Genomic DNA, 56,768 nt, shown 5'->3' on the forward strand with positions numbered 1-56,768 from the left:
TGCCGCCGTTGCAGCACATAGACCTGGTTGGCCGCTTCGACCCGAGCGAGGGAGCCGTTAAGCGTGACGGCGAAGCCGCTGCCGTCGTGGCAGCGGAAGCTGCGCAACTCTGGCGAAGCAATGGCGCAGGATGCCGAGAACGGCAGCGCGATCAGGGGCGCCGCCCATATCGCGTATTGCCGTTCCGCCCGCGAACCTCGTTTAAAATCAGCGGTCATTATACAGGATGACGACGGACACCGCCCGCCGGTTCTGCGCATGACTCGCCTCGTCGGAGCCGAGCACCTCGGGGCGTTCCTTGCCATAGGTGAGGGTGGTGATCCGGCTGGGCGCGATGCCCTGAAGGATCAGGAAGTCCGCCGCCGCCCGTGCGCGGCGCTCGCCGAGCGCGAGGTTATATTCGCGGGTGCCGCGCTCGTCGGCATGGCCTTCGACCGAGAAGGCGACCTGCGGGTGCTGGCGCAGCCATTGCGCCTGGCGCGTTAGCGTGGCCCGTGCCTCGGCCGACAGCATATGGGCGTCGAAGGCAAAGAAAACGCGATCCGAGCCGGCGCTGGCCGCAAGATCGGCCTGCAGGCGCTTGAGCGCGGGATCCTGCTCGTCATTGCCATAGGGGTCACCACCGCCCGGCGTCAGTTCGCTGACATTGCCCGGTGTCGCGCGCTTGGTGCAGCCGCCGAGCATCGCCGCGCCGATCAGGACCGCAACCATCAAACGCCTCTTCATATTCGCCTCCGGGAAATGCTTCGGAAACATCCCCTAGCGGCGGCGGCGGAGCAGGCGTTACTATAGGTTTTTTATGCATGTACCCCGGCGGCGCGCGATGCCTATTTCACCCTTGGAACGCAGGATCGCCGCCCAGCGGACCCTGGACTCCCAATGGAGGCTGCGTTTCCACCACGACGGTGGGTATCCCGAATCTTCTCGGCCGATGCCCACCGTCGCGGACCAGCAGGACGACGATTCCGCGATGACCTCTCCTTGGACCGCCTTCCGATCCCGGTTCCTGCGCCCGCATTTGCATCTCGATCGCGGCGAGCTGCTGGTCACCGCGGCGACCCTGGCGCTGTCGTCGCTGGCGGCGTTCGCGGCGCATGACTTTGGCGAGGTCGCCTCGGCGCTGGTGTTCGTCCTGGGCATCACCATTGCCGGCGCGCTTTCCGGTCTCGCCTCGGCGCTGCTCGCCGCGCTGGCGGCATTCCTCATCTATAATTTCTACCTGACCGAGCCAGCGCTGACCTTCCGCCTCGCCACCGGCGGGGATATCGCCCCGCTGATAGTCTTCAATCTGTGCGCACTGGTCTCGGGCGTGCTGGCCGGGCAGCTCAAGGACCATGCACAGGCGGCGCGATCGAGCAATCTCCAGCTGAACAGCCTGCTGGCGCTCAGCCAGGCGCTGCAGGTCGCGCAGCGCCAGTCCGACATGATCGCGACGATCGAGCGCGCCGCGCACGAGATCCTCGGCGCGCGTGTCGCGCTGTACCGGATCGAAGGTGATACGCCGCGCAGCCTCTCACCGAGGCCGGTCGAGCCGGAGTGGCAGGTGTTCGCCGAGTGCGTGGCCCGGCAGGGGATGCTGGTCGAGCGCGGGCTGATGGGGTTGTGCCTCGATCCTCGCGATGCCAGCCTGGTACTGGTGCTTGAGCCGCTGCGCCCGGCGGGAATCAAGCCCGCGTTCCTCGAAGCGCTGGGCAACCTCATCGCGCTGGCGCTCGAACGCGCCGCGCTCGCCGAGCGGATCGCCGAAGCGAGCGCGGCGGCGCGGGCGGAGGAGTTAAAATCGGCTCTTCTCGCCTCGGTCAGCCACGATTTCCGCACACCGCTGACCGCGATCAGCGCCTCGGCATCGAGTCTCGTCGCCTATAGCGAGAAGTTCGATCCCGCCACTGCGACGCGGCTGTTGCGTGGCATCGTCGAGGAATGCGAGCGGCTAAACCGCTACACCGCCAACCTGCTCGAGATGAGCCGGATGGAGACCGGCGGCGGCGCGCAACCGCTGCAGATATTGAGCGCTGCCGAGATGGCCGCCGCCGCGCTCCAGCGCGTCCGTCCCCGCGCGGGGTTACGGGAAATGACCTTGACCGCGCCCGACGACGATCTCCTCGTCGCCGCCAATCCGGCGCTGTTCGAACTGGTGCTGATCAACATCCTCGACAATGCGATCCTCTACAGCGGGGAGGATGCGCGGATCGTCGTGGCGATCCAGAGCGAAGCGGGAGCGTGTCAGATCGATATCGCCGACAATGGTCAGGGCATTCCCGAACATGCCTTGCTCCGGGTGTTCGATCGCTTCTACCGTGCCGGGCGCAGCGAGACGACAAGCCGGGGCAGCGGTCTGGGTCTCGCCATTGCCAAAGGTTTCGTCGAGGCGCTCGGCGGAACGATCGCGGCGAGCCTGCCCGGGATCGACGGGCAGGGGACACGCATTACCATCCGGCTGCCCTTTGCCGAGTTCTATGGCTGATGTCCCAGATTCTGCTCGTTGACGACGAACCCTCGCTGATCGCGGTACTCGAGCCGGTGCTGGAGGCGGCGGGACACAGCGTCCGGATCGCGTCGGACGGCACCCAGGCGCTGCGCATGGCCGCCGATCTCGATCCAGAGGTGGTGCTGCTCGATCTCGGGCTGCCCGATATCGACGGCAAGGACGTGCTGCATGCGTTGCGCGCGACCAGCGCGGTGCCGATCATTGTCATCTCCGCGCGCCACCAGGAGGCGGAGAAGATCGCCGCACTCGATCTCGGCGCCGACGACTATGTCAACAAACCCTTCGAGATCGGTGAGTTGATGGCCCGCATCCGTGCCGCGATCCGTCGCAATTCGAGCCTCAAGAGCGCGCCGACCGTCTATCGAGGCGGTCCGCTGGAAATCGATTTCGTCGCCCGCCGCGTGACGCTCGACGGCGAACCGACCAAGCTTTCGCCGAAGGAGTATGACCTGCTGCGCACCCTGGCACTGAGCGCCGGGCAGGTGGTAACCCACAAAAGGCTGCTGGCGGCGGGCTGGGGGGCGGAGAGCGCCGACAGCCAGTATCTGCGCGTCTATATCGGCCTGCTGCGCCAGAAGATCGAGGAAGACCCTAGCGACCCGCGCTTCCTGATCACCGAACCGGGGGTGGGATACCGGCTGGTCAGCGGAAGCTAGACCAAACCCGCCGGACCCGTCGATCGCGTATATTCCGCCAGAGAGATCTGCGTCACAAATCCGGGATCGCGCAGCCGTTCGGCCTTGCCGATCCTTTTGGCCGCAGGGCCTTGCGGGGTGCCGGGCGTGGGCCTAGCTCCCGTCCATGACCGACTCCGCAAACGCGCTCGATTATGCCGAGCGCCATATCGACGACAGCCTCGACCGGCTGTTCGCGCTGATGCGCGTGCCCTCGATCTCGACCGATCCGGCCTATGCCGAGGAGTGCCAGCGCGCCGCCAAGCTGCTTGCCGACGAGCTCAACCAACTCGGCTTCGAAGCGCGCGTCGCGCCGACGCCGGGGCATCCGATGGTCGTCGCGCATCATGATGGCCCAGACGGCGAAAACGTGCCGCATGTGCTGTTCTACGGGCATTACGACGTCCAGCCGGTCGATCCGCTCGAATTGTGGAAGCGCGATCCGTTCGATCCGGTGATCGAGACGCGCGGCGATGGCGCGAAGCAGATCGTCGGGCGCGGGGCGTCGGACGACAAGGGACAGCTGCGCACTTTCGTCGAGGCGTGCCGCGCGTGGAAGGAGGCCGCCGGGCGGCTGCCGTGCAAGGTCACGATCCTGTTCGAGGGCGAGGAGGAATCGGGCTCTAAGAGCCTGGAGCCGTTCCTCCATGCCCATGCCGAGGAATTGAAGGCCGATTTCGCGCTGATCTGCGACACGCTGATGTGGGATACCGAGACGCCCGGGTTGACCATCGGCCTGCGCGGCATGGCGGCGGGGCAGGTGACGGTGCGCGGGCCATCGCGCGACCTCCACTCCGGCCTTTATGGCGGAGCCGCGCGCAATCCGATCCAACTGCTCAGCACGATCCTCGCCGAACTGAAGGACAAGGACGGCCGCGTAACCCTCGCCGGCTTTTACGATGGCGTGCCCGAGGTCGGCGAAGCTGTCCGCGAGAGCTGGGACGCGCTCGGTTTCGACGACACGGAATTCCTCGGCGAGATCGGTCTCAGCGTGCCGGCCGGCGAGAAGGGCTATGAGGTGCTCGAACAGGTCTGGGCGCGCCCGACCGCCGAGATCAACGGCATCTGGGGCGGCTATACCGGCGAGGGCTTCAAGACCGTGATCCCCGCCGAGGCTCATGCCAAGATCAGCTTCCGGCTGGTCGGCACGCAGGATCCGGACAAGGTCTGGGCGGCGTTCGAAGAACATGTTCGTTCGCGCCTGCCCGCCGATTGCACCGTCGAATTTGCCGGGCGCGGGCCGGGCAGCCCGGCGGTGAGCGTATCGAGCGACAGCGGTCCGCTGACGGCGACGCGCGCCGCGCTCGATGCCGAATGGGGCAAATCGGCGCTGATCGGCTGCGGCGGCGGCATCCCGGTGGTCACTTCGATTTCGAAGATCCTCGGCATGGACACCGTGCTGGTCGGCTTCGCGCTGACCGACGACAATATCCATTCGCCCAACGAGAAGTACGATCTCAAGAGCTTCCACAAGGGCATCCGGTCCTGGGTGCGGATACTGGCCGAAATCGGGGCAATGCGACCCGATTAAGCACAACACGTCCGTCACCCTGAACTTGTTTCAGCATCCAACGTGCAACAAGCTGGAACAGGGCTTGCTGAGCGCTGGATGCTGAAACAAGTTCAGCATGACGGGGGTGAGGGATGACTAGGTTCGCATGGATGGCGGTGTTGGTGCTGGCAGGCTGCGAGCCTGCGCCTGTCGCGACCATCGCCAATCAAGCTGAGGTGTCGACCAACGCTGCAGAGCCCGCCGCTCCCGCTCCGGTCGCGACTTCGTCGGCAGTGGCGGCGTCGCCGATGGCGCAGTGGCTGGTCGGGGCCTGGTCGTATGACACCAGTTGCGCGACCGATTTCATCCTCCATTACAATGCCGATGGCACGCTCCAGAATGGCGAGGATTCGGGCCATTGGGCGATCGACGGCGACAAGGTCACCGAGACGATTTCGGAGCGTTTCGAGATGGGCAGCGATGCGCCGATCAAGCTCGACCGGCCCGAGACGCGCAGCTACACCGTCGCGCAGATCGACGCCGACAAGGGCAATCTGACCTTCCAGGGCAAGAAAATCCCGATCCTGCGCTGTTGACGCGGAAGACGCTGCGCACGATAGCGGCGATATGGTTCCCCTTTCGTTCGCTGGCCATGATTTCAAGGCGCTGGCCGAAGGCGCGCTCTATTGGCCGGCACGGCGGGCATTGCTCGTCGCCGATCTCCATTTCGAGAAAGCGAGCTGGTTCGCGGTGCGCGGCCAGATGCTGCCGCCCTATGATTCGATCGCGACGCTCAGCGACGTCACCGCTCTGGTCGATCGCACCGATGCCCGCGAACTCTGGTGTCTTGGCGACAGCTTTCACGATTCGGCCGGCTGCGAACGTCTCCCCGACCAGGCCCGGGCGATGCTGACCGCGCTGACCGCGCGGCTCGACTGGCGCTGGATCACCGGCAATCACGATTCCGCGATGGTAGATCATTGCGGCGGCGCCATCGAGGAGGAGGCGTTGGTCGACGGGCTGGTGCTCCGCCACGAAGCCGAGCCGGGCGATCCGCGCCCCGAGCTATCCGGGCATTTCCATCCCAAGCTGCGGCTGCGACTGCGCGGACGGCATGTCGCGCGGCGCTGTTTCGTCGCCACCGAGACCAAGCTGATCCTGCCCGCTTTCGGCGCGCTCACCGGCGGGCTCGACGCGCATCACCCCGAGATCATTCGCGCGGTGGGGCACAAGGCGCAGGCGCTGGTCGCGCTCGAAACCAGGTTGTTGCGCTTTCCGATCGCCGCCTAGCGCCGGATAACCTCGCCCGCGCAGCTGATCGTGGCGGTGCCCCGGACCTTGCACTCGGGGTTACCGAGGATCGTCACGGAACCGTGCCCCGATGCGGTGACCTGCGCGGTATAGCGCACGCCGATGACGAGTGGCCCGTAGCTCTCCCATAGCAAGGTCGCGTCATTGGCGAGCAACCCGCTGCCATCGACGGTACCGCCCACCGCGCCGCGGATGCGCAGGCTGGTCGCGGTGCCGGACAGCTTGAGCATGCCCATGCCGTTATGCGCGACGAAGAGTTCATCGGCGCGGATTGCGGCGACGTCGAGCGAACCGGTGCCTTCGAGCGATAGATCGATGCGCGGCGCGCGCATGTCGCTGACATGGATCGCCGCGCCACCATTGGCGACGATCCCGCGCAGCAGCGGCGTCGCGATGCGGATCCGCGTCGTCCGTGGCGTATCGTGTTTGCGGACCGCGAAGCCGCTCGCGCCCGAGTTGACGATCAGGGTACTGCCCTGGACCTGCAGCGACAGCCGGTCGAGCGCGGCGGGGTCGCCCTCGGCGGAAGCGCCGCCATTGCCGGGGACGATCTCGACTTCGAAGGGGCCGTTGATGCGAACCCGGTCGAAGCCGGTGACCATGTAGCGGCGCGCATCGCCGGGCGCGCCGGCGGCGGTCAGACAGAGAAGCGAGGCGAGAGCGAGGGCGCGCATGCCGCACCCTCGCACCCGATCCTCACGCCATCAAGAGCAGTGCGCCTCGCCCGATCCGACGGTGTTGACCGCGCATTTGGCGCCGCCGGTCAGCGTGACGTCGCCCGATCCGACGATCGAGACCGCCGCGCCGCCCTTGATCACGCCGCGCATGTCGCCCGAACCGGCGATCGAGACTTCGCCGCTATTGGCGGTAAGGCCGCTGGTATCGATATCGCCCGAACCGGCGATCGAGGCGGCAAGCTTCTCGGTCGTGCCCTTGGCCGAGATACTGCCCGATCCGGCGACCGACAGGGTGGCGAGGCCGCCCTTCAGCTCGGCAATGTCGATATTGCCCGATCCCGAGATGGCGGCGGACACGTCGCCCTCGGCGCGCTCGATGCTGAGATCGCCCGATCCGCTGACGCCGGCGGAGCTCAGCTTGGGCATCACGACGTGGATGCGCGCGCCGCGGTCACGGTCGAAGAACGAGCCGCGGCTATCCTTGCGGGTGATCCGCAGATTGCCGCCCACGACTTGGATATCGAGCTGATCGAGCACCTTGGGATCGCCCTCGGCGGTGACCGAGAAGGCGTTGCCGATCTTGACGTCGACATCGTCGGGGCCGCCGACATCGACGCCGGTGAAGCCGGTCGCCGCATAGGTACGCGAGGCGCCGGGACCGCTCGGGGCGATGCTCGCGCCGCCTTCCTTTTCCCATTTGGATTGGCAGGCGGCGGTGCCTGCCAGCAGCGGCACCAGGGCGATCATCAACAGGCGCATCATTCTCTCCCGAACTACGTGTATTGCACAAACAATACACTGATTGCCTTAAAAAGAAAAGGGGCGGCGAGTTTCCCCGCCGCCCCTTTGTATATCGGTTGTCCAGCGCGCGATTAAGCCGGAACCTTGTCCTTGTTCCAGACCGCGGCCGCGACCTTGAGGATCTCGACGATCTTCACCAAGGCAGCCGGCTCGTCGATCTGCTCCATCGCGGCCAGTTCGCGCGCGAGGCGCGACGCCGCTGCTTCGAAGATCTGGCGCTCGGAATAGCTCTGCTCGGGCTGATCCTCGGCGCGGAACAGGTCGCGGACCACTTCGGCGATCGACACGAGGTCGCCCGAATTGATCTTGGCTTCATACTCCTGGGCACGGCGCGACCACATGGTGCGCTTGACGCGGGGCTTGCCCTTGAGCGTCTCGAGCGCTTCGCGAAGCGTCTTGTCGCTCGAAAGCTTACGCATACCGACGCTTTCCGCCTTGTTGGTCGGAACGCGCAGGGTCATCTTCTCTTTTTCGAAGCGGAGGACGTACAGTTCGAGCTGCATCCCCGCGATTTCCTGTTTCTGAAGCTCTATGACACGGCCAACGCCGTGCTTGGGGTAAACGACATAATCGCCGACATCGAAGGACAGCGCCTTGGCAGCCATGTGCGTGCAACCTTTCCGTGAATAAACCGCCCCGACGATTGCGGCGTCAGCCCGAGCGCGATAGACGGCCGGGCTGGCGATCGGGGCAAACTGATTTGCTTCTCCAGGCAAAGACGGTTTTTCGTCTTCGTCCCGATCCTTTTAACACGCCCGCAATAAAATTACCACACCCGCGTCACTGTGCAGGTGCGGAAAATTACGGTTCTCCGCAGCCTTTTCGCCCCTCTGGACGCTGCGGACCGTCGATTTTTCGATTTTCAGGTCAAGTGCGCGACTCGGCGCGTCAGCTGCCGGTGCCCGGTTCCGCCGAGAAATATTTTTCGAACTTGCCCTCTTCGCCCTTGAACGCGTCGGCATCGGCGGGAACGTCGCCCTTCTGCGTCACGTTGGGCCATTCCTCCGAATAGGTGCGGTTAAGCTCCAGCCACTTCTCCAGCCCGTTCTCGGTATCGGGCAGGATCGCCTCGGCCGGACATTCGGGTTCGCAGACGCCGCAATCGATGCATTCGTTGGGATTGATGACGAGCATGTTCTCGCCCTCATAGAAGCAATCGACCGGACAGACCTCGACGCAGTCCATATACTTGCACTTGATGCAGGCATCGGTGACGACATAGGTCATGGCAAGCGGGCCCCTTGGTACGAACGATTTGGCCTCTGCTATGCCCCTCGATTCCCCCCGTCAATCAATCGGCGCTTCCTGCGAGACGTTCTCAGTTCTGAGGTCCTGATAGCAGGCCAGCGCCTCCGCCGGAGGGCCGCGCCGCCGGGGTAGCGCCTCGACGCGGAGCACGCGGACCTTGCCGAACAGCGGAAAGGCGAGGATGCATCCAACTCGCACCGGCGTCGAGGAGCGCTCGATCCGGCGGCCGTCGATGCGCAGCAGGCCCTTTTCGGCGATCGCCTGCGCGGCGCCTCGCGTCTTGGCGATCCGCGCGAACCACAGGAAGCGGTCCAGCCGCATCGTCTCGCCTTCAGCCATGGCGCAGGCTCGCAAGCACGGCGAAGGCGTTATCGGCGGTCGGTGCCTTGGCGGGTGCGACTGGAGTCAGCCCGTGCCAGATCCAGTGTTGCGGCTGTCCCTCACGGACCCTGGCGGCCTTGAACCCCAATTGCGCCATCAGCCGCGCCAGCGTCTCGGGCTTGACCCCCATCGAGGTGGCGAGCGCGAGATCGGGTGCGAACGGCTTGCGACCTTTCCGGCTGTCATGCGCGGCGCGGGCGATGCGCTCGACCAGATCGACGCGCACCGCCTGCGCGCCCAGCGGGCGATAGCCGTGCGGCAGATCGGCGCCGGGCGCGCCCCGGGGCAGCACGGTCGCACCGTCAGGCGGAACGTCGCTCAGTCCCATCAGCTCGCGCCGCCACCGTGCCGCTTGCGGCTTGAGCAGGGCGGGCGCGAACAAATCGAGCGTGCCGATCGTCACCCCGATCCGCCGCAGGGTCTTGCGCGCATCCGGCGCAAGCGCATCGATCAGCCGCGCGGCGGCGCGGCGCGGTAGCAGTCCGCCCGCCTCCAGCAAGGCGCCCGCCAGCGCGCGCAATTCGCCGCTCGCCGCGCTGTCGCGGGTGGCCGCGTCGAGCCTGGCGAAGACCGGCAGATACCGGGCAAGCTGCGCCGCGAACCACGTCTCCAGCCGCTCGCGCACGGCGATGCGGGCGGGCGGATCGAGCACGTCAAGGGCTCGGTCGAGTGTGATCTTCGGCCGGGCGAGACTGGCACCGGGCCCGAGTTCGGCGACCGCCAGACCCCGCCATTCGAGAAGCTTGCCGTTCAGCGCCAGCGCGTCGTCTTCGGCATCAGCCAGCGCCGCACCGCGCTTGCGATATTCGCTCGCCAGCCGCTTTTCCGCCGCCGCCAGCAGCATCTTCCTGTCCGCGGCCCGCGCCTGCGGATCGACCTTGAAGCGGAAGCCTTCGAGCGAGCCCAGCACATGCTCCTCGACGCTGACTTCGCCCTCCGGCCCGATCGTCACCGGCAGGTTCGAGGCATCGGCGCCGATCTGGCGGAGCAGCACGGTGGTCCGCTTGTCGACGAAGCGCTGGGTCAGGCCGGCATGCAGCGCGTCGGACAGTCTTTCCTCGATCGCCCGCGTGCGCCCGGCCCAGTGATGCGGATCCTCCAGCCAGTCCTGGCGATGGGCGATATAGGCCCAGCTCCGCGTCGCGGCGATGCGCCCGGCGATGGTCTCGACATCGCCGCCCATATGGTCGAGCCGCTGGATCTCGTCGGCGAACCATTGGTGCGGTACATGCCCGCGCCCTTCGGACAAATGCCCGAACAGCCGCCCGACGAAACGGGCATGGGGATCGACGCCGAGCTTGCGGAAATCGGGCAGACCGCACGCCGCCCAGAGCCGCGCGACCATGAACGGCGAGCGCACGCGGTCGCGCACCCATGCCTCGTCGGCCAGCCGCTTGAGCACCGCCAGATCGATCGCCTGTGGCGCCGCGCGCAGCACTTCATGCTCGGGCTTGGCCTCCAGGCTGGCGATCAGATCGTCGATGCTGGCAAAATCCGGCTCGCCCTCGCGCCAATAAAGCCTTTCCAGCGGCCGCACCCGGTGCGCCTCGATATTGAGCACTTCCTCGGGCGTGAAGGCGTTGGGCCCTTCCTCGTTCAGCGCCCCGAACGTCCCGTCTTTCTGGTGCCGCCCGGCGCGACCGGCGATCTGCGCCATCTCGGCCACGGTCAGCCGGCGCTGGCGGCGCCCATCGAACTTGGTGAGGCTGGCAAAGGCGACATGGTGGACATCCATGTTGAGCCCCATGCCGATCGCATCGGTGGCGACGAGATAATCGACCTCGCCGGCCTGGAACATCTCGACCTGGGCGTTGCGGGTGCGCGGAGACAGCGCCCCCATCACCACCGCCGCGCCGCCGCGCAGGCGCCGTAGCGTCTCGGCCACCGCATAGACTTCCTCGGCGCTGAACGCGACGATCGCGCTGCGCCGCGGCAGCCGCGACAATTTCCTGGCGCCCGCATAGCTGAGCGTCGAGAAGCGCGGCCGGCCGATGATCTCGGCATCGGGCACCAGCGCCCGCAGCATGGGTTTGAGCGAATCCGATCCCAATATCATCGTCTCGGCGAAACCGCGCGCGCGCAGCAAGCGGTCGGTAAACACATGCCCGCGTTCGGGATCGGCGCCCAATTGCGCCTCGTCCAGTCCGACGAACGCGAACTCCCGCGCGTTTCTGCCGTCGGCTCCGGCCAACATGCCGCCACTGAGCGGCATCGACTCCGCGGTGCACAGGAACCATTTCGCCTTGGGCGGGAGGATCTTCTCCTCGCCCGTCACCAAGGCGACATGCTCGGCGCCCTTCAGCCGGACGACGCGGTCATAGACCTCGCGCGCCAGCAGCCGCAGCGGGAAACCCATCATGCCGCTGGCGTGCCCGCACATCCGCTCGACGGCGAGGTGGGTCTTGCCGGTATTGGTGGGGCCGAGCACGGCGGTGATCGGCGAACGCGCGAACTGACTCATTACGCAGTAAGATCGTCGCGAGTCGCGCGAATCGCAACCATTTGCTGGCGGTCGGGCAAGTTAACCACATTGGTTTAGTTAGCAGATTTGGTGAAAGCATCCCTTCATCTTCGGTGTGGCACAACTCATCGCAGGTGGGACACCCATGGGTGCTGCTTAATTTGACTTTAACGTGCCTCCTCCACAGTGATCGTACCCGGAGCCGGGGGATGCGGCATCATTTGCGGACCGATTTTGGGGGGCGTCAGCCTTTGTTCGTGCGTAGCGATGACAGCAGCGGGATGATCGGAGGCGCCGGAGCTGGCGTCCTCGCGCCTGCGCCCCAGGTGTTCACCGCCAAATTCCGCCGCCGCTTCTCCGATTTCGATGTCATGCCCGATCTCGGCTCGCGCATCGGCACGCTCACCTGGTATCGCGGCGCCGCCACCTGCATCGGCCTGTGCGCGCTGACGCTTCTCCTCGCGCCCGGCTTCGAGAACCCGATCTACGGCACCGTTCCGCCCAAGATGACCGGCGCCGAATTCGACGCGACCCGCGCGCAATCGATCCTGCCGCTCGGCCAGGGCGCCACCACCGGTTACCGCGTCGCCGCGTCGAAGCTGGTCGCGCCGCTCACCGACACCCCCGAACGGCCGATGATCAATCTCGATGTCAAGCTCGCCTCGGGCGATGCCCTGCTCGGCGCGCTGCAGCGCTCGGGCGTCGGCAAGGGCGATGCGAGCGCGATTGGCGCGCTGATCACCAAGGCCGTGGCGCTGGGCGATATCCAGCCCGGCACGATGCTCGATCTCACGCTTGGCCGTCGTGTCGACAAGTCGCAGCCGCGCCCGCTCGAAAAGCTGGCGCTGCGCGCGCGATTCGATCTCAAGCTCGAAGTGGCCCGCAATGGCGGTGGCCTGAGCCTCAAGGAAATCCCGATCGCGATCGACCGGACGCCGCTGCGCATCCAGGGCACGATCGGCAGCAGCCTCTATCGCTCGGCGCGCGCCGCCGGCGCTCCGGCCAAGGCAGTCGAAGCCTATATCAAGACGCTGGCCAGCCGCGTGCCGGTGTCGCGGCTCGGTTCGGGCTGCAAGTTCGACATCATCATCGGCCAGGCCCGCGCCGAGACCGGCGAGGTCCAGCTCGGCAATCTGATGTATGCCGGGGTCAGCGGCTGCGCCAACAATGTCCAGATGCTACCCTGGGAAGCCGACGGCAAGACCTCCTGGTATGACGGCGCCGGCAAGGGCGAGACTACCGGGATGATGGGCATGCCCGCCAATGGCCGCTTCTCCTCGGGCTTTGGCATGCGCCGCCATCCGATCCTCGGCTATACCCGCATGCACAAGGGCATCGATATCGCCGCGGCCTATGGCTCGCCGGTCTATGCCGCCGCCGATGGCACCGTCCAGATCGCCGGGCGCAGCTCGGGCTATGGCAACCTCATCAAGATCAGCCATGGCGGCGGCAATGGCAGCGGCTATGGCCATCTCAGCCGTATCTATGTCCGCCCCGGGCAAATCGTCCGCAAGGGTCAGCAGATCGGCGCGGTCGGCAATACCGGCCTTTCGACCGGCCCGCACCTCCATTACGAATGGTATCGCAACGGCGTCGCGATCAATCCGCGCTCGGTGTCGTTCAGCTCGACCAAGCAGCTGACCGGCGGCGACCTCGGCCAGTTCCGCGCCAAGCTCGGCGCGATGCTGGCGGTGCCGGTGGGGCATGGCCTCGAAACGGACGACGACTGAGTTTTAGGCGCTCTCTCCCTGGAGGGGCGGAGAGCTGTCCTACATCGCCCGAACCTGTCATTCTTCCCGCATGACCGTCGCGCTGTGCTTCGCCGCCATTTTTGCTGGCGCAGCATTGTTACATCAGCGCGTAACGAAATTTCACAACCACCGTGAAAAGTGCGAAGCTAAGCCGCACTTCTCCAACAGTAGCGACTTATTTGCCCTGCGAGCGCCAACGGCGAATCGTGCGGTCGAGGATCTGATCCTCGCCACCACTCTCGCGCCACAGCTCGCTGAACAGCGGGTCTTCGGACGCCGGGCGCTTATTCTCTTCGAGGTTGTCGAACAGCAGACGGATTGGGGTCGAGACGCCTTCGCCGACCGCGATGCACTCCCGGTTACGCAGTGCCGGAATCGAATCGAGAAAGCCGCGCGCGCCTTCGGGCATCGCCGCCTTGACGAAGGCCTGGTCGCGCTCGTTGTTGAGGCGCATCGACAGGATCGTGCCGCATTGCGAGAGCACGCCTTCGGCCAGGTCCGACGGGCGCTGGGTGATCAGGCCCAGCGAGACGCCGTATTTGCGGCCTTCCTTGGCGATGCGGCTGAGGATGCGGCCGACCGAGGACCCGTCGGCGTTGCGCTCGTTGGGGACGTAGCGATGCGCTTCCTCGCAGACGAGCAGCACCGGCCGCTTGGCCTCGCCGCGCGACCAGATCGCGAAGTCGAACACCATGCGGCTCAGAACGGCCACCACGACCGACGTGATCTCGCTCGGCACACCGGAGACGTCGATGATCGAGATCGGCTTGCCCTCGCCGGGCAGGCGGAAGATGCGGGCGATGAACTGCGCCATCGTGTCGGCGACGAGCATGCCCGAGAACATGAAGGCATAGCGCGGATCGGCCTTGATCTCGTCGATCTTGGAGCGGAGCCGCAGATAGGGGGCGGTGTCGGTCGCCTTGTCCATCTTGCCCATTTCGAGCTGGATGATCTGGGTCAGGTCGCTGAGCAGATACGGAACCGGCGCATCGACGGTGAGCTTGCCGATCTCGGCGGCGAGGCGGTTCTTCGACTTGGCCATGAGCAGGCATTTGGCGAAGATGTCGGCATCGACTTGGCGGTCCGAGCCCTGGGTGGTCAGGAAGACCTCGCAATGCTCTTCGAAGTTCATCAGCCAGTACGGCATCTGCAGGTTCGAGACGTCGTAGAGCGCGCCGGTGTTCTTGAAGGCGCTGGCATATTCGCCGTGGGGATCGACCATGACGATATGGCCCTGCGGCGCACGTTCGCAGATGCGGTGAAGGATCAGCGCGGCGGCGGTCGATTTGCCGGTGCCGGTCGATCCCAGCAGCGCGAAATGCTTGCCGAGCATCGAATCGACATAGAGCGCGGCGCGGATGTCCCTGGTCGGATAGACATGGCCGATTTCGATATGGGCGCGGTCTTCGGCGGCGTAGATCTGCTTGAGATCGGCGGTCGAGACCGGGAACACCGGGCAGCCCGGCGTCGGATAGCGGGTCACGCCGCGGCGGAATTTGTAGAGCTTGGCCGTAAGCCGTTCCTCATCACCTTCGCCAAGGAAGTCGATCTGCGCGGCGATATGCTCGCCGTCGAGCTTCAGGGAACGAATATTGGCGATCAGCCAGGTCGAGCCGACGCGCATCTTGACCTGTGCACCGACCTGGCCGGCATTGGCGATGGCGTTGTCCGAATTGCCGCCCAGCGCCTCGATGGCATCGGGGTCGAGCAGGATCTGGCTCGACGAGCCGGCGATTTCCAGCACCGCGCCGATCGGCTGGATGGCGGCACGCGCGGGTGCGGCAGCGTCCGAAGAAAGAGGCGTCGCACCTTCGAAATCGCGCGCGCCGAACTGGCCTTCCATCGGTTGCTCCCCGTTGTCAGGCCCTTTTTGCGCGCGGGAAGTAAAGATACGGTGTGTTTTTCGGTGGTTAGAAAACGCGTGGCGGCAGCAATGTGCGTTCAATCAAAAACGCCGCCAGATCGCGCCCGCGCCCCAGCCGAACAGGATTGATAACGCTACCGCGACGATCCCGTAGATCCAGCTATGATCCTCGGCGCTGGTGGCGATGAAGCGCTCGAAGCCGGACTTGCGGATGTCGATCGGACGCACCGCGGCGGCGAGGACGCGGCCGTCGCGGATCAGGAAGGTCTCGGCGGTGAATTTGCCGACCGGCACGCGCGCCGGAATTTGCACGCGGGCGCGATAGAGCACGCCGTCGGTGATCTCGACCGCCTTGGGTGCCTCGTAATAGAGCCCGGCCCGGGTGCGCAGATCGACCAGGCCCTTGTCGAAACGGTCCTGCACCGCCGGCGCCGCGCCCGATGCGGGGGAGAGTTGAAGGCTGTCGACGCCGAGTTCGTAGATCGCCCGGGTGCGCTCATCGACAAGGGTACGGATCGGTTTGGACGAGGCGACCGCGAAGAAACTCGGCGCCGAGCGGTAGCGCATCCGCTCGGCATTGACCCAGATGCCCGCGACCTTCTCCTTCTCGCGGACCTGCACCGCCTGGGTCGGGCCCTTGACGACTACGACGATGTCGGCCGGTTTCTCGCCATCGGCGGGCGCGCGGCCGCCGGGATAGAGGATCGCGCCGAACAGCAGCAGCTCGGCGCCGGTAAAGGAATATGCGATCTCGATATCGCGCTGCGAGACGTCGGGCACCAGCACCGGCTTGGGGCCCGTCTGACTTTGGCCCATCAGCAGCGGCGCGAGCAAAAGGGCCGCGAGGCGCTTCACAGCAATTCGACCGTATAGATGTCGTCGGGACGCCAGGCGAGGCCGAGCAGCATCCGCAGCGCCACCGCCAGCACGATGATCGCCAGCGCCAGCCGCATATATTCGGGCTTCATCTTCTGGGCGAAGCGCGCGCCGATCTGCGCACCAACCACCGACCCGACCAGCAGCAGCGCGGCGAGGACGATATCGACCGCTTTGGTGGTGGTGGCGTGGACCATCGTCGCGGCGGCGGTGACGAACAGGATCTGGAACAGCGAAGTGCCGACCACGACCTGCGTGCCCATGCCGAGCAGATAGAGCATCGCTGGCACGAGGACGAAGCCGCCGCCGACCCCGAGCAGTACGGTCAGGATGCCAGTGAAAAAGCCGAGCAAAAGCGGCGCTAGCGGCGAGATATAGAGACCCGAGCGATAGAAGCGCCAGCGCAGCGGCAGCATCGCCACCAGCGGATGATGCCGGCGGCGGCGCGGCCTCGCCGCCGCGCGACCCTGCGTCACGCGGATCGCGCCGATCGATTCGTGGAGCATCAGTCCGCCGATCGACCCGAGCATCAGCACATAGAGAATCGCGATCACCGTATCGATCTGCCCGCTCGCCTGCAGGATCGTGAACAGCGCCGCGCCGGCCACGCTGCCGATCACGCCGCCGGCGATCAGCACCAGACCCATATGGATATCGACGCCGTCGCGGCGGAGGTGCGCGAACACGCCGGAAACGCTCGCCCCGGTCACCTGGCTCGCGGCCGAGGCGGCGGCGACGGTGGGTGGAATGCCGTAGAAGATCAGCAGCGGCGTGGTCAGGAACCCGCCGCCGACGCCGAACATCCCCGAGAGGAACCCGACGCCCAGCCCCAGCGCGGCGATGACCAGCGCGTTGACCGAGAGATTGGCGATCGGAAGGTAGAGGTCCATTGGCTGAGCGCGATACCGCGTCGCGCCCGGCGGTGCAAAAGGCTTGGCGCTAGAAGTCGCCGCCAATCGTCAGCGCCAGTCCCGAACCTGGCCGCGCGCGGCCGGCGATGCGCTGGCGCCAGTCGAGCGAGAGGCGCGCCTTGCCCAGCGACAGCGTCGCCGACGGACCAATATCGAGCCGCTGCGCGTCACGTTGCGCGCCGCCCCATACGCCGGCACCGAGCGAGATGCGCGTCAGGACCGGGTGGGTGATGCGGATCGCACCGTCGGCATAGGGGTCGATCCGCCCGCGCAATATCCCGCCGGCCTGGCCATAGCCTTCGAGGCGGAGGGCCCTGGTCTCGCGGTACAGCCCGGCGACGATTCCGGCGCCGGTGCCGCCCACCGCACCATCCACGCCGGTGCGCTGCTCGATTGCGATCCGGACCGGCGCCTTCCACGGTTGCCATTCGATTCCGATCGCGGCTTCGCCGCCCCTGCCGGCGAGCGGCGCGCTGCCGCGCGCGAACAGCGCTATGCGCTGTCGTGGCGCCAGCAGATACGCGATTCGCAAACCGGCTTGACCGCCACCCAATTGCCCGCCCGGCGCTGTGCCGGTACCCTGACCACCGCGTGCGACGAGCCATCCACTTGCGGACCAGCGCTCTGGCGGAGAAGCGGTATGCGGTGGCTGTGACAGCACGACTTGTGGCGGCTCGAAACGGTCGGGTGCCTGGGCGCTCGGTAGCGACGGTATCGTCAGGGTTTGCACCGTAAATATCGGCTGGACAGCGAGGGTCGGTAAAATGGGCCTGGTTTCGATACGGCGTGGCAGGCTCCTGCCAAGGTGATGCGCGGGTAGACGCAGCGCAAAAGGGGTTTCGGCTGCCGGAGTAGTCGGTGGCTTGGCAACTGGTCTGCGGGCAAGCGGGACCAGCGCCTCGATCGCATCAGGCAGGGAGCCGGTCTGCGGCCACAACCATGCCACACGCGCGCCTACCCAAATGATGCAAACCAGCCCGACGAAGCGAATCGGTCGGCCGCGTGCGGTCACGCGGTTACGCGCTCAGGATGGTCCGGGAACTGATGATCGGTCTTGTCCCAGCGCGGCGTCGCGCCGGCCAGCATCGTCACATACGCCAGCAACGCTCGCCGCGCCGCGAGCAAGGCGATGATATTGCCAATAAAGACGCGCGGCACCGACCACATCGCCTCGCGCCAGCCATAGCCGCGCCAGACGAACAGTGCGCGGACGAGCAAACGCCAGCCGAGCAAGGCGATATTGACCCACAATAATGCCTGCATCAGCGGGGGCAATGCGGGCGGGGGACTGCTCGCAAAGATATGCGCGCCGACCGAGGTGCCCCAGATCACCAGCGCGCCATAGGCGATCGCCAGCACCGGCATCGCCAGCGTCGCGCGGCGGTCGCGCATCCGCATCCAGTGATCGCCGATATCACCGGCATGGCCCCAGCCGATACGGTCCCATCCGGCCAGCGCGATGCCATTCAACCAGCGCGCCTTTTGCCGCACTGCTCCGCCCAGCGTGTCGGGGAAATAGGCGCGCACCGCGACCGGACGTCCGCCCGGCCGCTCGGCGACGCGGGCGAGCGCGGTTTCGCCGCCCATCGCCGCCACCGTCAGCCCCAGTTCGTAATCCTCGGTCAGGCTGGTCGCATCGAAGGGCACGCCGCCGCGCGCATCGGCGATCCGCTCGAGCATCTCGCGGCGCACCGCGCAGCCGACCCCGGCGAGCGGCATTCCCGCGCCCAATGCCTGACGGACGACCAGCGACTTGGCATGCGCTTCGGCGAATTCGTCGCAATAATGCCCGGCGACGAAGCGCGAGCGCGGATGCGGGAGCGGCAGCACCGGCAGCTGGACCGCGGCGTAGCGCCGCAGCCATTGCGCGTAGACGCGTAGTTCCAGCGGGTGGACGACATCCTCGGCATCGTGGAGCACGACCGCCGAGACCGGCGCGCGCTCGGCAATTTCGTCGCGGAGCATCGCTCGCCACAGCGCATTGAGGCAATCGGCCTTGGTGGTCGGCCCTGCCTCCGCGCCGATCACCAGCCGGACGCGATGATCGTCGCGAGCGACCACCGCGACGGCTTCGATCGTGGCGCGATCGTTGGGATAGGTGCCGACATAGAGAAGATAGTCGCCATGATCGAAGCGGGCGAGCGCGGTGTGTAGCATCGCGCCGATCACCGCTGATTCGTCCCATGCGGGAATGAACACCGCGATCCGGCCCGGTGGCGGCGCGTCCTCCGGCGAGGGCGTGCCGCGCGGCGGGCGCAGCCGCGCCTTGAGCCGCCGCGCGGCGTAGATCACATCGATCGCGAGATCGTCGAGCCCGCCGACCAGGAACCACACCGCCGCGAACAGTGTCGCCTCGCGCGCGGCGGCATCGATCGCCGCGATCCAGATTCCCCCATCCACCGGCTATCCTCCCCAAAACGGAGGGAAAACCATCCGAAACGGAGTCGCAATCGGGGATGGGTCCGAAACGGATCAGCCGGCAAAGGTTAATTCGCAGTTGGACTAGTTGTCCGCGCACGATAGGGTGCTTCCCGCTGCCACAGGGGAAGTTGCCATGAAGCTCGTTGCTCGGCTCGGGATATTGGCGCTTGTCGCCGCACCGTTTGGAGCGATCGCCGCCTTTGGCGACAGCAGCCCGCAAGTCGAAATGGCGACACCCGGCGTGGGCAATGGCGCGATCGAGCGCTTCACCGCTCGCTTCAACACGGCGATGGTGCCGCTCGGCGATCCGCGCGCGGCTTCGCCCTTCACGGTTGAATGTCCGATCGGCGGCGAGGGCCGCTGGGTCGATCAGCAGACCTTCGTCTACGAGTTCGCCAGCCCGCTCCCCGGCGGCATCACCTGCAAGTTCAAGAACCGCGACAAGCTCAAGAGCCTGTCGGGCTATGCCGTGGTCGGCCAGTCGGAATTCACGGTCGATAGCGGCGGGCCGATCGCCCGCGAAGTGCTGCCGAGCCGCTATGGCAGCGAGATCGAGGAAGACCAGGTCTTCCTCGTCTCGGCCAATCTCGCTCCCGATCCGGCGTCGGTCGCGGCCAACGCCTATTGCGCGGTGGACGGCGTCGGCGAGAAAATTCCGGTCGATGTGCTGCCGGCGGATACCGCGCCGAAATTGCTCGCCGATCTCGGCACCGATCGCTGGGAAGTGCAGAGCTTCCTGAACGATTCGGGCTTGCCGCAGGCGCTGCCCGCCGCCGCCGAGGATCGCGCCAGGGCGCTCGCCAGCGTCGTCGCGCTCAAGTGCCGCCGTCCGCTGCCGCCTGGTCGCGATGTCGCGGTCGTCTGGGGCAAGGACATCAAGAGCGCGTCGGGCCGCGCCGCCGGCGCCGATCAGCGTTTCGACTTCACTGTGCGCAAGCCGTTCGCGGCGCGCTTCGAATGCTCGCGGGTCAATCCGCAGGCGGGCTGCAACCCGGTCAAGGATGCCTGGGTGCGCTTCTCCGCGCCGATCGCCAAGGCGCAGGCCGAAGCGGTGCGGATCACCCTGCCCGACGGCAAGCAGCTGACCCCGATCTTCAACGACGATGACAAGAACAAGGCGTTTGTCGGCGACCTCAAGTTCAAGGCGCCGTTGCCGGCCGCGCTCACCGCCAAGCTGAGTCTGCCGGGTGATGTGGTGGATGAGAGCGGACGCAAGCTTTCCAACGCAGAACGCTTCCCGCTCGACGTGAAGTTCGATGCACCACCGCCGCTGGTGAAATTCGCCGCCGACTTCGGCATCATCGAAGCGAAGGCGGGCGTGCCGACGCTGCCGGTCACGGTGCGCAACGTCGAGGCCGAGCTGGGCGGCAGCCGCATGGATGTCGGCGGACAGAGCCTCAAGGTCGAGGGCGGTGACGGCGAGATCGCCAAATGGCTGCGCGCGCTCGACGATGCCGCCGAGGATAAATCCGACGAGGTCAAGCAGGGCAAGGAAACGGTCACCATCAATCAGACCGGCGCCAAGCCGTTGCTGACGCCGGCCACCGGCAAGCCGTTCAAGCTCGGCCTGCCGGGCAAGGGCAAGGAATTCGAAGTCGTCGGGATTCCGCTGGAGAAGCCCGGATTCTATATCGTCGAGCTGGCATCGCCGATGCTGGGACAGGCGCTGCTCGGTCGCAACGCGCCGCGCTATGTCGCGGCCGGCGCGCTCGTCACCAATATGAGCGTGCATTTCAAATGGGGCCGCGAGCAGTCGCTGGTCTGGGTGACCGCGCTCGATACCGGCGCGGGGGTCAGCGCCGATGTGCAGGTGACCGACAGCTGCACGGGGCAGGTGCTCGCCAAGGGAAAGAGCGATGCCTCGGGACGCTTGACCGTCCCCGCCGGGCTGCCCGAGCCGGAGACCTATGCGAGTTGCGAGAACGGTAACAATTCCCCGCTGATGATCTCGGCGCGCAGCGGCGACGATTTCAGCTTCACCCTCACCGAATGGGGTCAGGGGATCCGCCCGTACGACTTCGATTTGAATTATGGCTACAGCGCCGCCGAGGACGTGTTCCACACCGTCTTCGATCGCGCCCTCGTCCGGCAGGGCGAAACGATCCACATGAAGCATATCGTCCGCAAGCCGATCGCCGCCGGCTTCGGCATGTCGCCGGCCTTCACCGGCAAACTGCGCCTGTCGCACCGCGGATCGGACACCAATTACGATCTGCCGCTGACCATCGACGCCAATGGCGTCGGCGAGACCGAATGGACCGCGCCGGCGGGCGCCAAGATGGGCGATTACGATGTCCAGGTGCTCGTCAAGCAGGGCGGCGAGGACAAGACGATCTGGACGCAGCAATCGTTCAAGGTCGATGAATACAAGCTGCCGACGATGCGCGCGACGGTGAACGGGCCGAAAGAGGCCGCGGTACGGCCGGCCTCGCTGCCGCTGGACCTTTTCGTCGGCTATCTCTCGGGCGGCGGCGCGGCCAATCTGCCGGTCGAGCTGCGCGTCGGCTATTACAATAGCAGCGACACGCCCGACGGTTATGAAGGCTATAGCTTTGGCGGCCGGGCGATGACCGAAGGCACCAAGCCGATGGACGGCGAGGGCGAGGACGAAACCGTCCAGTTGCCGCCGACCCAGACGCTGCCGGTCAGCTTGGGCGGCGACGGCACGGCGCGGACCACGGTGGAGGTACCGCAGACCTTCGAGCAGCGCACCTCGATGGCGATCGAGATGGATTATCAGGACGCCAACGGCCAGATCCTGACCGCGTCGCGGCGCATCCCGATCTATACGTCCGCAGTCCAGCTTGGCATCAAGACCGATGGCTGGCTGATGAAGCAGGACGATCTGCGCCTGCGCTTCGTCGCGCTCGATACCTCGGGCAAGCCGCTCGCCAACCAGTCGGTCTCGGTCGAGCTCTACAGCCGCGAGATATTGACCGCACGGCGGCGGCTGATCGGCGGCTTCTACGCCTATGACAACCAGATGAAGACGACGCGGCTGAGCAGCACCTGCTCGGCGACCACCGACGCGCAGGGGCTGGCCCAGTGCGCGCTCGATCCGGGCGTATCGGGCGAAGTCTATGCGGTGGCGACCACGAAGGATGCCAACGGCAATGTCGCGCGTGCCACCCAGTCGGTGTGGCTGGTCGGCGACGACGACTGGTGGTTTGGCGGCGACAATGGCGACCGCATGGACGTCATTCCCGAAAAGACCTCGTACAAGGCCGGCGAGACCGCGAAATTCCAGGTCCGGATGCCGTTCCGCGACGCGACCGCGCTGGTGACCGTCGAGCGCGAAGGCGTGCTTTCGAGCTTCGTCGTCGGGCTGACGGGCAAGGATCCGGTGATCGAAGTGCCGATGCCGGCCGCCTACGCCCCCGATGTGTTCGTATCGGTGATGGCGGTGCGCGGGCGCGTCTCGGGCTGGAGCCAGTGGACCGCCGACCTCGCCAAGAACTGGGGCATGCCGTTCTCGAAGGACGGGCCGAGCGAGACGGCGACGGTCGATCTCGCCAAGCCCGCCTATCGCCTCGGCATCGCCAAGGTGAAGGTCGGCTGGGAAGGGCATAAGCTCGATGTCGCGGTGAAGGCCGACAAGGCGACCTATGGCGCGCGCAACACCGCGGCGGTCGACGTTACGGTCAAGACCCCTGACGGCAAGCCGGCGGCGACTGCGGACGTCGCGTTCGCGGCGGTCGATGAGGCGTTGCTCCAGCTCGCGCCGAACGACAGCTGGGATGTGCTGACCGCAATGATGGGCGATCGCCCGATCTCGGTGCTGACCTCGACCGCGCAGACGCAGGTCGTCGGCAAAAGGCATTACGGCAAGAAGGCGGTCGAGGCCGGCGGCGGCGGTGGCGGCGATCTCTCCGGGCTCAACCGCGAGAATTTCCAGCCGGTCTTGCTGTGGAAGGGCAAGGTCGCGCTCGATACCAATGGCCATGCCCGCATCGACGTGCCGCTCAACGATGCGCTGTCGTCGTTCAAGCTGGTCGCGATCGCCACCGATGGCGCGCAACTGTTCGGCACCGGATCCGCCAGCGTCAGAACCTCGCAGGATCTGTCGATCTATGCCGGCGTGCCGCAGCTTGTTCGTACCGGCGATACGTTCGGCGGCATGTTCACGCTGCGCAACGGTTCGAGCAAGCCGATGAAGGTGACCGCTACGGTCGAGCTCAGCCCCAAGGTGGCGACGGGCAAGGCGCTGACGGTCGAGATTCCGGCGGGCGGCGCCGCGCCGGTGGTGTGGAACCTGACCGCGCCGGCCTCGGCGGGGCAGGTGACCTGGACGGTCTCGGCGCGCTCCGAAGACGGCAAGGCGACCGACAGGGTGACGACCGTGCAGGAGATCATTCCCGCGGTTCCGGTCGAGACCTGGGCGGCGAGCCTGGCGCGGATCGACGGCGGGACCAGCTTCTCGATCGCACCGCCGGCGGGCGCGTTGCCCGGCTTCGGGATGGTCGAGGTCAGCCTCGCCGATACGCTCGCGCCGCCGCTGCAGGGCGTGCGCGACTATATGGCGGCCTATCCCTATAGCTGTCTCGAGCAACGCACGTCGAAGGCGATCGCGCTGGGCGATACCGGCGCGTGGAACCTGATCGCCGGCGAGATGCCCGCCTATCTCGATAATGACGGACTGCTGCGCTACTTCCCGGGCGACTGGCCGGGTTCGGAATCGCTGACCGCCTATATCCTCGCCATCACCTCGGAAGCGGGCCTGCCGCTTCCCGAAGGGCCGCGCGCCAAGATGATCGAGGCGCTGAAGGGCGTGCTCGACGGGCGGCTTCGCCATGAGGATTATGGCGATGTCCGTCTCCAGCGGCTGGCGGCGTTCAATGCGCTGGCGCGCGCGGGCGCGGCAACCCCCAACATGGTCGGCCAGGTCGGGATCGGCGTGGCGGAAATGCCGACATCGTCGCTCGCCGATTATGCGGTGGCGCTCGGCAAGGTGTCTGGCCTTGCCAATGGCCAGCAGCTTCGCCTCGACGCCGAAGCCACGCTGCGCAAGCGCCTGGTCTATGAGGGCACGCGGATCGACATCTCGGACAAGGGCAATATGCCGTGGTGGCTGATGGCCTCCGACGACGAAGCGGCGATCAAGGCGCTGTTGTCGACGCTCGGCCGCCCCGGCTGGCAGGACGATACCGCCAAGATGATGGTCGGCCTCGCCATGCGCCAGCAGCGCGGCCATTGGGATACGACGCCGGCCAATGCCTGGGGCACGATCGCCGCGCGCAAGTTCATGGCGGCGTATCCGGCCGAGGCGATCGCCGGGATCACGACGGCGACGCTCGGCAGCGCGACGGTCAGCCGCAGCTGGCCGCTGCTCGAGCCGCAGCGGCTGTTCACGCTGCCGCTGCCCGCGCAGACCACCCCGCTGGCGCTGACCCAGTCGGGCGGCGCCGGACCGTGGGCGTTCGTTCGGGTCAAGGCGGCGGTGCCGCTGACCCAGCCGCTGATGGCCGGATACAAGGCGACCAGGAAAGTCGAGGCGGTCAAGCAGGCGGTGCCGAACGCGTGGACGCGCGGTGACGTCGTCAAGGTCACGATCAGCGTCGAAGCCTCGGCCGAGCGCAACTGGGTTGTGATCAACGATCCGGTGCCGACCGGCGCGACGATCGTCGGCAATCTCGGCGGCCAGTCCGAGATGCTCGGCAGCCAGGGCGGGACCAGCGACGGCGTATCCCCAAGCTATATCGAGCGCGGACGCGAAGCGTGGCGGGCCTATTATGGCTGGGTGCCGCGCGGCAGCTTCACCATCTCCTATGTGATGCGGCTCGATGCGGCTGGGACGTTCAGCCTGCCGGCGACGCGGATCGAGGCGATGTACTCGCCCGAGATCCGCGCGCAGATCCCGAACCAGCCGATGGTGGTCGCCCAGCGGTGAAGGTTTATTGCCGTCATCCCCGCGAAAGCGGGGATCCAGAGCCAAGTAGTGTATCGCCCGTGACCCTGGGTCCCCGCTTTCGCGGGGACGACGGGTTGGGGATATGTGCGCCGCGCTGAGCCATGCGCGGCTGGAAAGAATCCGAAGTCTGGCGAGAGCGGCTCAAGCGCGCCGTCCGCTGGATCGACGACACGCCCGAGCGGTTGCACGGCTGGTTCGGACGGCAGCGCGAGGCCTGGCGGGAGCGCGGCTGGCGCGGGGTGATCACGCCCCGGCGAATCGTGCTCGGGTCCAGCGCGGTGCTGCTGGCGGGCTTCACGACCTTGTGGTGGACGACGCTGCCGCCGGCGATGCCGGGCTATGCGGCGGTACGCGGGCATTGGCAGGCATCCGAGGCATGGCTCTATGACCGTAATGGCCGGCTGATCGATTCGACGCGCGTCGATTATCGGGCGCGGCGGCTGGCATGGGTGAAACTGGAGGATGTGTCGCAGGTCGCGCGCGACGTGCTCGTCGCGGCCGAGGACCGGCGGTTTCGCTCCCATGGCGGGATCGACTGGCTGGCGACGTTGGGATCGGTGCGCGCGCGGCTTTCCGGGCAGCGGGCGCGCGGGGCCTCGACGCTGTCGATGCAGGTCGCGGCGTATCTCGCGCCCGAGCTTTCCGCGCCGGGCAGCCGCGGGCTGATCGACAAGCTCCGCCAGATGCGCGCGGGTGATGCGCTCGACGGGGCGTGGAGCAAGGACCAGATCCTAGAGGCCTATCTCAACCTTGCCGGGTTTCGCGGCGAGGCGCAGGGGATCGGCGCGGCGGCGCTCGGCCTGTTCGGCAAGACGCCGGCCGCGCTCAGTCGCGACGACGCGCTGCTGCTCGCCGCCTTGCTCCCCGATCCGCGCGCCGGGGCGACCAAGGTGGCGGCGCGAGCCTGCGCGCTCAGCCACGACAAGGATTGCAGCCGGTTCGCGGGGGCGGCGGCATCGATGCTCGGGCCGGCGCGCAGCCTCGCGCTCGATCCGGGGCTGGCGCCGCATCTCAGCGCGCGGCTGCTGACGGTGCCGGGCGCCAAGGTGACGACGACGCTCGATCTCAACATCCAGCGCGTGGCGATCGCGGCGCTAAAGCGGCAGCTACAGGGGCTGGGTGGGACCCGCGCCCGCGACGGCGCGGCGGTGGTGGTCGATAACGCGACCGGCGATGTGCTGGCCTATGTCGGCGGGATCGGCGGCGAATCGACGGCGCCGGCGGTGGATGGCGCCGCCGCCTATCGCCAGGCGGGATCGACGTTAAAGCCGTTCCTCTACGCGCAGGCCATCGAGAAGGGTTACCTCACCGCCGCTTCGATCCTCGACGATTCGCCCGTCCAGCTCGACACCGCGTCGGGGCTCTACGTTCCTCAGAATTACGACAAGGCGTTCAAGGGTCCGGTATCGGCGCGGATCGCTCTGGCGGGGTCGCTCAACGTGCCGGCGGTGCGGACCTTGCTGCTCGTCGGAGTCGATCCGTTTCGCGACCGGTTGTGGGATACCGGCTATCGCGGGTTGGTCGAGGACGGGCAATATTATGGCTATTCGCTGGCGCTCGGCTCGGCGGAAGTGACGCTAATGGAGCAGGTCGCGGCCTATCGCAGCCTGGCGATGGGCGGGCGCTGGAGTCCGCTGCGGATCGTTTCGACCGACAAGCGCGAAGCCCTGCGCGGCGTGACCACCCCGCAGGCTGCATGGATCGTCGCCGACATGCTCGCCGATCCCAATGCGCGTGCTGGCACGTTCGGGATCGATTCGGCGCTGCGGCTGCCCTTCTGGGCGGGGGCAAAGACGGGGACGTCGAAGGCGATGCGAGACAATTGGTGTATCGGCTTCTCCGACCGCTTCACCGTCGGCGTATGGGTCGGCAATCTCGAAGGCGATCCGATGCGCGCGGTATCGGGCACCAGCGGCGCGGCACCGGTGTGGCGCGACCTGATGATGGCGTTGCATCAGGAACGAGCGGGGAAGGCGCCGGCGCGGCCTCCGGGGATCGAGGAGCGCGCGATCGCCTTCGAAGGCGGCATCGAGCAGCCGCGGCGCGAATATTTCATCGCGGGGACCGCGCTCAGCCGGGTCGCGGCCGTGCCGGCGGCGGCGCGGCGGCCGCGGATCGTCAATCCGGTCGGCGGCAGTGTCTATGCCCTCGATCCCGACATTCCGCGCGACAATCAGCGGCTGGCGGTTTCGGTGACCGGCGAGGTGCTCGGACACCGGCTGGTGCTCGACAACCGCGAGATCGGATCGGCCGAATCGCGGCCGCTGATTCTGGCGCCGCGCGGCCAGCACCGGCTGCGGCTCATCGACCTGGGTGGGCGCACCGTCGATCAGGTGATTTTCACGATCCGGTGAGGGTCGTTGAGGGACCGAAATGCCAGGCAGCGCGTTGTGCGATTCGGTCCCCTTCCCCTTTCGGAGACCGTGCCAACAGGCACCGGCCGCGCTGGCGTATCCCGGCGCGGCCGAACGCCGGTTCCAAGCTAAAGCGAATTTACTGGCCCGAGCCGCCCGCCGGGCCGGCGCCTGGCGCGCCGACGGTGCCGATATTGCCGAACAGATCCTGGAAGAAGCTGCGCTTGCGGCCCAGCGTCGGGGTGGTCTTGCCATAGGGATCGATCGACGCGATCAGCTCGGCGCCGGTGCGGTCGACGGCGACGACGTTACCCTTGGCGTCGAAGCGGACACGCAGCGTCTCCTGGGTCTTCGCCTTGGGGCTCTGGAAGCCGAGATTGCTGCTCTCGCGTGAGACGTAATACCATTCGCCTTCGTTGAACTGGCTGGTCAATGTCGGGCGGCCGAGCGTCTGCAGCACCGATTCGCGATTATCGACGCCGGGCTGGATCGCATCGACCAGCTCCTTGTCGATCACATAGCCCTGGTGCGTGCGCACAGGCGCGCAGGCGGAGGTGCCGAGAGCGGCGGCCAGCAGGGCGGCGCCAAGCGCACGGACGGGAATCGACATAGTTTCTCCAAGGGCAAACACGCGGGCGAGCGCATTGCATCGCGCGGCCATAGCCTCAATATGCTTCAAAATGCGGCCAAACAAGGTCGCAGCCCGATCAGGATGGAATGAACCGGCACATGCGATTGCTCCAACGTCTCTTCGCAAGGCCCGACCGTGGCACCGCGCCGCAGCTATACGCGGCGGTTGTCGCGCGCGGGCGCGAACCGCATTGGTATGAGGAAGGCGGGGTGCCGGACACGATCGACGGCCGCTTCGACATGATCGCGGCGGTGCTCGCGATGGTGATGCTGCGACTGGAGGGCGACCCGGAGGGGGTGCCGCAGAGCACCGCGCTAGCCGAATGCTTCATCGAGGACATGGACGGCCAGCTTCGCGAGATCGGCATCGGCGACATCGTCGTCGGCAAGCATCTCGGGCGGATGATGGGGATGCTCGGCGGGCGGCTGGGTGCCTATCGCGACGGGCTGGCCGCGGGATCGATCCGCGAGGCGCTGGTCCGCAACCTCTATCGCGGTGACGCGCCGGCCGATTCGGCGCTGGCCTATGTCGAGCGCGAGCTGCTGGCGCTGCGCGACCGATTCGCCGCGGCGCCGGTCGCCAGTTTCGTTGGCGGAGAGCTGCCGGCATGAGCGAGTTCGAACGGCTGCACCGGCTCGACCAGATCGGCGCGGGCGAGAACAAGGTTTCGGTCAGCGCCGGGGCGGACGAACGCGCGGCACTGGCCAGGCGCTTCGGCCTGGCGGCGATCGATGCGCTGGCCGCGGACTATGCGATTCGCCGCGATGCGAGCGGGGTGGTCGCACACGGGCATCTGTCCGCCGCGGTCACCCAGAATTGCTCGGTGACCGGCGAGCCGCTGCCAGTGCGCGTCGAAGAGGATTTCGCGATTCGCTTCCTCCCCGAGCCGGACAGCGCCGCGCCCGACGAGATCGAACTCAGCGAGGACGAGTGCGACACGGTGTTCTACACCGGCGGCGCGATCGATCTTGGCGAGGCGGCGGCGGAGACGCTGTTGCTGTCGCTCGATCCGTTTCCGCGCGGTCCGAACGCGGCGGCGGCGCTCAAGGCGGCGGGCGTGGTCAGCGAGGAAGAGGATGCGGCGGCGCCGAAGGGCGCGCTGGCCGGGCTCAAGGATCTGCTCGGCAAGAAGGGCTGAACTAAGCCGAGGAATGGGCCTCGCGACGCGAATGGTCCCAATGGTCGCACTGACCATGTGGCCTGAATTTGGCTGGATCCGAACTACGATTTCAAAGAGCGGGCGGCAAAGCCGGCCGGCTTGGCCAAAGCAGCCGAAATCCTACATTGCAAGTTCGAGCAGACGCGCGCGTTCGAGATCCTTGGCGCGGCCGAAATGGCGGAGGATCGTCAGCAGTTCCTCGCGGGACGGCACGAAGACACCGCCGACCGACTCGCGCGTCTCGGGGATCAGCAGCTCGCCAAATGCGTGGAAGCCAGCCATGAAATCGACCGGGACGGGCGGCGCGTTCCACTGGCAGTAAAAGTCCGAACGGAAGCGGCTGTCGGGGGTGCCGGGGGTTAGTGCTATGCCGAGGCCGGGGAGGATGCGGCGGGCGTCGGCGACGCCGAGCAGCACATCGATGTCGCGGACTTCCACCGGGCTGGCGCCGTGGAGGGCGACGGCGGCGCTGCCGATGATCCACCACGGATCGCGGGCGGGGATCATGGCGGTGGCGACCTGCGTGAGGGTTTGGCGGAGTTCGGGGGGCATTGGCCGGGACTATGCGGCGCGGCTGCGGTGCGCAAATCCTCCCCGGAGGGGAGGGGACCGCGAAGCGGTGGAGGGGGTTCGCAAAAAAGGGTGTCGCTCGTGGCAAGCCCCTCCGCCAGCCTGCGACTGCCACCTCCCCCTCCGGGGGAGGGTTGTTACGCCCCGATCCCCTTCGCCAGCATCGAGGCGATGGTGTCGGCGATCTCCTCGGGCTGGGTGTCGTCGGCCCAGACGCTGTAGCGCAGCCCGAGGAACACGTTCATCCCCATCAGCGCCCAGGCGTGGATTTCGGAGATGTCGCCGCGCACCTCGCCGCGCTCGGCCGCCGCCTTGAGGCGGGCGTGGATGCGCTCGGCGGTGGTGGCATAGTGCATGCGGAAGCTCTCGGGATCGACGAACTCGGCTTCGTCGATGATCCGGTAGATTTCCTTGTGGCTGCGGGCGAAGCGGATGAAGTGAAGCAGGCCGGCGCGTTCCGCCTCGATCTGCCCTTGCGCGGCGCGGATCGCCGGGCCGACATGCTCCTTCACCTGCTCGCTCATGTCGCGGACGAGCGCGCGGAACACCGCGTCCTTCGAGTCGAAATAGGTGTAGAAGCTGCCGAGCGCGACGCCGGCGCGGCGGGTGATCCCGCTGATCGACCCTTCGTGAAAACCCTTTTCGCCAAACTCTTCGGCAGCGGCGTCGAGGATCGCGCGCAGCGTGCGGCGGCCGCGCTCGGTGCGCGGTTCCTTGCCCGCACTGGCTGATTCAGCGGCCCCATCCATGGGGGATGTGGCCGTCATGCCACGCCCTCTCGCCATTCGTACAATCCCCCCAACAATCCGAAGTTGAAACCCGGTTCAGGTTTCAGTATAGCGTACGGCAATTGCTTACAACCCGTCTTCGAGAACGGGTTCGCCACTTGGGGAGGAAGACCTGATGTCACGCCGTAATTCATCCATCCGCACCGCATTGTTCGCCGGGGCCGCGTTCGCGGGCATCGCCGCGACGCCCGCCTTCGCGCAGGATAGCACGACCGCCGCCGCCGCGCAGACCGCAGAAACCGAAGACGGCACGATTGCCGACGATGGCGGCATCATCGTCACCGCGCGCCGCCGCGCGGAAAGCCTGATCAATGTGCCGATCGCGGTGACCGCGATCAGCGGTGCCCAGCTTGAGGCATCGGGCGCGATCGACATCACCGATGTCGCCCAGTCCGCCCCCAACGTGACCCTCGAAGTGTCGCGCGGCACCAATTCGACGCTATCGGCCTTTATCCGCGGCGTTGGCCAGCAGGATCCGGTTGCCGGTTTCGAAGCCGGCGTCGGCATCTATCTCGATGACGTCTATCTCAACCGTCCGCAGGCGGCGGTGCTCGATATCTATGACGTCGAGCGCATCGAAGTGCTGCGCGGGCCGCAGGGCACGCTCTATGGCCGCAACACCATCGGCGGTGCGGTCAAATATGTCACCCGCCGCATCGGCAGCGACCCGACCGCCAAGATCCGCGGCGCCTATGGCAGCTACAATCAGGCCGACATCGTCGTCAGCGCCTCGTCGCCGATCGGCGATACCGGCTTCAAGGTCGGCGGCGCCTTCGCCCGCCTGTCGCGCGGCGGCTTCGGCAAGAACCTCACCACCGGCGCCGAGAATTATAACAAGGACATCTGGGCGGGCCGCGCCACGCTCGAATTCGAGCCGTCGAGCGACGCCTATTTCCGCGTCTCGGGCGATTATACGCACGACAAGAGCGCGACGCGCGGCGGCCACCGCCTGATCCCGGGCATCGCCAGCGGCACCCTGGTGCTCGCCAATGTCTTCGATTCGCGCGGCAACCTGACCACGCCGACGCAGGACGTGAAGGCATGGGGCATCAACGGCTTCTTCGAATTGAAGCCGAGCGACTGGCTGACCTTCCGCTCGATCACCGGCTATCGCAAGGACGACAGCGCGACGCCGATCGACTTCGACGCGCTGAACGCGGTGCAGGTCGATGTGCCGGCATTCTACAACAACAAGCAGTTCAGCCAGGAAGCGCAGCTGCTGATCGATACCGGCGGCTTTTCGGGTCTGCTCGGCGTCTATTATCTCGACGCCGCGGCGCGCACCGTGTTCGACGTGCGCCTGCCCGGCGGCGTGACTGCGCTGACCTATGGCAATGTCGATACCGATACCGTCGCGGTATTCGGCGACTTCACCTATGATTTCGGCATGTTCAGCGTGTCGGCCGGCGGCCGCTACACCTGGGACCGCCGCGATTCGAGCGTGATCCGCCGCACCTATCTGGGTGGCGGCTCGCCGTTCTTCAGCGGCGCCGGCACGCTGTTCGCGACGACTTCGGACTTCACCGGCAAGGCCGATTTCGCCAAATTCACCCCGCGCGCCTCGGTCAGCTTCAAGCCCGACGCCAGCAGCACGCTCTATGCGAGCTGGTCGAAGGGCTTCAAGGGTGGTGGCTTCGATCCGCGCGGCCAGACCAGCGCCTGCCGCACCACCAGCGGCGGCGTATGTAACGCCCAGCAGGTCTACGACTTCATGTCGTTCGATCCCGAGACCGTCACCAGCTACGAAATCGGCTACAAGGCCTCGCTGTTCGATCGCCGCCTGACCGTCGCGCTGGCCGGCTTCCAGTCTGACTATACCGATGTGCAGGTGCCGGGCTCGATCGGCACCACCGTCGGCGGCGTCCAGACCTTCATCGGCATCACCACCAATGCCGGCAAGGCCCGGATCAAGGGCATCGAGTTCGAGGGCAATGCCGCGATCGTCAAGGGCGAGGACGGCAGCGCGCTGAACCTCAACTGGTCGGTCGGCTATATGGATGCCAAATATCTGCACTTCATCGACTCGCGCGGTCTCGATGTCGCCAACCGCCGCAAGATCCAGAACACCCCGGATTGGACCGCGAGCGGCACGCTCGGCTACACCACGCCGATCGGCATGGGTTCGCTGACGATCAGCGGTACGGCATCGTATCGCGGCGCCTCGCAGCAGTTCGAGCTGCGCACGCCGATGCTCGACCAGAAGGCATACACGCTGTTCGACGCCAATCTGGTGTGGGACGTGAACGACATGCTTTCGTTCGGCGTCCATGGCCGCAACCTCGGCAACAAGAAGTATATCGTCGCCGGCTACAACTTCCTCGCGCAGAACCCCGACACCGGCGACTTCCTGCGGACCGGCACCGGCGCCTATGTATCGACGCTGGGCACCGAAGGCGTGCTGACCGCCTATTACGGCAACCCGCGCCAGGTCTTCGGCACCGCGACGATCAAGTTCTAAGCGCTCTTCCCGAGCCACAACTCCGGAGCCGGGCGTCTCATTGGGGCGTCCGGCTCTTTTCTTTCTGCTTTCCCTCTCCCTTGCTGGGAGAGGGAGAGGCCCGCCGCGAAGCGGTGGGAGGGTGAGGGTGCGCTATCCACGGGCAACATCGTCCGCGGATAGCTCCCTCCCCCCAACTCTCCCCCATCAAGGGGGAGGGCTTGCAGGCCGCAACCGATTCATGAGGTCGCCAATGACGCGCTCTGATCCCTCCGCCGAAACCCCCGCGCCCGCCAGTCCCGCCTATCGCGGGGTCGTGCTGGCGATGCTGCTGCTCGTCTACACCTTCAACTTCGTCGACCGGCAGATCCTCAGCATCCTCGCGCCCGGGATCATGGCCGAGCTGCATCTGACCAAGAGCCAGATGGGGTTGCTGGGAGGCATCGCCTTCGCCTCGGTCTATTCGACGCTGGCGATCCCCTTGTCGCTGCTCGCCGACCGGACCAGCCGGACCTGGGTGATCACCGGCAGCCTGGCGTTGTGGAGCGGCTTCACCGCCTTGTGCGGGATGGCGGGTAACTTCGCGCAACTGTTCCTGTGCCGATTGGGCGTCGGCGTTGGCGAGGCGGGGGGCGTCGCGCCCTCCTATGCGGTGATCGCCGATTATTTCCCGGCCGGCAGCCGGGCGCGGGCGCTGGCGATCTATTCCCTCGGCATCCCGCTCGGCTCGGCGGCGGGGGTGATGCTGGGCGGGCATATCGCCAAGTCGATCGACTGGCGGACGGCGTTCCTCGTCGTCGGGGTGCTCGGCGTGGCGATCGCGCCGCTGTTCCGGCTGGTGGTGCGCGAGGCGCCGCGGGATCGCTCGGGTGGCGCCGCGCCGGTGCGCGAGGTGTTCGGGATGCTGGCGCGCAAGCGGAGCTTCTGGCTGCTGGCGTTCGGCGCCTCGGCGAGCTCGATGCTGGGCTACGGGCTGGCCTTCTGGCTGCCGACGCTGATGAAGGAGAGCTTCGGGCTCGATCCGGCGCAGACCGGCAATTTCTATGGCGCGATCCTGCTGCTCGGCGGGATCGCCGGCGTGCTGGCGGGTGGGTTCATCGGCGACCGGCTCGGCGCGCGCGACCGGGGCGCCTATGCGCGGCTTCCGGCGATCGCCTTCGTGCTGGCGGTGCCGTTGTTCGCGGGCGGCGTGATGTCGAGCACGGTGACCGCCGCGTTCCTGTTCTTCGTGGTGCCGCAGGCGCTGGCCTATGTCTGGCTGGGGCCGGTGATCTCGGCGGTGCAGCACCTCGTGCCCGCGCATATGCGCGCGACCGCCTCGGCGAGCTTCCTGCTGATCAACAATCTGATCGGCCTGGGCGTCGGCATCTATGTCCTGGGCGGGCTCGCCGATGCGCTGGCGCCGCGGTTTGGCGGCGAGGCGTTGCGCTATGCGATGCTGTTCAGCCTGGTCTGTTATCTGATCGCGGCGCTGCTGATGTGGCTCGCCGCCAAACCGCTCAGCGAGGAATGGGTGGAATAGCGGAAACACCGTCACTTGCCCGGTTCCAGCATTTGCGCAATCGTGCACCCAATGTGACGGGAGGGGACGATGGGGGCGGCGCCGACCAATGCCGAACGCATTCGCCAGGCTTATGCGCGCTGGGCGGAGACCAAGGGCGAAAGCGCCGACCTGTTCGTCGATATGCTCGCCGACGATGTCGTGATGACGACCGCGCTCGATCCTTCCGAACCGCATCCGTTGGCGCAGGCGCGCAAGGGCAAGCAATTCGCCAGCGACTATCTGGAATCGCTGGCGCTCAATCTGACGATGCTCGATTACCCGACCGAGGAGGTGATCGACGGCGGCGACACGGTGGTGTGGATCGGCAGCTGCCACTGGCGCGACCGGGCGAGCGGCCGCGAGGCGCACACTCCCAAGGTCGATATCTGGCGTTTCGAAGGGGGCAAGGCGGTGAGCGTGCTCGAAATGTTCGACACGCTGGGATTCGCGCGCTTCAACCGGATGATCTGACCTGTCCGATACTTCGGCAAGTTCACCGACCCGCGCTTTTCCGGAAGCGCCGGACCCGGGCGGATTGGCTATAAATATGGCTGTAGCCGAGGAGACCCCGCCTTGCGGATCCGCCTTCCCGAAGGGCAGCATTTTACGGGCCGATGGGCGGGCCGGGCGCTTCCCCTGACAGGGCGCCCGGCCCGTTTCCGAGTCTAGCGCTCGCGGGTCGCGGCGAATTTCACCCTGGCATAGCGATCGGCGATATAGCCGACTTCCCACGCCGACTTGGCCATGAAGACGGGATTGCCGTCGCGGTCCCTGGCCATCGCGCCGCGGTTCAACGCCATGAATTCGGCGAGATCCTTGGGATCGTCGGCGGATATCCAGCGCGCGGTTTCGAACGGCGCCATCTCCAGCCCCGCGGCAACCTTATACTCCGCGTCGAGGCGGCTGAGCAGCACTTCGAGCTGAAGCTGGCCGACCACGCCGATCACCCAGTTCGAGCCGATCTCGGGATAGAAGACCTGGGTCACGCCCTCCTCGGCCATATCGTCCAGAGCCTTGCGGAGCTGCTTGGTCTTGGTCGGATCCTTGAGCGCGACGCGGCGGAGGATTTCGGGGGCGAAATTGGGAAGGCCGGTGAAGCGGACATCGGCCTTCTCGCTGAGCGTATCGCCGACGCGCAGCACGCCGTGATTGGGAATGCCGATGATGTCGCCGGGATAGGCTTCGTCGGCCAGTTCGCGTTCGCGGGCGAAGAACAGGATCGGCGAATGGATCGCGATCGGCTTGCCGTGTCCCGTCGGGGTCAGCTTCATGCCGCGCCTGAAGGTGCCTGAAACCAGCCGCATGAAAGCGATGCGGTCGCGGTGGTTGGGGTCCATATTCGCCTGGACCTTGAACACGAAACCGGTGACTTCATCGCGCGTCGGTTCGACCGGGGCCGGCTCGGCGGGCAGCGCGTGCGGCGGCGGAGCGTGGCGGGCGATGGCGTCGATCAGTGAATCGACGCCGAACTCCTTGAGCGCCGAGCCGAAATATACGGGCGTGAGATCGCCGTTGCGATAGGCTTCGGCATCGAATTCAGGGTAGCCGATCGCGGCGAGCTCGAGATCCTCACGCAATTTGGCGACGCCCTCGGCGGAGAGGATCTCGTCGAGCCGGGGATCGTCGAGGCCGGTCGTCTGGATCACCTTGCCCTGAAACTCGCGGCTGTCGCCCGAGGGCAGCAGCAGCCGGTGGTTGACCAGATCGTAAATCCCTTCGAACGCACCGCCCATGCCGACCGGCCAGGTCATCGGCGTCACGTCGAGCGCGAGCAGGTCGGCGATCTCGTCCAATGTCTCGAAGATCTGGCGGCCTTCGCGATCGACCTTGTTGACGAAGGTGATGATCGGGACGCTGCGCAGGCGGCAGACTTCGAAGAGCTTGCGCGTCTGACTCTCGATGCCCTTGGCGACGTCGATCACCATCACCGCCGAATCGACCGCGGTGAGCGTGCGATAGGTGTCTTCGCTGAAGTCCTCGTGGCCGGGCGTGTCGAGCAGGTTGAAGGTGGTGATGTCTCCGTCGGCATTCGGGCGCTCGAAGGTCATCACCGACGAGGTTACCGAGATGCCACGCTGCTGCTCGATCTTCATCCAGTCCGAACGGGCGCGGCGGGCCTGTCCGCGCGCCTTGACCTCACCCGCGAGATGGATCGCGCCACCGAACAGCAGCAGCTTTTCGGTGAGCGTGGTCTTGCCGGCGTCGGGGTGCGAGATGATCGCGAAGGTACGTCGAGAATTTATGGGGTCGTTGGAAGGCATGGCGCGCCTCTAGCGGCTCAATCGGCCAGCGTCACCTGCATGCTGAAGGTGCGGGCTTCGCCTGGTGCGAAGCGGAGGATGCCGGGCTTGTCCCATATCTCGCCGGTGAAGCCATGCGGATCGGCCACGCCGTGCCACGGCTCGATACATACATAGCGCGCCCCGGGCTTGGTCCAGATGCCGAGCGCGGGGGTGCCGGGGAACGCGATGTCGAGCGCCACGCCTTGGCCCTCATAGCGGAGGGCGCGGCTGTTGACCGGGTTCCACACCAGCGCATCGCGTTCGAACAGCGCGTCGGCGAGATGGAGCGTGCGGCCGTCGAGCGGGCTCGGCCAGGGCTTGTCGTCCATCCAGCCACCGAGGGTGATCGCGGAGAGATCGCCCTCGTCCTCGGTGAAGACGATGCGGTGACCGGACTTGGTGCCTCCGCCGGGAAGCGGCCAGGCGAAAGCGGGGTGGAAGCCGAACGAGGCGGGCATGTCGCGGTCGCCGGTACTGGTGACCGTCACATCCATCGACAATGTGGCACCGGTCAGGGTGAAGGCGGCGTCGAGGGTGAAAGCGAAGGGGTAGACCGTGCGGGTCTGGTCATTGTCGGCGAGGCGGAAGACGGCGCGGTTCGCGGCTTGCTCGATCAGGGCGAAGGGCTGGCGCCGGGCAAAGCCGTGTTGGGAGAGCGGATATTGCCGGCCATCGAGCTGGTATTTGTCATCCATCAATCGCCCGACGATCGGGAACAGCAACGGCGCGCGGCCGGTCCAGAAGGCGGGATCGGCGTCGGTCATCAGCTCGCGGCCAGCGATGTCCTTGAGCGAGGAAAGCTCGGCGCCGAACGGGTTGATGGCGGCCGTCAGGTGGTCGCTGGCGATTTCGATCATCTTCATCCCTCGTCACCCTGAACTTGTTTGGTGTTCATGCCAGTCGAGCATGTGTCTCCTGTGGTTCCCCGGCGAAGGCCGGGGCCCAGGTGGAAAGGTGGCCGTAACGAAGCGCAGCGTTCGCCAATATCGGTCTCCCAACTGGGCCCCGGCCTCCGCCGGGGAACCGCATATGTTCGAGCGGGATAAGCACCAACTTGTTCCGGAGTCTAACGATCCACAAGCGCTATCGCCTGTTGCGCCGGGGATGCTGAAGCTGGCTACACTTCGCGGTGGACAGCGAAGGGCTGCCAGCTCTGGTTGACCGGCATCAGCTCGATCGCATTGATGTTGAGGTGTGGCGGCAGCGTCGCGACCCACAGCAAGGTTTCGGCGATATCATCCCCGGTCATCGGATCGACGCCGCCATAGAGCTTGTCGGAAGTTTCCTGGCTGCCGGTGCGGACCAGCGTGAATTCGGTCTCGGCCATGCCGGGTTCGATCGAAGTGACGCGGACGCCGGTGCCGTGGAGATCGGCGCGCAGATCGAGGCTGAACTGGCGGACGAACGCCTTGGACGCGGCGTAGACGTTGCCGCCGGGATAGGGATAGGTCGCGGCGACGGACGACAGATTGATGATCGCACCCTTGCGTTCGACGAGCATCGGCAGCAGCTTGTGGGTGATCGAGACCAGGGCGGTGATGTTGGTGTCGATCATCGTCGTCCAGTTGGACAATTTGGCCTTGTGCGCGGGCTCCATGCCGAGCGCGAGGCCGGCATTGTTGATGAGCAGGTCGATGTCGCGGAATGCGGCGGGCAAGGCGCCGAGCGCGGCGTCGCGGGCGGCTTCGTCGCGCACGTCGAATTCGGCGGCGTGGAAACGCTCGCCCAGTTCCGCCGACAGCGCGGCGAGGCGATCGGCACGGCGGCCGGTGCCGATGACGTGCCACCCAGCCGCGACGAACGCGCGCGCGGCGGCTTCGCCGATCCCGGAGGTGGCGCCGGTGATGAGTGCGCTGGCCATGGGGTACCCTCCAAGTCTATCATCCCGGACCGGGTCCGGGATCCGCTAAGCCGCGAGCTTTGGACTCGAGCCTCTTCGCGCATTTCCTTGCCGACCGGTGGACCCCGGCACAAGGCCGGGGTGACGGTTTGCGTTAGCCGCGAAGGGTTGCGCCCAATTTAGCCGCCGCCGCCACGATCTTGTCGGCGAGCGCCTTGAGTTCCTCGTCGGTGAAGCTCCTGTCGCCGGGCTGGAGCGTTACCTCCAGGCCGAGCGATTTCTGGCCTTCGGGCACGCCCTGTCCGGCGAAGACATCGAACAGGCGGGCGTCGGTGATAACCGTCTTGTCGGCGCCCTTGACGGCACGGACGAGATCGCCGGCTGCGAGCGCATTTGGGACGAGGAAGGCGAAGTCGCGGGTTACCGCCTGCAATGCCGGCGGCGTATAGGGCACGCGCATGAAACCGGCGGTGCCCTTCTTCGCGGGAAGCGCGTCGAGATAGAGCTCGACCGCGGCGACATCACCGTCGAGGTCGAACGCCTTGAGGACGCCGGGGTGGACCATGCCGAAGGCGGCGAGGATCGTCTTGGGGCCGAGGCGCAGCGTGGCCGACTGGCCGGGGTGATAGACTTCACCCGCTTCGCCCATGACTTGCAGGTTGGCGATGGGGGCGCCGGCGGCTTCGAGCAGTGCCAGTGCTTCGGCCTTGGCGTCGAACGCGCCGAAGTTCCGAGCCTTGCCGGCTTGCCAGCCGCGCGGGGTGCGCGAGCCGGCGAGGATCACACCGAGCGTCAGGCGCTCCTTGTCGGCGAGATAGCGCCGGCCGAGTTCGAAGACGCGGACGCTGGAGGCACCGCGCTTGAGGTTGCGTTCCGCCGCGGCGAGGAGGCCGGGGAGCAATGAGGGCCGCATGACCTTCATGTCTTCGCTGATCGGATTGGCCAGCGACCAGGCGCCGCCGCCGAACGGGGTGGCTTGGCTTTCCGAGATGAAGCTCCAGGTGACGGCTTCGTGCAGGCCGCGCGCGGCGGCGGTGCGGCGGAGCTTGCGCTCGAGCTTCTGCTCGGGCGTCGCGGTCGGGCGGGCGACGCCGGGGATGCGCGGCAGCGGCGTGGAAGGGACATTGTCGATGCCGTGGATGCGGATGACTTCCTCGACCAGATCGGGCGCGCCATCGACATCGCGGCGCCAGCTGGGGACGGTGACGTTCCAGCCGTCCAGCACGAAGCCGAGGTTTTCGAGAATGATCCGTTGCTCGGCCTCGGGCACGGCGAGGCCGCCGAGGGTTTCGGCGAGTGTCGGATCGTAGGCGATGATTTTGTCCGGCACGGGCGGGGTGCCGGCGCGCGTGACCTCGCTGGCGGTACCACCGCAGATTTCCGTCACAAGCCGTGCGGCGATGGCGATACCATCGTCGAGGAACGCCGGATCGACGCCGCGCTCGAAGCGGGTACGGGCGTCGCTGGTCAGCATCAGCTTCTGGCCGGTGCGGGCGATATGCTCGGGATCGAAATAGGCGCATTCGATCAGGACATCGGTGGTGGCGTCCGAGCAGCCCGAATGCTCGCCGCCCATGATGCCGCCGATATCGTGTGCGCCTGCATCGTCGGCGATGACGGTCATGCTCGAGGTCAGCGTGTAGGTCTTGCCGTTGAGGGCGAGGGCCTGTTCGCCGTCCTTTGCCTTGCGGGCAACGAGGCCGCCCTTGAGCCTGGCGCGGTCATAGACGTGGAGCGGGCGGCCGAGATCGAACATCACGTAATTGGTGATATCGACCAGCGCCGAGATCGGCTTCTGCCCGATCGCGGCGAGGCGCTTGCGCATCCATTCGGGCGCTTCGCCATTGGTGACGCCCGAGACGGTCTGGCCGTAATAGGCCGGGCAGCCTGCGCGGTCCTCGATGCGGACGTCGGGGCCGGGGCCGCTGGTGGCGACCCGGCGGGTGTCGAGCGGTTTGAGCGTGCCGAGACCTGCCGCCGCCAGATCGCGGGCGATGCCGCGGACGCCCATGCAATCCTGGCGGTTCGGGGTGATCGAGACATCGACCACCGGATCGTTGAGGCCGGCATAATCGGGGAAGGGCGTGCCGATGGGCGCATCGGCGGGAAGCTCGATGATGCCTTCATGGTCCTCGCCGAGTTCGAGCTCGCGGGTCGAGCACATCATGCCGTTGGATTCGACGCCGCGCACGGCGGCGACCTTCAGTTCCATGCCGTTTGCCGGAACCACCGCGCCGGGGAGGCCGAGCACGCCGACGAGTCCGGCGCGGGCGTTGGGTGCACCGCAGACGACGGTGAGCGGCGCGCCTTCGCCGGTATCGACGGTCAGCACCTGCAATTTGTCGGCCTGGGGGTGGCGTTCGGCGGTGAGGACCTTGGCGACGCGGAAGCCGGCAAGCTTCTCGCCGGGGTTTTCCACGCCTTCGACTTCGAGGCCGATGCGGGTCAGCGCCTCGACGATCGCGTCGAGGGTGGCATCGGTGTCGAGATGCTCCTTGAGCCAGCTCAGGGTGAACTTCATGCGCCGACTCCCCCGCTCAGCGTGGGCACATCGAGTGCCGAGAAGCCGTAATGCCTGAGCCAGCGCATATCGCCGTCGAAGAAGGCGCGCAGATCGTCCATGCCGTATTTGAGCATGGCAAGGCGATCGATGCCGCAGCCGAAGGCGAAGCCCTGCCATTCGTTCGGATCATAGCCGCCGGCCTCGATCACCTTGCGGTGGACCATGCCGCTGCCAAGGACTTCCATCCAGCCTTCCGAGCCGCCGATGACGCGCTTGCCGTTGACCACCGAGAAGCCGACATCGACCTCCGCGCTGGGCTCGGTGAAGGGGAAATAGCTGGGGCGCAGGCGCAGCACGATATCGTCGCGCTCGAAGAACGCCTTGAGGAAGGTCTCCAGCGTCCATTTGAGATGGCCGAGGGTAATCCCCTTGTCGATCACCAGACCTTCGACCTGATGGAACATCGGGGTGTGGGTGGCGTCCGAATCCGAGCGATAGGTGCGGCCCGGGGCGATGATGCGGACCGGCTGGTTGCCGCCCGCGGCCTTCATCGCGCGGATCTGCACCGGCGAAGTGTGGGTGCGCAGCACCATCGGGGTTTCGTGCTCCCCGGCGAGATAGAAGGTGTCGTGCATCGCCCGGGCGGGATGCGTCTCGGGGATGTTGAGGGCGGTGAAATTATGCCAGTCGTCCTCGATCTCGGGGCCGGTGGCGACGGCGAAGCCCAAGTCGGCGAAGATCTCGGCCAGCTCGTCCATCACCTGGCTGACCGGGTGAACCGAGCCAGGGGCGATCGCATCGACCGGGAGCGTCATGTCAAGGGTTTCGGACGCGAGGCGGGCGTCCATGGCGAGACGCTCAAGCGAGAATTTGCGCGCCGAGAGTGCTTCGGTGACCGCTTCGCGCAGGGCATGGATGCGCGGGCCGGTTTCCTGGCGCTCCTCGGGCGACATGCCCCCCAGGGTCTTGAGCAGGCCAGTGACCGCGCCCTGCTTGCCGAGCGCATGGACGCGCAACGCTTCGATGGCGTCGAGGCCGGTTGCGGCCTGGATGGAGCCGAGCAGGTCGGTCCGAAGCTGGTCTAGGTCGGTCATGAAATCCTCTGGCGAACTTGGAAGGGGCTCTAGCGGGGGAGGAGGCAAAGAAAAAGGGCGCCGGTGTTGCCACCGGCGCCCCGTTTCTCGGTCGCTACAGGTCGCCTCAGGCGGCCTGGGGCAGAGCCGCCTTCGCCTGCGCGATGATGGCGGTAAACGCTTCACCTTCGTGCATCGCGATGTCGGCCAGGACCTTCCGGTCGAGCTCGATGCCGGCGAGCTTCAGCCCGTGCATGAACTGCGAATAGGTCAGACCCTCGGCGCGGACGCCGGCGTTGATGCGCTGGATCCAAAGCCCACGGAAGGTGCGCTTCTTAACCTTGCGATCGCGATAGGCGTACTGTCCGGCCTTTTCGACGGCCTGGCGGGCGATGCGGATCGTGTTGTTGCGGCGGCCATAATAGCCCTTAGCCTGCTCTAAGATTCTCTTATGCTTGGCCTTGGTGGTCGTACCGCGCTTAACTCGTGCCATGTGTCAGGCCCTCCCTTACTTCAGGCCGTACGGCGCCCAGGCGAGAACCCGGGCGGTATCGGCATCGGCGAGCACGGAGGTGCCGCGATTCTGGCGGATATACTTCGCATTGTGCGAAATCAGGCGGTGGCGCTTGCCGGCGACTCCGTGCTTCACCTTGCCGGTGGCGGTGAGCTTGAAGCGCTTCTTGACGCCGCTCTTGGTCTTGAGCTTGGGCATTTTGGTCTCCTTATGATCTCAAGCGTGCGAACAGCCGCGGCAGCCCTTGATGGCCGGGCGTGTTCCTGAAGTGCTCGAGGAAAGCGGGGCGCATAGCGAGACTCGCGCTGCGATGCAACCTGAGTCGGGGAACCCCTTGGGCGGTAAGCGCTTTAAAGGCCGATGGCCGAGGAAATCGTACGCCCCAAGCCTTCGCGCGCGCTCGGCACGCCGCTGGCCTCCACGATCGCCGCTATCACCACGATTCTCGGGCTGATCGTGCTCGCCTGGACGATATTGTTCGTCACCAAGGGGCGGTTCCTGAAGGGGCCGTTCGAGCGGATCGTCGCGGCGCAGACACACCGGCAGGTCAAGGTCGCGGGCGATTTCCAGCTCTATCTCAACCCGTTCAACGTCAAGTTCGTCGCCGAGGGCTTCAGCATCTCCAACCCCGAATGGGCGGGGCACGGCAATTTCTTCGAGGCCAGGCGGATCGATTCGCGAATCTCGACCTGGAGCCTGATCACCGGCAACCGGCGGATCAACTGGCTGGGTCTGATCGACGGCCATGCCGATCTGCAATGGGACAAGGACGGCAAGCGCAACACCTGGACCTTCAGCGAAGAGAAAGGCGAACCGCTCGACCTGCCGGTGATCCGCCGCGCGATCGTCCAGGGGACGATGATCCGCTATGTCGATCCGCGGATGCAGATCGAGGCGGGCATCCGCGTGCAGACGGTCGAGGCCAAGGACACCCAATTCGCCAACGCGATCAATTTCGACGGCAATGGCACGGTGCGCGGCACCCGCTTCACGATGAACGGGGCGCTGCTGACGCCAAACGCGACGGTGGCTGGCGGGCAGAACAAGTTGAAGCTGCATGCCGAGGGCGTGCGTACCCAGATCGACGTGTCTGGCACGCTGCCGGGCGCGACCGAGATCGAAGGCGCCGATCTGCGCATGGACATGCGCGGACAGAATCTCGCGGACGTGTTTGCGCTGCTTGGCGTCGCGGTGCCCGATACGCGCGGCTACCGGCTGACCTCGGCGCTGACCAAGCAGGAAATCGAATGGCGTTTCACGGATCTCACGGGCCGCTTCGGCGCCAGCGATCTTGCCGGACGGATGACCGTGGCGATGACCCAGCCGCGGCTTATGCTGACCGCCGATCTGGCGACGCGGACGCTCGACATCGTCGATGCCGGGCCGTTCATCGGCTACAGCCCCAGCCAGTCGGTGGCGGGCAAGAGTGCGCTGGTCCAGCGGGTCGGCGGCACACCCCGCATTCTGCCCGATGCGCCGCTGCGCGTGGAGGCGCTCCGGAATTTCGACGCCAAGGTCAACTGGACGGTGCGCAACGTCCGCGCCGAGAACCTGCCGGTTTCGAACATCAAGCTCGGGCTGACGCTCGACGACCGGCTGCTCACGCTCGATCCGCTCAACTTCAGCCTCGCGCGCGGCACGGTCTCGTCCGAGATCAGCATCAACGCGCGGCGCCAGCCGGTCTTCACCGAATATGACATCCGCCTGTCGCCGACGCCGATGGGGGTGTTGCTCGCTGGCTTTGGGGTCGAGGAATCGGGGACGACCGGCACGCTCAAGGCGCGCATCCAGATGACCGGCAGCGGCAACAGCGTGCGCGATTCGCTGGCGAGCTCGAACGGACGGATCGCGGTGATCTTGCCCAAGGGCGCGTTCTGGACACGCAATGTGCAATTGAGCGAGCTCGACCTGGGTGTGTTCGTGCAGAAGATGTTCGAGAAGAAGCTGAAGGAGCCGGTGCAGATCAATTGCGGACTGATCGGCTTCACCGTGCGAAACGGCATCGCCGCCGCCGATCCGATCCTGATCGATACCGAGAAGAATGTGATGCTTGGGCGCGGCGGGTTCAGCTTCAAGAACGAATCGATCGACCTCGCCTTCCGCGCCGATGGCAAGAAGTTCAGCTTGTTCTCCGCCCAGTCGCCGGTCGGCATCAACGGCTATTTCGCGGCGCCGGGGATTTCGGTGCTCTCGCCTGAGCTGATCGCGCGCGCCGGTGCCGGGCTGGGGCTGGGCGTGGTGGCGAGCCCGCTGGCGGCGATCATCGCGTTCGTCGATGTCGGTGATGCCAAGGCGGCCGATTGCGGCCCGGTGCTGGCCGGTGCCTCGGCACGGGCGCAGCGCACCGAAAAGGGCAAGCCGCGCGACGATGTCGGCCGGGGAACCACCGCCAAGTCCGAAAGCGGCAAGCAGTCGGGCGCGGAGAGGCAGCAGCAGCGGAAGAAGTTTCTGGGGATCTTCTGACGCTATTTCGACAGCGTCCAGCCGCCTCCGGTCCAGCGGCCCGGCGAGGCATATTCCAGTGCGATCTGCTGGTCGTTCGGCCCCCACAGCATCAGTTGCATGCCATCAAGCTCCCAACCGCGCAGGCGCGATGCCGGGCTCTGCCTGGAGCAGGACGCGGCGGAGAGTTTGCGGGTGTCGTCACCGGTGCCGTTGCGGGTGGTGCTGAGCGTGATCGTGCAGATCGGCTTGCCCTGGCGTTTGAGCTTCCAGGCGCCGGCCCATTCGTCATGCCGGGGAAGATGGGTGAAGCCGGGCATTTCGGGAACGAGATAGAAAAGCGGGCGCTGGAGATCAGGATAGCTGGGAAGCGCGGTCTCATCCTCGACGAAGTGCATCACCGTGTTGCCCCTGGCATCGAGCAGTGTCGTGCCGTCGAGCAGTCGCCAGGACGTGACCCTGGCGAGCGCGGGGATGCCGGGGCATGCGCGCGGCGTGGCGCGGTAGGTGTCGGGCGCGATCCGAACTGGGGTGAGCGCGACCGTGCACACGGGCTTGCCGTCGGTCGGCACGAGCTGATGCTTGCCGGCGGTTTCGCGGATAATCTCGTCGCTGGCCTGGGCGAAGGCGGCCGGGGCGGCGACGAGCAGGACGGAAAGGGCGGCAGCATGGCGGAGCATGGCTATTCCTGCGATGTGAGGGCTAGGTGGCGGCGTTCTTGCCGAGGAAGCGATTATACGCCCAGCCGATGCCAATCAGGGCAAGGCCGAGTCCGAGGAACGAGAGGATGCGCAGCACGCCATCCAATGCGGAGGCGTCGATCAGGAACACCTTGAAGGTGACAACGGTCAGCAAGGCGAGCCCGGCGACGCGGAGATCGTGCCGGGCAGCGGCGATGCCACGCCATAGCCAGAACAGCGACACGCTGAGCAGGGCTGCCGAATAGCCGGTATTCTCGACGGTGCCGATCGGGCCAGTGAGGAGGTTGCCATGCGCGAGCTGGCGGATCGTGGCGACGACCGCGACGAGGGTGAGGGCGGCAGCGCCGACGCGCGTCGCGCGACTGGATGGCAGCGTCCATAGCCAGAAGGCGGCGAGCGCGGCGTGGATCGTCGCGGCGTTGAGCAAGGGGATCGCGCCGACCGATTGCGGCTCGATTGCGGGGTTGAGCAGCAACAGATCGAACCACGCCAGGCGGGCGAGGCCGAGGATGAGGAGCGCCTTGCCGAGGGCGTGCAGGCGGGTGCGCGTGAGCAGCAGCCAGCCGGTGGCGAGGCAGGCCTGGGTGAGGAGTGCGCGCTCGATGAAGCCAAGCGAGAGGAAACGCTCGGGGGTGGCGATCGCAAGGGGCTGCTTGGCGAGGGCGTAGAGCAGGAGGACGCCGACAGTCGCCGCGACTGCGCCGATGAAGCGGCGGACGCGGTGGTACTGGCGCGGATCGGCGAGCAGGACGAGAGCGAGGATCGTCGGCAGCGCCAGCAGCCGCATCAGGTCGGCGAGATCGGGGAGGAGATTATAGGGGAGCCGCTCGCCGGAGAGCGACGACAGGACGAGATTGGCCAGTTGCGCCAGCGGCCAGCCGGCGGCGACCAGGGCGGCTATGAAGGGATAGGCTGGTAATTCGAACAGTGGCCCGGCGCGGACGTGACGGGCCCAAGCCGCAAGCGCGGCCATCATCAGCACCAGCGGGATCGCCAGCCACTCGAACGGCGCGAATTGCGCCATGCCCAAAGCGGCGAGGAAGCCGGTTAGCGCGGTCGCGGCGGTCAACTGGGCGACGTCTCCGCCAGCGCGCAGGCGCCAGGCGAGGCTGGCAGTGGCTGTGGCGGCGGCGAGTTCGAGCAGGCCCCAGGTCCAGTCGGCGAGCAGGAAGGGCGCGGCGGCGTGGGTGATGAGGAGCGACCCGGCCGTGCCGAGCAGCGCGACTGCCGCCCAGCCGCGTCCGCGCGCGGCGAGGAAATGTCCGGGGATCGCGAAGATCGCGGTGGCGAAGATCGCCGCGATCGGGGTGGCGGCGGTTTCGGGCTGGAGCAGCGCCAGCGCTTCGAGCAGGAGCAGCAGCGCCGCCGAGGCAGGGGCGGCGGGCAGATAGACCGGATCGCGCCAGGCGAGGAACAACGCGGCGGCGGAAAGGACGAGATAGAAACACCATGCCAACGGGTCGAAATCGAGCGCGGGGGCGAGGGCAATGATCTGGACGAAGCCGGCGAGCAGCGGCGCGAGGCGCAACCAGGGATTGCGGAGCCCGGTGGCGGGCAGCGCCGCGCTGGAGCCGGCGGCTAGCGCCATCGTGAACGCGCCGACCGCCGAGAGATCGCCGATATTGCCGGTGCGCGCGAAGATGAGGAAATTGACCCAGCCGAACCCGGCGGCGCTCGCGGCGAGCGCGAGCCAGCCCCAGCCGCGATGCACGGCGAGGCCGAACAAGGCGGCGACGAGCAAAGCGAGATAGACCAGCAGCGGGCCGACCCCGGCGGCGTCGAAGCCGGCGACGAGCGGGGCCATGAACCCGCCGAGAAGCGCCATCACCGCGGTCGGCGGCCCGTGGCGCAGCGACAGGCCGAGCGCGATCGCCGTGACCGCGAGCACCGCGAAAAATGCCGGGAGCGGGGCAATCAGATGGTAGAGCGCGGCGGCGAGGTAGAGCGTGGCGTAGAGGCTGGCGATGCCGGCGCCGGCAAGTGCCTGGGCGACGCGCGGATCGCTGGCGGTGGCCGGCAGGCGGCGCGCGGTTTCGCTGGCGGCGATCAGCGCGAGCGCGAACAGCGCGGCGAGCGCGGTACGCGCGCCGGGCCCGATCAGCCCGGAGTCGATCGAATAGCGGACGAGGAAGAATCCGGCGAGCACCAGCGCCGCGCCGCCGATCCAGATCGGCAGCCGTCCGCCGATCAGGCTTTCGAGGCTGAAGCGGGGCTGGGCGGGCGCGGGCGGCGCGGGTGGCGGTTCGGGTGGAGCGAGCGCTACCGGCGGCGGCGCGGCGATCGACACCGCCGCCGCCATTTTGCGGACCGAAGTTGGTTCACCCTCGCGCCGATCGAGCCGGGCAAGCAGCGATTCGACTCTCCGCAGCTCTTGCTCCAGAAAGTTCAGGCGCCGCAGAACGACCGCAAAGGCCGCGGCGACGCCGAGCGCGAGAAGGAGTGTCCATCCCATCGTGCCGCTTGTTGCACAGCCGCGCGTGGATGTCGCGCGGGGTTCTAAAGGGGAGAGGCCAAGTGATTGTCTTCGGATCGACCTTGTCGCCGTACGTGCGCAAGGTGATGGCGTTCGGTGCCGAGAAGGGGCTGGAGCTGGAGTTGCAGGCGGCAGGAATGGGGCGCGGCGGGCCCGATTTCGAAGCGGCGAGCCCGTTTCGCAAGATGCCAGGCTTCAAACATGACGACTTCCTGATCTCGGACTCGACCGCGATCATCACCTATCTCGAGGCGCAGTTCCCCGAGCCCAACCTGATTCCGCTCGACCCCCGCAACCGCGCCCGGGCGATCTGGTTCGAAGAATTCGCCGACACGCTGATGATGGCGGCGGGCGGCGCGATCTTCGGCAACCGTTTCGTCAAGCCGAGGGTGCTCAAGATGGACGCCGATCACGATGCCGCCGACGCCGCCGAGCGCGACCTGTTGCCGCCGGTCTTCGACTATCTGGAAAGTGCGATTCCCGATAGCGGCTTCCTGATCGAGGACCGCATCACGCTGGCCGATATCGCCGTGGCCAGCCCGATCGCGACACTCGGCTGCATCGGCGTGGCGAGCTGCCCGGACAAATATCCGCGCCTGACCGCCTGGGCGGCGGCGATCCTTGCCCGGCCGAGCTTCGCGGGAATACTCGCCAAGGATCAGGCGGTGGTGGCGGCGATGGGCGGGCCGGCGCTGCCGGACGATACCGCGCCGCGCGTTGGAAATGGCGACAAGAAGAGCTAGGCGCTTCGGCGATGCAGCGGATCGCCTTCACCAAATGCCATGGATCGGGGAATGATTTCCCGCTGATCGACGCGCGTGCGCTCGATCTGAGCGATACGGAGTGGGCGGTGCTCGCGCGGGTGTTTTCCGATCGTACCGGACCGGTTGGCGGGGATGGCATTCTCCTGCTGACGGAAGGAGATGATGAGCATGCTTTTGGGATGCGGATGTTTAATTCGGATGGGTCGGAGGCGGAGACTTGTCTGAACGGGCTGCGGTGCGTGGCTCGGGCGGGGTTCGAGGCGCTGGGGATCGATGCGGCGCGGGTGAGGTTGCAGACCTCGAGCGCCGAAGTGGCGCGGGCCGAGGCGATCGCCCCGGGGGTGGTCAGCGTGCGGACTTCGGCGCGGGCGTCGCTGGGGATCGCGGCGACCGGGCCACTGAGCGGACTGCCGAGCACGCGCGACTTCACCGCCGTTTCGATGCCCAATCCGCATCTGATCGCGTTTGTCGAGGCAGTGAACGAGGCCGAGCTGGTCGCGCTTGGCGCGTGGTGCGAGGCGGCGCCGCCGCTGTTACCCGAGCGCGCCAATGTCTCGTTCGTCGAGATGCATGGATCCGACCTGTTCGTGAGAACGTATGAGCGGGGAGTGGGGCTGACCAATGCGTGCGGGAGCGCGATGGCGGCCGCGGTGTTCGCGGCGGGGCTGACCGGACGGGTGGCTTGGGGGCGCGAGGTGATCGTGTTCAACAAGGGCGGGCTGGTGCGTGGCAGCGCCGCTTCGCCCGCGGACGGCGCCGAAGTGACGATCACCGGCAATGCGACGTTCGAATGGGACGGCACGATCGGCGCCGACGGCAGCGGGCTGGAAGTGACGCGGCGGCGCGGCGACGAGACCGCGGCGTGGGACGCGGCGCTCGCCCAAATCTCTTCGAACAACGCCGCGTCCCCGCCGATCCGGTAAGCCGTCCCCGGGGCCACGGTGACCCAGCCCCGGATCGCGCAGCAACTGGCACCCCTACACCACAACTAACCAAATAAGCACTTTTTACTTGACATCGTCACGCTTATCTGGCACTAGATAGGCACGCTGCAGAATTGCGAGTCGGGGCCGGGCGGAAACGCTTCCGGCCCTTTTTCATGCGATCGCGGCGGTTTGGGGGGAGGGGTCGATGCGGGCGGGCATCGGCCCCTTTTGCGTTGGGAGGGATCGGATGGGGACGCATCGGGCGGTGATCGCCGACGGCTATAGCGCTTTCGAGGGGCGCAAATGGGTGCGCTGGACCGCGAAGATGCGCGAGCGCTTTCTCGATCACCTCGCCGCGACCTGCAACGTCAAAGCCTCGGCCGAATTTATCGGCGTCGATCCGGTATCGGTCTATGCGCTGCGGCGGCGCGAGCCCAAGTTCGCCGATGCCTGGGGCGAGGCGCTGGCCCTCGGCTATGAGATGCTCGAGACGTTGCTGGTCGGTCATGCGCTGTCGGGCGACGATAGCGATGTTCTCAACTGTGGCGCGGAACCGCGCTCGGGCCCGGTGCGCGTCGATCTGGCGTTGCGACTGCTGAGCATGCACCGCAATGCCGAGGGCAAGCCGACGCGCGGCGGACCCAAGCGGCAGTTCGCAGCGCCGGAGGAAACCGACGCGGTACTGATGAAAAAGCTGGCGGCGATCGCGGCGCGGCGCGCGCGTGCGCAGGCCGAGCAGCCATGAGCGGCGCGCAGGCGCAGGCCGATGCGCTGATCGACCAATTGCTGGCCTTGCCCGAGGACGAGCGGCTCGAAGCGGTGCGGGCGATGTCAGCCCCGCAACGGCGCGAGTTCGCGGCGCGGTGGCGGGCATGGGCGCATGGCGGCCAGCGGATGCCGCCGGGCGACTGGCGGGTATGGCTGATCCGCGCCGGGCGCGGATTTGGCAAGACGCGGGCAGGCGCGGAATGGGTGTGTGAGGTGGCACGCAGCATCGCCGGCGCGCGTATCGCTCTGGTCGGCGCCAATGCCGACGATGTCCGCCAGGTGATGATCGAGGGGCCGAGCGGGCTGGTGGACGTGGCGCGCGCCGATGAGCGCCCGGTATGGCACCGGGCGTCGCGCGAACTGCACTGGCCCAATGGCACGATCGCCAGCGTCTATTCGGCGGAGGCGCCCGAGCGGCTGCGCGGCCCCGAGCATGAGGCGGCGTGGTGCGACGAGCTCGGCAAATGGCGCAACGCCGATGCGACGTGGGACAATCTGGTGATGACGATGCGGCGCGGCGAGCGGCCGCGCATCGTGGTGACGACGACGCCGCGATCGACGCGGCTGATCCATCGCATCCGGGCGCTGCCGAGCATGATCGAGACGACCGGGCGGACGCGCGACAATCCGCATCTGCCGGCGAGCTTCGTCGCCGCGATGGTGGAGGAATATGGCGGTACGCTGAAAGGCCGGCAGGAACTGGAAGGCGAGCTGATCGAGGAAGTCGCGGGCGCGCTGTGGTCACGTGCGCTGATCGAGGCGCGGCGGGTGCGGACCGCGCCGGCGCTGGTGCGGGTGGTGGTGGGCGTCGATCCGCCGGCGGGCGTGGGCGGCGACGCCTGCGGGATCGTCGCGGTCGGGCTGGGCGCGGACGGCCGTGGCTATGTCCTGGAGGATGCCAGCGTGTCGGGACAGGCGCCCGAGGGCTGGGCGCGGGCGGTGGCGGCGTGCGCGGCGCGCCGGGGCGCGGACCGCGTGATCGCCGAAAAGAACCAGGGCGGTTCAATGGTCGAAAGCGTGCTGCGCGCGGCCGACGCGGTGCTGCCGGTGCGGCTGGTCCATGCCAGCCGCGGCAAGAGCGCGCGGGCCGAGCCGGTCTCGGCGCTCTATGAGAGCGGCAAGGTGTGGCACGCGGGCGCGTTTCCGGCGCTGGAGGATGAGCTTCGCGGGCTGCAGGCGGGCGGCGGCTATGAAGGGCCGGGGCGCTCGCCTGACCGCGCGGATGCGTTGGTATGGGCGCTGAGCGAGCTGATGCTGCGCAAGCGCGGGCGGCCGGCGGTTCGGGGGATCTGAGCGCGTGGAATCCGCTCCCGCCCAGGGAGCGCGCGAGGTCGCGGGCAGCCGCGACGGACAGGGGGACGGAATTTCCGCGGCTGGTTGGTCGTTCGCCTCTCCCTCCATCGCCTTTGGCCCGACCTCCCCCTCGGGCGGGAAGATTCGAGTAAAACCAAATAGGAGAATGGGATGCTGAACAGGAGATGGGCCGGGCGCGTGGATACGCGCCACGGGATGGCGGCGCTTTGCGTGGCGCTGGGGGGCGGATTGCTGACGGTGCTGGGGCTGGCGACCGGGGGCTGCTCGGGGACCGGGCAGGTGCTGGGCACGGGCTATGCCGCGGTGCTGGCCATGCAGGACCGCAACGCCGACGGCGTGCTCGACCGCGCGGAAGTCGCGGCGATGGTCGAGCGCGCCTTTCCGCCCGAGCGGCGGACGGGGCAGCGCTGGACCGCGCTCAGGGCCTGGCTGATCGAGAGCTATATGGCGCGCGACAGGGATGGCGACGGGCGGCTGACGCTGGACGAACTGATGCGTGGTGGCGCCGTGCCCGCACCCGCGATGGCGCCGGACAATGCGAGCGGCTAAGGCGGCGCCATGACTCCGCGCGAACTGATCGATACCGCCGAAGTGCCGGGAGGCGAGCCGCTCCGGCTGTTCCGCCGCGGTGCCGACCATATGATCGTGCTCGAGCGCAACGAGCTGATGAACAGCCGGATGAGCGGTTCGGAGGAAGCGCTGGCGGCGTACACGATCGAGCGGCTGGGGAAGCGGCCGGGGCTGCGGCTGCTGATCGGCGGATACGGGATGGGGTTCACGCTGCGCGCGGCGCTGCCGCTGCTCAAGCGTGACGCGCTGGTGACCGTGGCGGAACTGGTGCCCAAGATCATCGACTGGGCGAAGGGGCCGATGGCGGAATTGACCGCGGGATGCCTCGACGATCCCCGCGTCGATGTCGTCATCGACGATGTCGGGCGGGTGATCCGCGAGAGCCCGGGCGGCTATGACGGGATATTGCTCGACGTCGATAACGGCCCGGACGGGCTGACGCGGGCGGGCAATGACGGGCTCTATTCGGACCGGGGCCTTGCGCAGGCGCGGGCGGCGCTGCGGCCGGGTGGGATCCTGGCGGTGTGGTCGGCGGCGCCCGACGACCGCTTCCGGCGGCGGTTCGGCGATGCCGGGTACAAGGTCGACGAAGTGGCGGTGCGGGCGCGGAGCAATGGCAAGGGGCCCCGGCACGTGATCTGGTTTGGCGTGAAGCGGTAAAAGGGCGCCGCCACAGACACTGTTCGTCACCCCAGACCTGTTTGGTGCCTGTCCCGCTCGAACATGGGCGGCTCCCCGGCGAAGGCCGGGGCCCAGTCGGTGGACAGATATTGACGGGCGCAGCGCTTCGTTACGGCGACCTCTCCACCTGGGCCCCGGCCTTCGCCGGGGAACCACAGGAGACACATGCTCGAATGGGATAAGTACCGAACAAGTCCGGGATCCAGGGTGCGGCCGGGCGCTGCGCCAGAGGCTCAAGACCATCGTTCGCGGATAGTTGGACCCCGGCACAAGGCCGGGGTGACATTTGGGGTTGGTTGGCGTTCGACCCCAATCTCGGGAGGATTCGAAATGAAATGGTTCGGACGCAAGTCCGCACGGGATGGCGTGCGGCTGCCGCGGGCGCGTGGGGGCACCATGGCGAGCGTGGCGGATTGGCCGCGGAGCTATGAGGCGCTGGTGCGCGAGGGCTATTGCCAGAATCCGGTGGCGCAGCGGGCGGTGAAGCTGGTCGCGGAGGGCGTGGGCGGGGCGCCGCTCAAGGCCTCCGATCCGGCGCTGGCGGCGTTGGTCAAGGCGCGCTCGGGCGGGCAGGTGCTGCTCGAGACGGTGGCGGCGCATGTGCTGCTGCACGGCAACGCCTATGTCGAGCTGCTGCACGATCAGGCCGGGCGGATCACCGAATTGTTCGCGCTCCGGCCCGAGCGGGTGACCGTCGATGCCGACGCCAATGGCTGGCCGGTGGCCTATCGCTATCGGGTCGGCGCGCAGGTCGCGCGGCTGGTGGCGGAGGATGGCGCGGGTCGGACGGCGGTGGCGCATATCCGCGCCTTCCATCCCGGCGACGATCATTACGGGCTGGGGTGCCTGGGCGCGGCGGCGGCGGCGGTGGCGATCCACAACGCCGCGGCGCGCTGGAACAAGGCGCTGCTCGACAATGCGGCGCGGCCTTCGGGAGCGCTGGTCTATGAGACCGGCGACGGCGCGGCGCTGTCGGGCGAGCAGTTCGAGCGGCTCAAGCGCGAGATGGAGGCGGGGTTCGCCGGGGCGGGCAATGCCGGGCGGCCGATGCTGCTCGAAGGCGGGCTCAGATGGCAGGCGATGAGCATGACCCCGGCGGACATGGATTTCGTCGGGCTCAAGGCGGCGGCGGCGCGCGAGATCGCGCTGGCGTTCGGGGTGCCGCCGATGCTGATGGGGCTGCCCGGCGACAATAGCTACGCCAATTACCGCGAGGCCAATCGCGCCCTGTGGCGGCTGGCGATCCTGCCGCTGGCGGAGAATATCCTGGGCGGATTGTGCCAGGCGCTCAGGCCGTGGTTTCCCGATGCCAGCCTCGCCATCGATGTCGACCGGGTGACGGCGCTGGCCGAGGACCGCGAGCGGATGTGGCGGCAGGTGAGCGCGGCGGACTTCCTGAGCGACGCGGAGAAACGGGCGATGGTGGGGCTGGCATGAGCGAGGATGTGCTGCTGGCGCAGTTGATCGGGCAGGCCGAGGCGGAAGGCGCGAACCTGGTGACGCTGCGCGCGATCATCGAGGAGGCGGGCGAGCTGGGGGCGCGGCGGGCGCTGGAGAAACTGGGGCTCGGCGATGCCGGGGCGGGCAAGGACATGGCCGAGCTGCGCGAGCTGCTGGGGGCGTGGCGCGACGCCAAGCGATCGGCGATGCAGGCGGCGTTCGCCTGGGGCGGGCGGATGCTGGCGGCGCTGGTGCTGGTCGGGCTGGCGGTCAAGCTGGGGTTTCCGGGATGGCTGAAGTGAGCGTCGCGCAGAGCGGGACTTCGCGCGGGGTTCGCTTCGCCGGATACGCTTCGGTGTTCGATGCGGCGGATCGCGGCGGCGATATCGTGCGGCGGGGGGCGTTTCGGGTTGGGGGGCGGATACCATTGCTGTGGCAGCATGGTGGTGCCCCGGTTGGCGAGATCGAATGGCTCGGGGAGGATAGCCGCGGGCTGCGCGTGATCGGGCGCGTGGCGGAGCCGGGGCTGGCGGCGGCGGTGGCGCGGGGCGGGGTTACCGGGCTGTCGTTCGGATACCGGGTGCGGGAAGCGCGGCGGGGTAGCCGCGCCCGCGAGATCAAGGCGCTGGATCTGGTCGAGGTGAGCCTGGTGGCGAACCCGATGCAACCGCTGGCGCGGGTGCATGCGGTGGAAGCGGGGTTTACGCCGCCGGCTTGGGGCGACGCCTGCCGAGACTGTCGAGCAGCTGCGGGCGCCTGAGCGGAAGGCCGGCATAGTCGATCGCGGAGCGCCGGCCGTCGCTGTCGGTCACGGCGACGACGACATAATTGCCGGCCGGATCATGGTGGAATGCGGCGGTGAGTTCGGTGAAATCCTCGACCGTCGCGCCATGTTTGCGGCAGAAAGCGGGGAGTTCCCCGGCATAGAGTTCGGCGGCGCGGGCGAGGGAGGGAGACGCTACGCCCTGGGTGATCTTTCCGGCGAGGAAATCGACGGTGAGCACGCCGCCTTCGCTGCGCATGGCCTCGCCGAACATATCGACCTGATACATGCCGATGACGAAGCACATCCCACAGGCCATCGAATCGGCGAGGTTATGGCCGATCGCGCAGAGTGGGGCGTGCTTCACGCGGTGGCTGTCTGCGCAGGGGATCGGAACGATCGCGCCAGCAGCCACGCGCCCGCGACGATCATCGGCAGGCACAAAGTCTGGCCCATGGTCAGGCCCCAGGCGAGATGTTCGAGGCCCTTGTCGGGCTGGCGGGTGAATTCGAGGAGGAAGCGGGTGACGCCGTAGAGCAACAGCCCGGTGCCGACGAGGCGGCCGGGGTGATGGCGCGCGTCCGTCTTCCAGAACATGTAATAGAGGACGAGCATCGCCAAGCCGCCTTCGAGGAACGCCTCGTAGAGTTGGCTGGGGTGGCGGGGGACGCCGTCGCCGGTGCCGGGAAAGACCATCGCCCAGGGGAGATCGGACGGGCGGCCCCACAGCTCGCCGTTCACGAAATTGGCGATGCGGACAAGGAACAGGCCGAAGGGCGTGCAGCAGGCGATATAATCGTAGATGCGGAGCAGTTCGAGATGGTGGCGGCGGGCGTACCACCACAAGGCCAGCAGCACGCCGGCGAGGCCGCCATGCAGCGACATGCCGCCATTCCATAGTTCGAGCACCTGCCATGGGCGCAGGAAGATCTCGGGCTTGTAGACGAGGCAATAGCCGAGCCGGCCGC

General features: G+C 67.1%; 50 protein-coding genes (2 of these 50 only partly in view). 23 read left to right on the forward strand and 27 right to left on the reverse strand.

The window, feature by feature from the left end:
* A protein-coding gene (locus KF730_RS00645) for a hypothetical protein (protein WP_294091542.1) crosses the window boundary here: on the reverse strand, positions 1-218 show its 5' portion. It extends 163 nt beyond the left edge of the window; only the first 218 of its 381 coding nucleotides appear in the window; the start codon lies at positions 216-218; the stop codon falls past the left edge of the window.
* Positions 208-726, reverse strand: coding sequence for a peptidoglycan-associated lipoprotein Pal (pal, locus tag KF730_RS00650; RefSeq protein ID WP_294091543.1), 519 nt, complete (start codon positions 724-726; stop codon positions 208-210). The genes KF730_RS00645 and pal overlap by 11 nt, the downstream gene beginning before the upstream one ends.
* A 205-nt stretch (positions 727-931) precedes the next feature.
* Between pal and KF730_RS00655 the strand changes: the two genes are divergently transcribed.
* The 5 genes from KF730_RS00655 to pdeM all read left to right on the forward strand — a co-directional run bounded on the left by KF730_RS00655 (position 932) and on the right by pdeM (position 5,944).
* Complete coding sequence (locus tag KF730_RS00655) at positions 932-2,464, forward strand: ATP-binding protein (RefSeq protein WP_294091544.1); 1,533 nt, start codon at positions 932-934, stop codon at positions 2,462-2,464.
* Positions 2,464-3,144 carry a response regulator transcription factor gene (locus KF730_RS00660; protein ID WP_294091545.1) on the forward strand — a complete coding sequence of 227 codons (681 nt, stop codon included), beginning with the start codon at positions 2,464-2,466 and terminating at the stop codon, positions 3,142-3,144. The genes KF730_RS00655 and KF730_RS00660 overlap by 1 nt, the downstream gene beginning before the upstream one ends.
* Positions 3,145-3,289: 145 nt before the next feature.
* Positions 3,290-4,693: a dipeptidase gene (locus KF730_RS00665; RefSeq protein ID WP_294091546.1), complete on the forward strand. Its 1,404-nt coding sequence runs from the start codon at positions 3,290-3,292 to the stop codon at positions 4,691-4,693.
* A 113-nt stretch (positions 4,694-4,806) separates the two neighbouring features.
* Complete coding sequence (locus KF730_RS00670) at positions 4,807-5,250, forward strand: hypothetical protein (RefSeq protein ID WP_294091548.1); 444 nt, start codon at positions 4,807-4,809, stop codon at positions 5,248-5,250.
* A gap of 31 nt (positions 5,251-5,281) precedes the next feature.
* Complete coding sequence (pdeM, locus tag KF730_RS00675) at positions 5,282-5,944, forward strand: ligase-associated DNA damage response endonuclease PdeM (RefSeq protein WP_294091551.1); 663 nt, start codon at positions 5,282-5,284, stop codon at positions 5,942-5,944.
* Here the strand turns inward: pdeM and KF730_RS00680 are convergent.
* The 6 genes from KF730_RS00680 to KF730_RS00705 form a co-directional block, all read right to left on the reverse strand.
* The gene (locus tag KF730_RS00680) at positions 5,941-6,639 is read right to left on the reverse strand and encodes a DUF2807 domain-containing protein (protein ID WP_294091553.1); all 699 of its coding nucleotides are present in this window, start codon (positions 6,637-6,639) and stop codon (positions 5,941-5,943) included. The genes pdeM and KF730_RS00680 overlap by 4 nt on opposite strands.
* 30 nt (positions 6,640-6,669) lie before the next feature.
* The gene (locus KF730_RS00685) at positions 6,670-7,401 is read right to left on the reverse strand and encodes a head GIN domain-containing protein (protein ID WP_294091555.1); all 732 of its coding nucleotides are present in this window, start codon (positions 7,399-7,401) and stop codon (positions 6,670-6,672) included.
* A gap of 113 nt (positions 7,402-7,514) precedes the next feature.
* The gene (locus KF730_RS00690; RefSeq protein ID WP_294091557.1) at positions 7,515-8,048 is read right to left on the reverse strand and encodes a CarD family transcriptional regulator; all 534 of its coding nucleotides are present in this window, start codon (positions 8,046-8,048) and stop codon (positions 7,515-7,517) included.
* 283 nt (positions 8,049-8,331) lie between these two features.
* On the reverse strand, positions 8,332-8,670 hold the full coding sequence (fdxA, locus tag KF730_RS00695; protein WP_294091559.1) for a ferredoxin FdxA: 339 nt from the start codon (positions 8,668-8,670) through the stop codon (positions 8,332-8,334).
* A gap of 60 nt (positions 8,671-8,730) precedes the next feature.
* Positions 8,731-9,030, reverse strand: a complete 300-nt coding sequence (locus KF730_RS00700; protein WP_294091561.1) for a S4 domain-containing protein — start codon at positions 9,028-9,030, stop codon at positions 8,731-8,733.
* Positions 9,023-11,533 (reverse strand): helicase-related protein, encoded by a 2,511-nt coding sequence (locus tag KF730_RS00705; protein WP_294091563.1) that lies wholly within the window; start codon positions 11,531-11,533, stop codon positions 9,023-9,025. The genes KF730_RS00700 and KF730_RS00705 overlap by 8 nt, the downstream gene beginning before the upstream one ends.
* Before the next feature lie 257 nt (positions 11,534-11,790).
* Between KF730_RS00705 and KF730_RS00710 the strand changes: the two genes are divergently transcribed.
* A complete protein-coding gene (locus KF730_RS00710) occupies positions 11,791-13,263 on the forward strand; it encodes a M23 family metallopeptidase (RefSeq protein ID WP_294091565.1) in 1,473 nt (490 codons plus the stop codon).
* Between the two features lie 196 nt (positions 13,264-13,459).
* Here KF730_RS00710 and KF730_RS00715 read toward each other — a convergent pair whose 3' ends face one another.
* From KF730_RS00715 to KF730_RS00735, 5 genes are all read right to left on the reverse strand, one after another.
* Positions 13,460-15,127 carry a DUF87 domain-containing protein gene (locus KF730_RS00715; RefSeq protein WP_294091567.1) on the reverse strand — a complete coding sequence of 556 codons (1,668 nt, stop codon included), beginning with the start codon at positions 15,125-15,127 and terminating at the stop codon, positions 13,460-13,462.
* A gap of 102 nt (positions 15,128-15,229) precedes the next feature.
* Positions 15,230-16,003: a TIGR02186 family protein gene (locus tag KF730_RS00720; protein WP_294091568.1), complete on the reverse strand. Its 774-nt coding sequence runs from the start codon at positions 16,001-16,003 to the stop codon at positions 15,230-15,232.
* Positions 16,000-16,914, reverse strand: coding sequence for a sulfite exporter TauE/SafE family protein (locus KF730_RS00725; protein ID WP_294091569.1), 915 nt, complete (start codon positions 16,912-16,914; stop codon positions 16,000-16,002). Before KF730_RS00725 ends, KF730_RS00720 begins: the two co-directional genes overlap by 4 nt.
* Before the next feature lie 49 nt (positions 16,915-16,963).
* On the reverse strand, positions 16,964-17,467 hold the full coding sequence (locus KF730_RS00730; RefSeq protein WP_294091570.1) for a hypothetical protein: 504 nt from the start codon (positions 17,465-17,467) through the stop codon (positions 16,964-16,966).
* A gap of 476 nt (positions 17,468-17,943) precedes the next feature.
* Entirely contained in the window at positions 17,944-19,335 is a 1,392-nt protein-coding gene (locus tag KF730_RS00735) for a glycosyl transferase family protein (RefSeq protein ID WP_294091571.1), read from the reverse strand.
* 154 nt (positions 19,336-19,489) lie between these two features.
* On the opposite strand from KF730_RS00735, the gene KF730_RS00740 reads away from it, so the two are divergent.
* Positions 19,490-25,243, forward strand: a complete 5,754-nt coding sequence (locus KF730_RS00740) for an MG2 domain-containing protein (protein ID WP_294091572.1) — start codon at positions 19,490-19,492, stop codon at positions 25,241-25,243.
* 122 nt (positions 25,244-25,365) lie between these two features.
* Positions 25,366-27,618 carry a penicillin-binding protein 1C gene (gene pbpC / locus KF730_RS00745; RefSeq protein WP_294091573.1) on the forward strand — a complete coding sequence of 751 codons (2,253 nt, stop codon included), beginning with the start codon at positions 25,366-25,368 and terminating at the stop codon, positions 27,616-27,618.
* Positions 27,619-27,757: 139 nt separating this feature from the next.
* On the opposite strand, the gene bamE is transcribed toward pbpC, so the two are convergent.
* Positions 27,758-28,228 carry an outer membrane protein assembly factor BamE gene (gene bamE, locus KF730_RS00750; RefSeq protein ID WP_294091574.1) on the reverse strand — a complete coding sequence of 157 codons (471 nt, stop codon included), beginning with the start codon at positions 28,226-28,228 and terminating at the stop codon, positions 27,758-27,760.
* 119 nt (positions 28,229-28,347) lie between these two features.
* Between bamE and KF730_RS00755 the strand changes: the two genes are divergently transcribed.
* Positions 28,348-28,860, forward strand: coding sequence for a ubiquinol-cytochrome C chaperone family protein (locus KF730_RS00755; RefSeq protein WP_294091575.1), 513 nt, complete (start codon positions 28,348-28,350; stop codon positions 28,858-28,860).
* On the forward strand, positions 28,857-29,387 hold the full coding sequence (locus KF730_RS00760; RefSeq protein WP_294091577.1) for a DUF177 domain-containing protein: 531 nt from the start codon (positions 28,857-28,859) through the stop codon (positions 29,385-29,387). Before KF730_RS00755 ends, KF730_RS00760 begins: the two co-directional genes overlap by 4 nt.
* 141 nt (positions 29,388-29,528) lie before the next feature.
* Here KF730_RS00760 and KF730_RS00765 read toward each other — a convergent pair whose 3' ends face one another.
* Complete coding sequence (locus KF730_RS00765; protein ID WP_294091578.1) at positions 29,529-29,960, reverse strand: hypothetical protein; 432 nt, start codon at positions 29,958-29,960, stop codon at positions 29,529-29,531.
* A 155-nt stretch (positions 29,961-30,115) separates the two neighbouring features.
* Complete coding sequence (locus tag KF730_RS00770; RefSeq protein ID WP_294091579.1) at positions 30,116-30,727, reverse strand: TetR/AcrR family transcriptional regulator; 612 nt, start codon at positions 30,725-30,727, stop codon at positions 30,116-30,118.
* Positions 30,728-30,881: 154 nt separating this feature from the next.
* Here KF730_RS00770 and KF730_RS00775 point away from each other — a divergent pair, with 154 nt between their 5' ends.
* The 3 genes from KF730_RS00775 to KF730_RS00785 all read left to right on the forward strand — a co-directional run bounded on the left by KF730_RS00775 (position 30,882) and on the right by KF730_RS00785 (position 35,217).
* Positions 30,882-33,224, forward strand: coding sequence for a TonB-dependent receptor (locus KF730_RS00775; protein WP_294091580.1), 2,343 nt, complete (start codon positions 30,882-30,884; stop codon positions 33,222-33,224).
* A 232-nt stretch (positions 33,225-33,456) separates the two neighbouring features.
* Positions 33,457-34,725 (forward strand): MFS transporter, encoded by a 1,269-nt coding sequence (locus KF730_RS00780; protein WP_294091581.1) that lies wholly within the window; start codon positions 33,457-33,459, stop codon positions 34,723-34,725.
* A gap of 69 nt (positions 34,726-34,794) precedes the next feature.
* Entirely contained in the window at positions 34,795-35,217 is a 423-nt protein-coding gene (locus KF730_RS00785; RefSeq protein WP_294091582.1) for a nuclear transport factor 2 family protein, read from the forward strand.
* Positions 35,218-35,411: 194 nt separating this feature from the next.
* On the opposite strand, the gene KF730_RS00790 is transcribed toward KF730_RS00785, so the two are convergent.
* From KF730_RS00790 to rpmI, 7 genes are all read right to left on the reverse strand, one after another.
* Positions 35,412-37,007 (reverse strand): peptide chain release factor 3, encoded by a 1,596-nt coding sequence (locus KF730_RS00790; RefSeq protein ID WP_294091583.1) that lies wholly within the window; start codon positions 37,005-37,007, stop codon positions 35,412-35,414.
* A gap of 17 nt (positions 37,008-37,024) precedes the next feature.
* Entirely contained in the window at positions 37,025-37,885 is an 861-nt protein-coding gene (locus KF730_RS00795) for an aldose 1-epimerase family protein (protein ID WP_294095626.1), read from the reverse strand.
* Positions 37,886-38,145: 260 nt separating this feature from the next.
* On the reverse strand, positions 38,146-38,889 hold the full coding sequence (locus KF730_RS00800; RefSeq protein WP_294091584.1) for an SDR family NAD(P)-dependent oxidoreductase: 744 nt from the start codon (positions 38,887-38,889) through the stop codon (positions 38,146-38,148).
* Between the two features lie 133 nt (positions 38,890-39,022).
* Positions 39,023-41,389, reverse strand: coding sequence for a phenylalanine--tRNA ligase subunit beta (pheT, locus tag KF730_RS00805; RefSeq protein ID WP_294091585.1), 2,367 nt, complete (start codon positions 41,387-41,389; stop codon positions 39,023-39,025).
* The gene (gene pheS, locus KF730_RS00810) at positions 41,386-42,465 is read right to left on the reverse strand and encodes a phenylalanine--tRNA ligase subunit alpha (protein WP_294091586.1); all 1,080 of its coding nucleotides are present in this window, start codon (positions 42,463-42,465) and stop codon (positions 41,386-41,388) included. The genes pheT and pheS overlap by 4 nt, the downstream gene beginning before the upstream one ends.
* Before the next feature lie 106 nt (positions 42,466-42,571).
* A complete protein-coding gene (rplT, locus tag KF730_RS00815; protein ID WP_294091587.1) occupies positions 42,572-42,937 on the reverse strand; it encodes a 50S ribosomal protein L20 in 366 nt (121 codons plus the stop codon).
* Positions 42,938-42,952: 15 nt separating this feature from the next.
* Positions 42,953-43,156, reverse strand: coding sequence for a 50S ribosomal protein L35 (gene rpmI / locus KF730_RS00820; protein WP_029936735.1), 204 nt, complete (start codon positions 43,154-43,156; stop codon positions 42,953-42,955).
* Positions 43,157-43,318: 162 nt separating this feature from the next.
* On the opposite strand from rpmI, the gene KF730_RS00825 reads away from it, so the two are divergent.
* On the forward strand, positions 43,319-45,421 hold the full coding sequence (locus tag KF730_RS00825; protein ID WP_294091592.1) for an AsmA family protein: 2,103 nt from the start codon (positions 43,319-43,321) through the stop codon (positions 45,419-45,421).
* A 2-nt stretch (positions 45,422-45,423) separates the two neighbouring features.
* Here KF730_RS00825 and KF730_RS00830 read toward each other — a convergent pair whose 3' ends face one another.
* Together KF730_RS00830 and KF730_RS00835 are read right to left on the reverse strand one after the other, a co-directional pair.
* Positions 45,424-46,080 carry an AprI/Inh family metalloprotease inhibitor gene (locus KF730_RS00830; protein WP_294091593.1) on the reverse strand — a complete coding sequence of 219 codons (657 nt, stop codon included), beginning with the start codon at positions 46,078-46,080 and terminating at the stop codon, positions 45,424-45,426.
* 22 nt (positions 46,081-46,102) lie between these two features.
* Positions 46,103-48,553 carry a DUF2339 domain-containing protein gene (locus KF730_RS00835; RefSeq protein ID WP_294091595.1) on the reverse strand — a complete coding sequence of 817 codons (2,451 nt, stop codon included), beginning with the start codon at positions 48,551-48,553 and terminating at the stop codon, positions 46,103-46,105.
* A 62-nt stretch (positions 48,554-48,615) separates the two neighbouring features.
* Here KF730_RS00835 and KF730_RS00840 point away from each other — a divergent pair, with 62 nt between their 5' ends.
* The 9 genes from KF730_RS00840 to KF730_RS00880 all read left to right on the forward strand — a co-directional run bounded on the left by KF730_RS00840 (position 48,616) and on the right by KF730_RS00880 (position 55,797).
* Positions 48,616-49,317 carry a glutathione S-transferase family protein gene (locus KF730_RS00840; RefSeq protein WP_294091597.1) on the forward strand — a complete coding sequence of 234 codons (702 nt, stop codon included), beginning with the start codon at positions 48,616-48,618 and terminating at the stop codon, positions 49,315-49,317.
* 11 nt (positions 49,318-49,328) lie between these two features.
* Positions 49,329-50,261, forward strand: a complete 933-nt coding sequence (gene dapF / locus KF730_RS00845) for a diaminopimelate epimerase (protein ID WP_294091599.1) — start codon at positions 49,329-49,331, stop codon at positions 50,259-50,261.
* Positions 50,262-50,511: 250 nt separating this feature from the next.
* A complete protein-coding gene (locus KF730_RS00850; RefSeq protein WP_294091601.1) occupies positions 50,512-51,009 on the forward strand; it encodes a hypothetical protein in 498 nt (165 codons plus the stop codon).
* On the forward strand, positions 51,006-52,325 hold the full coding sequence (locus KF730_RS00855) for a terminase family protein (protein WP_294091603.1): 1,320 nt from the start codon (positions 51,006-51,008) through the stop codon (positions 52,323-52,325). Before KF730_RS00850 ends, KF730_RS00855 begins: the two co-directional genes overlap by 4 nt.
* A 171-nt stretch (positions 52,326-52,496) precedes the next feature.
* Positions 52,497-52,895, forward strand: coding sequence for a hypothetical protein (locus tag KF730_RS00860; RefSeq protein ID WP_294091605.1), 399 nt, complete (start codon positions 52,497-52,499; stop codon positions 52,893-52,895).
* Between the two features lie 9 nt (positions 52,896-52,904).
* Positions 52,905-53,576 (forward strand): spermidine synthase, encoded by a 672-nt coding sequence (locus tag KF730_RS00865; protein ID WP_294091606.1) that lies wholly within the window; start codon positions 52,905-52,907, stop codon positions 53,574-53,576.
* A gap of 351 nt (positions 53,577-53,927) precedes the next feature.
* Entirely contained in the window at positions 53,928-55,034 is a 1,107-nt protein-coding gene (locus KF730_RS00870) for a phage portal protein (RefSeq protein WP_294091607.1), read from the forward strand.
* Entirely contained in the window at positions 55,031-55,339 is a 309-nt protein-coding gene (locus tag KF730_RS00875) for a DUF6127 family protein (protein ID WP_294091608.1), read from the forward strand. Before KF730_RS00870 ends, KF730_RS00875 begins: the two co-directional genes overlap by 4 nt.
* Positions 55,327-55,797: an HK97 family phage prohead protease gene (locus KF730_RS00880; protein WP_294091609.1), complete on the forward strand. Its 471-nt coding sequence runs from the start codon at positions 55,327-55,329 to the stop codon at positions 55,795-55,797. The genes KF730_RS00875 and KF730_RS00880 overlap by 13 nt, the downstream gene beginning before the upstream one ends.
* Here the strand turns inward: KF730_RS00880 and KF730_RS00885 are convergent.
* Together KF730_RS00885 and lgt are read right to left on the reverse strand one after the other, a co-directional pair.
* Positions 55,739-56,167: a hypothetical protein gene (locus KF730_RS00885; RefSeq protein WP_294091610.1), complete on the reverse strand. Its 429-nt coding sequence runs from the start codon at positions 56,165-56,167 to the stop codon at positions 55,739-55,741. The genes KF730_RS00880 and KF730_RS00885 overlap by 59 nt on opposite strands.
* Positions 56,164-56,768, reverse strand: the 3' portion of a protein-coding gene (gene lgt, locus KF730_RS00890) for a prolipoprotein diacylglyceryl transferase (protein ID WP_294091611.1). 208 nt of this gene lie beyond the right edge of the window; the window shows 605 of its 813 coding nt (coding positions 209-813); its start codon lies beyond the right edge, outside the window; its stop codon occupies positions 56,164-56,166. The genes KF730_RS00885 and lgt overlap by 4 nt, the downstream gene beginning before the upstream one ends.

It is taken from the genome of Sphingomonas sp. (assembly GCF_019635515.1).
Taxonomy (GTDB): domain Bacteria; phylum Pseudomonadota; class Alphaproteobacteria; order Sphingomonadales; family Sphingomonadaceae; genus Sphingomonas.

What these genes read in the sequence shown, in the direction of transcription:
- pal (WP_294091543.1), bottom strand. Translation starts at nt 726, where the DNA reads ATGAAGAGGCGTTTGATGGTTGCGGTCCTGATCGGCGCGGCGATGCTC.
- KF730_RS00655 (WP_294091544.1), top strand. Translation starts at nt 932, where the DNA reads ATGCCCACCGTCGCGGACCAGCAGGACGACGATTCCGCGATGACCTCT.
- KF730_RS00660 (WP_294091545.1), top strand. Translation starts at nt 2,464, where the DNA reads ATGTCCCAGATTCTGCTCGTTGACGACGAACCCTCGCTGATCGCGGTA.
- KF730_RS00665 (WP_294091546.1), top strand. Translation starts at nt 3,290, where the DNA reads ATGACCGACTCCGCAAACGCGCTCGATTATGCCGAGCGCCATATCGAC.
- KF730_RS00670 (WP_294091548.1), top strand. Translation starts at nt 4,807, where the DNA reads ATGACTAGGTTCGCATGGATGGCGGTGTTGGTGCTGGCAGGCTGCGAG.
- pdeM (WP_294091551.1), top strand. Translation starts at nt 5,282, where the DNA reads ATGGTTCCCCTTTCGTTCGCTGGCCATGATTTCAAGGCGCTGGCCGAA.
- KF730_RS00680 (WP_294091553.1), bottom strand. Translation starts at nt 6,639, where the DNA reads ATGCGCGCCCTCGCTCTCGCCTCGCTTCTCTGTCTGACCGCCGCCGGC.
- KF730_RS00685 (WP_294091555.1), bottom strand. Translation starts at nt 7,401, where the DNA reads ATGCGCCTGTTGATGATCGCCCTGGTGCCGCTGCTGGCAGGCACCGCC.
- KF730_RS00690 (WP_294091557.1), bottom strand. Translation starts at nt 8,048, where the DNA reads ATGGCTGCCAAGGCGCTGTCCTTCGATGTCGGCGATTATGTCGTTTAC.
- fdxA (WP_294091559.1), bottom strand. Translation starts at nt 8,670, where the DNA reads ATGACCTATGTCGTCACCGATGCCTGCATCAAGTGCAAGTATATGGAC.
- KF730_RS00700 (WP_294091561.1), bottom strand. Translation starts at nt 9,030, where the DNA reads ATGGCTGAAGGCGAGACGATGCGGCTGGACCGCTTCCTGTGGTTCGCG.
- KF730_RS00705 (WP_294091563.1), bottom strand. Translation starts at nt 11,533, where the DNA reads ATGAGTCAGTTCGCGCGTTCGCCGATCACCGCCGTGCTCGGCCCCACC.
- KF730_RS00715 (WP_294091567.1), bottom strand. Translation starts at nt 15,127, where the DNA reads ATGGAAGGCCAGTTCGGCGCGCGCGATTTCGAAGGTGCGACGCCTCTT.
- KF730_RS00725 (WP_294091569.1), bottom strand. Translation starts at nt 16,914, where the DNA reads ATGGACCTCTACCTTCCGATCGCCAATCTCTCGGTCAACGCGCTGGTC.
- KF730_RS00740 (WP_294091572.1), top strand. Translation starts at nt 19,490, where the DNA reads ATGAAGCTCGTTGCTCGGCTCGGGATATTGGCGCTTGTCGCCGCACCG.
- pbpC (WP_294091573.1), top strand. Translation starts at nt 25,366, where the DNA reads ATGCGCGGCTGGAAAGAATCCGAAGTCTGGCGAGAGCGGCTCAAGCGC.
- bamE (WP_294091574.1), bottom strand. Translation starts at nt 28,228, where the DNA reads ATGTCGATTCCCGTCCGTGCGCTTGGCGCCGCCCTGCTGGCCGCCGCT.
- KF730_RS00755 (WP_294091575.1), top strand. Translation starts at nt 28,348, where the DNA reads ATGCGATTGCTCCAACGTCTCTTCGCAAGGCCCGACCGTGGCACCGCG.
- KF730_RS00760 (WP_294091577.1), top strand. Translation starts at nt 28,857, where the DNA reads ATGAGCGAGTTCGAACGGCTGCACCGGCTCGACCAGATCGGCGCGGGC.
- KF730_RS00765 (WP_294091578.1), bottom strand. Translation starts at nt 29,960, where the DNA reads ATGCCCCCCGAACTCCGCCAAACCCTCACGCAGGTCGCCACCGCCATG.
- KF730_RS00770 (WP_294091579.1), bottom strand. Translation starts at nt 30,727, where the DNA reads ATGGATGGGGCCGCTGAATCAGCCAGTGCGGGCAAGGAACCGCGCACC.
- KF730_RS00775 (WP_294091580.1), top strand. Translation starts at nt 30,882, where the DNA reads ATGTCACGCCGTAATTCATCCATCCGCACCGCATTGTTCGCCGGGGCC.
- KF730_RS00780 (WP_294091581.1), top strand. Translation starts at nt 33,457, where the DNA reads ATGACGCGCTCTGATCCCTCCGCCGAAACCCCCGCGCCCGCCAGTCCC.
- KF730_RS00785 (WP_294091582.1), top strand. Translation starts at nt 34,795, where the DNA reads ATGGGGGCGGCGCCGACCAATGCCGAACGCATTCGCCAGGCTTATGCG.
- KF730_RS00790 (WP_294091583.1), bottom strand. Translation starts at nt 37,007, where the DNA reads ATGCCTTCCAACGACCCCATAAATTCTCGACGTACCTTCGCGATCATC.
- KF730_RS00795 (WP_294095626.1), bottom strand. Translation starts at nt 37,885, where the DNA reads ATGATCGAAATCGCCAGCGACCACCTGACGGCCGCCATCAACCCGTTC.
- KF730_RS00800 (WP_294091584.1), bottom strand. Translation starts at nt 38,889, where the DNA reads ATGGCCAGCGCACTCATCACCGGCGCCACCTCCGGGATCGGCGAAGCC.
- pheT (WP_294091585.1), bottom strand. Translation starts at nt 41,389, where the DNA reads ATGAAGTTCACCCTGAGCTGGCTCAAGGAGCATCTCGACACCGATGCC.
- pheS (WP_294091586.1), bottom strand. Translation starts at nt 42,465, where the DNA reads ATGACCGACCTAGACCAGCTTCGGACCGACCTGCTCGGCTCCATCCAG.
- rplT (WP_294091587.1), bottom strand. Translation starts at nt 42,937, where the DNA reads ATGGCACGAGTTAAGCGCGGTACGACCACCAAGGCCAAGCATAAGAGA.
- rpmI (WP_029936735.1), bottom strand. Translation starts at nt 43,156, where the DNA reads ATGCCCAAGCTCAAGACCAAGAGCGGCGTCAAGAAGCGCTTCAAGCTC.
- KF730_RS00825 (WP_294091592.1), top strand. Translation starts at nt 43,319, where the DNA reads ATGGCCGAGGAAATCGTACGCCCCAAGCCTTCGCGCGCGCTCGGCACG.
- KF730_RS00830 (WP_294091593.1), bottom strand. Translation starts at nt 46,080, where the DNA reads ATGCTCCGCCATGCTGCCGCCCTTTCCGTCCTGCTCGTCGCCGCCCCG.
- KF730_RS00835 (WP_294091595.1), bottom strand. Translation starts at nt 48,553, where the DNA reads ATGGGATGGACACTCCTTCTCGCGCTCGGCGTCGCCGCGGCCTTTGCG.
- dapF (WP_294091599.1), top strand. Translation starts at nt 49,329, where the DNA reads ATGCAGCGGATCGCCTTCACCAAATGCCATGGATCGGGGAATGATTTC.
- KF730_RS00850 (WP_294091601.1), top strand. Translation starts at nt 50,512, where the DNA reads ATGGGGACGCATCGGGCGGTGATCGCCGACGGCTATAGCGCTTTCGAG.
- KF730_RS00855 (WP_294091603.1), top strand. Translation starts at nt 51,006, where the DNA reads ATGAGCGGCGCGCAGGCGCAGGCCGATGCGCTGATCGACCAATTGCTG.
- KF730_RS00860 (WP_294091605.1), top strand. Translation starts at nt 52,497, where the DNA reads ATGCTGAACAGGAGATGGGCCGGGCGCGTGGATACGCGCCACGGGATG.
- KF730_RS00865 (WP_294091606.1), top strand. Translation starts at nt 52,905, where the DNA reads ATGACTCCGCGCGAACTGATCGATACCGCCGAAGTGCCGGGAGGCGAG.
- KF730_RS00870 (WP_294091607.1), top strand. Translation starts at nt 53,928, where the DNA reads ATGAAATGGTTCGGACGCAAGTCCGCACGGGATGGCGTGCGGCTGCCG.
- KF730_RS00875 (WP_294091608.1), top strand. Translation starts at nt 55,031, where the DNA reads ATGAGCGAGGATGTGCTGCTGGCGCAGTTGATCGGGCAGGCCGAGGCG.
- KF730_RS00880 (WP_294091609.1), top strand. Translation starts at nt 55,327, where the DNA reads ATGGCTGAAGTGAGCGTCGCGCAGAGCGGGACTTCGCGCGGGGTTCGC.